Genomic DNA, 54,111 nt, shown 5'->3' with positions numbered 1-54,111 from the left:
TAGCTCCGCCTCCATTTGTTGCACCGGGTGCTGCAGCACCAACAGCAGCAGCGCCAGCACCAGCAGCAAAGTAATTAGTCGACGAGCAATTCTTGATGTAAGTAGCGTTTAGCTGCTTGTGTCTGGGGATCGGCAAAGAAGGGACCTACGGGTCCCTTTTCTTTTATCTGGCCCTGATCAATGAAGATGATGTACTCCGCGATTCTTTGTACTTGGGCAAGTTGGTGGGATGTAAAGATAACGTCCGAGCCTTGAGACTTAAATTGGCGAATGATCTCTTCAACTTGTTCTGTAGTATTCGGATCTAAGTTAGCCGTGGGTTCATCTAATAATATCAAGTTGGGTTTTTGTAAAATAGCCCGACCCAAACACAGTTTTTGTCTTTCACCTGCCGAGAGTTTGTGCGCAGGACTATTGGCAAGATGACTTAATCCGATCTGTTCCATCACCAAATCAATCGCAATAGAATTGATGGAGGTGTCCGAGTCTTTTACCATTGCAATATTAGTTCGTGCTGAGGCTTTAATCATTGGCGTGTGGTGCAATACCAAGGACGATTTGATGAGACCACTTGAGTGGGTAACAGTGCCAGAGTCTGGCCTGATTAAGCCATCAATTAATTTTAAGAAAGTCGTTTTGCCAGCGCCATTGGGGCCTATGCAAGCGCAAATTCGATCTGCAGGAATAACTGCATGAGGAATGTCTAAGATGATGCGCCCATCACGTTTGACGATGACGCCCTTGAGCTCAATAAATTGCTTGAATTGTTCCGAATGATCAACCATAGCGCCGCTCCGCAATTTGCCGAACTACAAATGTAAAGAGGTTTGCCAGCAAAACAATACCCAACAAAACAATGCCTAAGGCAAGCGCCAATGGGAGATCACCTTTACTGGTTTCAAGTGCAATTGCAGTTGTCATGGTGCGAGTAGATTTATCAATATTGCCACCCACGATCATGACTGCGCCAACCTCAGATATGGCTCTAGCCAGCCCCGCTAAAACTGCAATCGTGAGAGAAAACCGGCAGTCCCAAATAAGCCATTTCAGGGCGGAAAGCCTAGGTAAGCGAAGTGCCATAAAGGAATCCCGATGGATTCTCCAAGAATCTTCTAGGATTTGGCGGCTCAGGGCGGCAATTAGGGGGGTTGTGAGCAGTGTTTGAGCCAGGATCATGCCCTTGGGTGTGAATAGCCATCCCCATACTCCTAATGGCCCTGTTCTAGAGAGTAGCAGGTACACAATGACGCCAATAATCACAGTTGGAACGCCCATGAGGGTGTTTAGGACCAGCGTAATTGTTTGTTTACCCTTAAATTCCTCTGTGGCCAATAGGGCGCCAATGGGTAGTCCCAGAATCGTGCCGAGGAGTAAAGCGCTTAAGCTGACCTGAAGTGAGATCAGCACAATGCCAATGACTCCAGCATCTAAATGCAAAAGTAGTCCGAAAGCGTCCTGAAAGGTCATCAACATGGGCTAGATTCTAGCAAGGGGATGGCAAAATGGCATAAATGCAAACAATTTCCCTTTTTTGAACTCATGGCTGAAGTCATTTGCCTCTGTAACGAGGTCCTTGATGTTGATCTTCGCGAATATCTTGACGGGCATCCGATCGATTCGATTGAAGAGTTGCGCGATCAGGCCTCTATTTGTAATAAGTGTATGCAGTGCCAAGAATTGGTTGAGGGTGAAATCTATTTGGCGCGGGTACGACGACAGCGTGCTGCAGGACAGTTTTGATATCACCATTGCAACTCGGTCGCTTTAGCGTCATGACCATGAATGTCCACAAGGGACTATCACCCTTGCACAGAAAATCCACTATTTATGAGTTGCGTCAAAAAATGCGTAACCATCATCCGGATTTACTATTTCTACAAGAGCTTCAGCAAGAGCATCGTGGGCGGATTAGGAGATTTGGCCAATGGCCACTGACAGAGCTCACCCATTTTTTATCCGAAGACTTTTGGCATGATTGGCACTACGGTAAGAATGTTGAGTACCCAGATGGCCATCATGGCAACGCCATTCTCTCAAAGAGACCATTGCATAAGGGTGAAAACTATGACATTTCAGCTTATCGATTCGAGAGGCGAGGCTTGCTTCATAGTATTACTCAGCTAGAAGGCATTGCAACGCCGATTCATTGTTTTTGTGTGCATCTGGCTTTATTTGAAAGAGGGCGAGAGCGTCAATTGGACGAAATTATTCGTTACATTGATTCGCTTGCAGAGGGTGGCCCAACCATTGTGGCGGGTGACTTTAACGATTGGCGTAATCGTGTTAGCGCTCCAATGCGTGCTGCTGGTTTTCAAGAGGTTTTTGAGGTGCTGACAGGCGCTCCCGCAAAAACCTTTCCTAGTTTGAAGCCCATGCTTCCAATGGACCGAATTTATGTACGAGGCCTAAAGATTCATTCAGCAGCAGTTTTGCATGAATGGTTGAAGCTCTCCGATCACTTAGGTATTACTGCTGAACTGGAAATCATATGAGCATATTAAATTTTCTTTTGGGATCTATTTTTGGATTCTCTTTAATTTGGGTTCCCATAGTTCATGCAATCATTGTGATTCTGTTTGGATTTAGATTAATTTCTGTCAGAAGACCAGTCGGTGTTGCAATTGCATGGTTTTTGATTGTGGTCTTGTTTCCGCTCTTAGGCATCAGCCTCTACATCTTGATTGGTGAGCGTCCTGTAGGTCGTAAGCTCACAAGAAAAATTATTCGGATGGATAAGGAATATGCGGCCATCACGGCAGAGATGCGCAATCACTATCAAGCTGATAAGTTGCAACTACCAATCGAGGGCAGGGCTCTTAGCTTATTAGCAGAATCCAAAAATGGATCACCTGTAATTGCTGGCAATAAGATAGAGTTGTTTACGAGCTCACTAGAAATCTTGCAGCATTTCATTGACGAAATTAATCAGGCAAAAAAAACACTGCATTTAGAGTTTTATATATGGGCATTGGGTGGCGATGCTGATCGCGTTGGTGAGGCCTTAATTGCAGCGGCTAAACGTGGCGTGACTTGTAAAGTGTTATTGGATTCTTTAGGAAGTAAGGACTGGTTTAAATCCAGTTGGCCTAATCGTTTTAGAAGCGCTGGTATTCAAGTAACTGAGGCATTACCAATTCAAATTGGCCGCTTTCAATTTCGCCGTGCGGATCTCAGGCTGCATCGCAAAATATTTGTGATTGATAACACCGTCGTTTGGACTGGCAGCATGAACATGGTCGATCCCCGCAGTTTTAAGCAAGACTCCGGTGTAGGTGAGTGGGTTGATGCTATGGTCAGAATTGAAGGCCCGGTTGCATCTCAGTTTGAGCTGACATTCTCATTTGACTGGAGTGTTGATAACCCTAAGATTTCCCACTTTAAGGCTGTAACACCTGCTGCCACTCCGAGAGAAGGAAGAGTGCTTGCCCAAGAGTTTTCTTCAGGGCCTGTATATCGCGATGACATCTTGTATCAGGTGCTCCTCTCTGCCATCATGGACGCACGTAAGGAGCTCATCATTACTACGCCTTACTTTGGTCCAGATGATGGCTTGATTCAGGCGCTGATGGCAGCAGCCGGTCGCGGTGTGAAGGTCACTTTAATTGTTCCTAAATTGAACGATTCAGCCTTAGTCGCCTGGAGTAGCCATAGCTTTTATGCTGACCTGATGGATGCTGGTGTCAATATTGCTGAATTTCATGGTGGCTTGTTGCATACCAAGAGTTTGTTAATAGATAAGCAGGTAGCGATTTTTGGATCCGTGAATTTTGATCAACGAAGCTTGCGCCTCAATTTTGAAATCAGCTTAATTGTCTACAACGATGCGTTTTGCGCCAAACTCGAGACTTTGATTGAGTCCTACTTAGCTCAATCGGATTTAGTTGATCCAGTAATCTGGGCTAAGCGACCACGTTGGCGTGTTCTGCTAGAGAATGCGGCACACTTAACTTCCCCTCTACTTTAAATCGCTCCTTGGCTGCGCATTACCTCAATCTCACTTGCGGCAATACCAAGCTCAGATAGGATTGCTTCAGTATGCTGACCTACAGCAGGAATATCATCCATGCGGTATTCGAAGCTGTTATTGCTACCAGGCGGTAGCATCGCTGGAATAAGGCCTACGGGCGATCCGACTTGTACCCAGCGATCGCGTGCTTTGAGTTGTTCGTGATTCCATAAACCTTGCATATCATTTAGTCGGGCATTGGCGATTTGAGCTTGATCCAGCTTTGCTATGACCTGATCGGTAGTCAGTTTACTAAAACACGCATCAATAATGGAAAGTAATTCATCGCGCTTTTCATTGCGTTTGAAGTTTTTATCAAAGCGCTCATCTTTGGCCAGCGCTTGATTGTCAAGTACCACTTCGCAGAATAAAACCCACTCACGATCATTTTGCAAGCCCAGCATGATGGTGCCACCATCACCCGCTTTAAATAGCCCATAAGGATAGATCGTGGCATGAGATGCGCCATTGCGAGGAGGGGGTGTTGCACCCTCATAGGCATAGTAGAGAGGGTAGCTCATCCATTCACCCAGAGACTCGAGCATAGATACATCGATCGTAGATCCCTTGCCAGTCTTGCCCCGTTGCAGTAATGCTGCCAGTACATTGGTGTACGCATACATGCCTGCGGCAATATCAGCAATGGAATTACCTGCTTTGCTAGGGGTGTCAGGAGTGCCGGTAACGGATAAGAACCCAGCTTCACTTTGAATCAATAGGTCATAGGCTTTTTTGTCGCGATAAGGGCCATTATTTCCGTAGCCTGAGATATCGCACAAAATCAAACTCGGATTGTCTTTTTGTAAGAGTTCTGCAGTGAGTCCCATGCGTGCTGCTGCACCCGGTGCTAAGTTTTGCACCAGAACGTCAGCCGTTTTGAGAAGCATCTTTAGTGCTGCTAGCGCAGATTCTTGCTTGAGATCTAAGGTCAAGCTTTCTTTTGAGCGATTGACCCAAGTGAAGTGAGAAGACATGCCATTAACGCGCTCATCATAGGCGCGGGCAAAGTCTCCGGCACCAGGCCTCTCCACCTTTATAACGCGCGCTCCTAAATCAGCTAATTGACGCGTGCAAAAAGGAGCGGCAATAGCATGCTCCAAGGAAACCACGGTGATGCCATCCAATGGACGAATACTCATGTCATTACTTATCTAAAAAACTAAATCAATCAAATGATCTGCAACATCAGAAGGAGCGTGGCAGACCCAAAATATGCTCTGCAACGTAGGAGTAGATCAAGTTCGTAGAGATGGGCGCAACTTGATAGAGGCGGGTCTCACGGAACTTACGTTCAACATCATATTCATTAGCAAAACCAAAACCACCATGCGTTTGTAGGCAAACGTTGGCCGCCTCCCAAGAGGCCTTTGCAGCCAAGTACTTGGCCATGTTGGACTCTGCACCACAAGCTTGATTGTTGTCAAAAAGTTCGCATGCTTTAAAGCGCATTAGGTTAGCTGCCTCGGTCTCAATAAAAGCATCGGCAATCGGGAACTGAATACCTTGGTTCTTACCAATAGGGCGATCAAACACCACGCGTTCATTGGCATAGCGGCGTGATTTATCTACAAACCAGTAGGCATCACCGATACACTCGGCTGCAATGAGGACGCGCTCGGCATTGAGGCCATCTAAGATGTACTTAAAACCTTTGCCTTCCTCGCCAATGAGGTTCTCAGCTGGAATCTCTAAGTTATCAAAGAAGACTTCATTAGTTTCATGATTGACCATATTGGCAATCGGCTGAATTGCCATGCCATTGCCAATTGCATCTTTGAGATTGACGATAAAGATCGACATACCCTCTGATTTTTTCTTGACCTCTGCTAATGGTGTGGTGCGCGCTAGCAGAATCATTAAATCAGAATGCTGTATTCGGGAGATCCAAACTTTCTGACCATTGACAATATATTTATCACCTTTTTTGACGGCAGTAGTTTTGAGCTTGGTGGTATCGGTACCCGTAGTCGGTTCAGTTACCGCCATACTTTGCAGGCGTAATTCGCCGGTCGCAATTTTTGGGAGATAGAGTTTCTTCTGTAGGTCAGAGCCATGGCGTAGCAAAGTTCCCATGTTGTACATCTGCCCATGACAAGAGCCTGCATTTCCACCGGAAAAATTAATTTCTTCCATGATGACTGAGGCCTCAGCTAAACCCAAGCCAGAGCCACCGTATTCCTCAGGAATTAATGCTGCTAACCAGCCTGCTTTGGCCATGGCATCGACAAACGCTTCGGGATAGTCACGCTCGTGATCTACCTTTTGCCAGTAAGCAGAGTCAAAGCTGCCACAGAGGTCGCGCAAAGCTTCTCGCATGTCTTGATATTGGTCTGGCTTAGGGATGGGGTGATTCATAGGGCTATCTAAAAGTAAGGAGGGTTAATCAATGTTAAGGCCTACAGTTTAAGCAAGAATTTAGAATTACGGGCGAGTCAAAATAGATGCATGCCTCATCAGTATGACCGACCAGAGCTTCTATTGGGGCATACTTGAAGGATGACCAAGCGCCGCTTACTTGCTAAACCCTCCGGAGTTCCTGCTTAATGGAGCAAATGCTCAGTCAATTCTTTGACTTCTTTGGGATGCCATCAATTGGTTTGCCAGCGGTATTTATTAGCGCTTTTATCTCCGCAACTTTACTGCCCGTCGGCTCCGAGCCCATCCTATTTGGGTACGTTTCAGTTAACCCCCACTTGTATTGGATCGCCATTATGGTTGCCACTATCGGCAATACATTAGGCGGCATGCTGGATTGGTGGCTTGGACTAATTAGCCGTAACAGTTTTGAATCCCTTAAAGGGCCTAGTAATGGCAGAATGCAGCGCTGGCTCGAAGAGCGGGGACCAAAGATGCTCTTGCTATCTTGGTTGCCTGGCTTTGGTGACCCCTTATGCTTGGCAGCAGGGTGGCTTAGGCTGGCTTGGGCCCCATGCTTAATGTATATGTTTATTGGTAAATTACTGCGCTATCTCACAATGACTTGGTTATTAACTTTGGTGCCCACCAGCGTTTGGCACCAATTGGGACATTGGCTAGGCCTAATCTAAGCAAGACTTTGAGGGATTAAACGGCGCAGTATTTTTGCTGAATCTCGTCGTTATTCAAAAGATTTTGAGCAGTGTCGTGGAAAACAATTTGACCCTGATCCAAAATATAAGCACGATCAGAAATCTTCAGTGCTTGCTGAACATTTTGCTCTACAAGCAGAATAGTTACGCCTTGTTGCTTGAGTTTGGCAAACAGTTCAAACATTTCTTCAACTAATACCGGCATGATTCCCTCTGATGGTTCATCCAGCAAGATCACTTTTGGTTTGGCAATCATGGCTCTTGCGATTGCTAACATCTGTTGCTCACCACCAGACATAGAGGTACCGTCTTGATACAACCTTTCCTTAAGGCGCGGAAAGGTTTCAGCGATTTCATCGACCAAGGCGCTCATATCACCACGATTTTTCTTGGAAATCACGCCCAGCTCTAAATTTTCTTTGACGGTGAGCCCTGGAACAATACGACGATCTTCAGGAACATATGCCAGTCCAAGGTGATAACGCTCATGCGCTGCAAGATCTAAAAAAGAAGTGCCATCAATGGTGGTCTTTCCTTCTCTTTTAGGGAGAAGGCCCATCAAGGATCTCAGGGTGGTAGTTTTACCGGCACCATTTCTTCCCATCAGCGTAACAATCTCACCCTTATTGACTTCCAGCGAGACGCCTTGAAGCACGTGACTACGGTCGTACCAGGCGTTTAAATTTTCTATGCGCAACATATATAAACTTTCATTAACCTTGACCTAGGTACACACGTCGTACCTCTGCATTATTTTGAATTTCTTCTGGAGTGCCTTCAGCTAAAAACTCACCATGATGCAGAACAATGATGCGTTTGCATAAACCCATGATGAGTTTCATCTTGTGCTCAACCAAAATCACTGTTCTTTCATTGGCTAGTGTGCGGATGAGATCCATCATGACGAGGGTTTCTTCAGGAGACATTCCAGCAGTTGGTTCATCTAGTAAAAGAAGGCTGGGATTACAGGCGAGGGCCATTGCAATTTCTAAAGCACGTTGTTGACCATGGGCTAAGTCACCCGTTTTTTTATTTCTGAGATGCTCTAAGTTGACGCGACGTAAAAGCTGGTCTGCAAGCTCAATGGGCTCTGGATAACTTTGCGCATTACGTAAGAAGTTATAACGTGCCGTTTCCATTTGGGCAGCAACGCGCACATTTTCATGAACAGTTAGCTGCTTAAACACATTGGTAATTTGAAAGCTTTTGGAGATACCAATGCGGGCAAATTCATGTTGCTGCATGCCGGTTATATCTTTACCGTTAAATAGAATTTGACCGCTTGAAGGTGGAAAAGCCCCACTGAGAGCATTAAAGAAAGTGCTCTTACCTGCACCATTAGGGCCAATAATTGCCGTCAAAGTACCAGGCATAAAAGTGGTGGAGACATCCTGTAAAGCTTTGAATTTACCAAAACTCTTGCTGACATTGCGAGCTTCAAGGATGGGAGTTTGATTTAGACTACTCATGATTTTGAACCCTGATTCAGGTTTAGCTTACTCAAGATCGTTCCCCAGATTCCTTGCGGGAAGAACAATACAAAGAACATAAAGACTAGTCCAATGACGGCCATCCAATGTTTGGTAAAGGTAGTCACTACATCTTCCAAATACAGCATGACAGCGGCGCCAACGAATGGGCCAAAGAAAGTGCCCATGCCACCCAAAATACTCATCATGACTGCCTGCCCTGATTGCAGGTAATGCAATGAGTCGATTGGTACGATCGAGAGGTGCAGGGCACGCAATGAACCTGCTAATCCACAGATCGCTGCCGATAATACAAATACTAGGAGCTTTGTACGGGTCACATCGAATCCGCAGGCGGCAGCACGCTTTTCATTTTCACGAATTGCTTCCATTACCGCACCTAGTGGTGAATTGAGAATGCGCGAGATTAGCCACATGGCAATAACAACAAAGAAGAGAATGATGTAGTACTTAATCATTGGATTTAAAAAATCTACCGGCATACCTAAGATATTGAAAGTATCGACACGGACACCTCTCAAACCATTTTCTCCGCCAGTCAAGCTCTCTGCCTTATAAAAACCATAGAACACAATTTGACCTAAGGCAAGGGTGACCATTGAGAAGTAAATGCCCCTCGTGCGGATAGCCAAAAAACCCATGAGTAGTCCACCGATAGCTGCACCAATCACGCCTACTAGAATTGCGGCACCCCAGGGCATGGCGTAATGGACGATCCCAATACCGGTAAGATAGCTGCCGATACCCAGGAAGGCAGCATGCCCGAAGGACAGTAATCCCATGTAGCCGAACAAGAGATTGAATCCCATCGCGAACAAGCCAAAGATCAAGATATTGATAGCAAGTGCTTCATACGGCATGATGAAAGGAAAGATCATCAAGAAAAGAGTGCTTGCCAGTACGCGATGACGTGCAATAAGCTGGAAAAATGATTTCATATATATCAAGGGGGGTTAACCCATCGCCCCCGCTTTGCCAAACAAACCTTGTGGGCGAATTAAAAGCACTACTGCCATCAGCACAAAGATCGAGAGTTCTGCAAGATCTGGGAAGAATAGGGAGGTCATGCTGTAAACCACGCCAACCAATAGACCTGCGACAACAGCGCCGACTGGTGAGCCCATGCCACCAACTACAGTTACTACAAAGGATTCTGCCAAGATGGGGATGCCCATCTCTGGATTCACGGAGCGAGTAGGTGATGCCAGTATTCCGGAGAGACCGGCAATCGCGCAACCAAGACCAAATACCATGAGCCATACCTTAGCAATATCTACACCAAGTACCTTAACGATTTCTTGGTCAGCAGCACCAGCTTTAATAATCAGACCATATTTTGTTTTTTGAATGAAGAACCAGACTGCAAAAATAATCACGGCTGTAGCAGCGATTAAAAATAGGCGATATTTTGGAAAGAAGCCAACCCCAACATCCATAGTGCCTTTAAGTCCGTCGGGAGTAACAGAGGGCAAGCCCTCAATGCCAAAGGTGACGCGCATCGCCTCAATTAATACGTAAGACAATCCAAAAGTGAGGAGTAGGGGGTAGTCAATGCCTCGGCCATATAGGGGGCGCACTAAGAATCGCTCAGTGAGTAATCCAAGTACTCCGGTAGCGATTGGGGTAAGAATTAGGCTAAACCAAAAGTTGCCTGTAATGCCTAAGAAGTAAACGCCCATAAATGCACCAACCATAAAGAAGGCGCCATGTGCAAAATTCACTACATTGAGCATGCCAAAAACAAGGCATAAACCCAGGGCTAGAAGTGCATAGATACTGCCCAGAGCAATCCCTGTCAGTAACTGCATGCATAAAAGTTCAAATGTAAGACCGGTCATATATGTACTCAGAAAAACTCCCCTTCAACCATGGGTATCGGGGGAGGGGCTCAGGGCAAATCAGAGGATTTGCCCTGTAATCTTGGATTTAAGCTTTGTGGCCTAACTCCGCACAACTACGCATATTTTTCTCAGTAGTTGGTTCAATGGTCAGTATTTTAAAGACGTCGTACTTATCTTTCATATCCTTTGATTTAGATTCAACAATAATGACCGTCTGCACTGCCTGATGGTCGCACTTGCGGTAATACTCGGGACCTTTATAAAAGTCGTACTTCAGGTTCTCTAGTGCTGTCACCACCTTCATAGTATCGGTAGATTTAGCGTTCTTAACAGCGGTAAGAACAGTTTTTACTCCAGCGTAGCCTAGTGCACCATAGTCAGAAGGTACCTGTCCGTTATACATTTTACGGAATGCATCGTTAAACGTTTTCGCTGTGGGGATACGATCCTCCAGTCCCCAGTAGTATGAAGTGCCGCCAAGGATTCCTTCAAATGCTTCTGGTCCGCCAGCTAAGCGTGCGGTATATAGCAATACTGGAGTCACAATCTTCATGCTGGACTTGAGGCCAAAGTCTGTACATTGTTTAGCAGAGTTCACTAAATCGCGGCCAAAATTACAGAGTACCAAAATATCTGGGTTCAAGGCTTTAATACGTGGCAAGAATGCAGAGTAATCAGATGCGCCCAGCGGGTGACGAATATCAGCCAATGTAGTGGCACCCATCTCCTTACCTGCGCGCTCAAATGCACGCACCATCTCGTGACCGTAGGCATAGTCTGCAGTTAAGTAGACAATTTTTTTGCCATAGCGAGGGATCGAATAGCGTGCGACTGCACCAGCAGTCATAGTTGGATTGAGCGCCTCATGGAATGTATAAACACTCCAGTCCTTCACTTCATTAATCGCATCAGACTGACTAATTGAATTGAAGAGCACCTTACGTTCTTTACATACTGCATTAATAGACAGTTGAGTTGCGGCTGAGAGCGAGCCTACAACATAATTCACCTTATCTTTTTCAATCAACTCGAGAGTACGCGTTGCAGCTTCACCTGGGTTGAGTTTGTCATCACGAACTAACAGTTCGGCTTTTCGTCCATTAAAGCCGCCCGCGTCATTAAATTCTTTAATGGCTAATTCGGCTGCTTTGACTTGATCTTGTGCCTCAGCAGAAAATGGTCCAGTTAGCGGTGTCGGAAAACCAATCTTAATTGTTTCAGACTGGGCACTGGCTACATTCATCCACAGTGGAGTGCTTGCAGCAGCAGCTCCGCCGATTAACATTTTTCTTCTTGTTTGATTCGTTACTTTTTGTTTCATGGTTGTCTCCTCCATTTAAAACAGTTTATTAATAGGACTACTTCATATTGCATAAATCTTAACTGAATGCTTCAAGTGATGCGTAAATCTACAGCGGGTGTTAATTAATATGACTCCGGGACTGCCTTTCCAGCTACCAACAAAGTACTAATGTCGATGGCCGTTTCTGCCATGACGGTATCTGCATTTCTACGAAGACTGTTGCTATCTCTGTTGCCTTTGCTACCTTGTGCTTGCATATAGCGCCCTAAGTATTGCGCTCTTGCAACAACTTGTTGCCCAAAATTAAGGCGCTCCCTGCTATATGCTTCGAGTGCTGCAGGAGTTGCGCCTAAGGCCGCGATGTGACGTGCAATTACCATAGCCTCATCACCTGCTTTGGTTACCCCCATGCCAACATGAGGTCGACCAACAAAAGCAGCATCACCCATTAAGGCAATTCTCCCGAAGACGATTTGCTCGGAGCGAACGTCATAAATAGTTTGTAAAAAAGGTGAGGGTGTTTTTTCTAAAATTTCTGCATATTGCGGTGCCAGAATATTGCGCGCAACGGTACGCATTTCGGCGATATGCTTCCATGACACTTTGAGTGGTGGGATACCAGTCGGATAATAGCGACCATCTGCATCAGTCAGGAGTTTGACTAGTTCGTCATCTTCTGATGCAGGGCGATACCAAACAAAGTTATAGCGACGTTTGCCGGGTCTAGTGTCATTTCCGGGCCCTGCAACTGGATAGCCCAGCATCTGTTCGCCATTAGGCAAGCAGAAGCCAAAATAATTAAATAGGGTATCAAGGGTGTAATTAGATAAATTACTTTCATCACATACACCGCGCCATGCAATATATCCTGCGTATTCAGGCTGAATATCTGGCGCCACTTGGGATCTGACTGTAGAGCGTATCCCGTCTGACGCAATCAGAAGTTCTGCATGATAAGTGCTACCGTCTTCGCAGCCTACTTGAACACTATTAGGATCCTGCGTCACCACTTTGACATTCTTGCCCTGCAAGTAACGCTCGCTTGGAAAATTCTCTTTTAGTAGGTGATATAAGCGGCTCCATGAAGTCAGGATTTGCGGGAGCGGCATTTCACCTAGATTCTCACCATCAATACCCAAAGTAACCCGTTTTGATACAGCAACCCCTAAACTGTCATCCACCTGAATACCTGCTTCACTCAACGCATCTGCAAGTGCGTCATGGGTTACGATTCCGGCACCTCTACCATCTAGAGATCCAATTGCTTTTTCTAGTAGGGTGACATCATGACCTTGGCGCAGCAAAATATTGGCTGCAAATAAGCCTCCAAGAGATCCGCCGATGACAAGTATTTTGGCCATCTTTACCTACGCAGCCTTGGCATCTAATGCCGCCTTTTCTGCAGCAGGGTAGTTCAGTTCAACCACAATACCATTAGGATCATCCATGAACACTTGGTGTAATTTAATTGCAGGCACGGTACGTTGTCTGCAAGGCACGCCTAACTTCTCCAGCAGTGCAAGTTTCGCTTCCAAGCCCTTGGCAAAGAAAGCGATATGATCAACTGCGCCAGAGCCATAGAGTGAACTAGGGTCTCGTTCCCCGAGATATTGTTTCAAGCCATTAGGATTGTTCTTATCAATCGCAATCAGATGCACAACTGCGTTAGCCCAATCGTTTGGATCACCGTTGTAAAGCCAGACACCTGGGAAAGGAAAATCGGGACGAGGCCCAACTGTGAATCCAAAGACCTCGCAGTAAAACTTGGTGGTTTGTTCAATCTCTAGGCTACGAATGGAGAAGTGATTTAAGCTTAAGTTCGTCATTTTATTTTTTACCGGTATTGAATAAAGTTTTTGCTGAAGTGAGGTAGGAGCTAATGCGATCTTGAATAATTTCTTGTTCGGTATGCGGGTTGCCAGAGTCATAAATGGCTTGTCCGTAAATCCAACGTCGCATGCCAATATAAAAGATGCCGCCATGCAAGCCCATTAAAAATTCCAATTCTCGCTGCGAAGGCTTGCTGCGCGAGCTACGACCACAGTGTTTACGGGTTTCCCGGATAAGGCGCGGTAATAGGCGATCGCGCAATAACTCAAAGAATCGGTCGCTAATTGAATGATCGCTTAGGCCTGAGAAAATCAAAATACGTACAAAATCGTACGTTAGTACTGTGTTTGAGTAGTCTATATAGAAGGCATTAAATTTTTCCTCGGGAGAAAGATTCTTATCATCGAGCAGTTGCTCCCACTCTGGCTTCCAGCGTGACTCAAAGACATCTTCATAGACTGCTTTGATTAAAGCATCCTTAGTAGGGAAGTAGTGATAGAGCAGGGTATGGGTAATACCCAATCCCTTTGTTAAGTTTCTGAGTTGGCCATCAATTCCATACTTTGCAAAATACTGGATGGCACGATCCAAAATCTGACGCTTACGATCCGCAGTGCTCATTCTGCGACGCGCAGGCGCAGTAGATGGGGCGCTTTCCGAAGCGATGCTACTTCTCGTGCTGCTGTCTCGATCGAAACTCATTGTCATCAGGGTTTATCCGAATTTGGCCTTATTGACCAAAAGTTAAATAATGGTACATTGTTGAGCAATTGGTAGATAAGACTCTATTCGTACAAACCCCGAGGAGATGTAATGGAATTAAATGGCGAGCAGCTCATTGCAGCCCCAATCCCAGATGTATGGAAGGGCTTGAATGATATTGATGTGCTAGCAAAGTCTATTCCAGGTTGCGAGGAAATCAGTCGAGTCTCTCCAGAGGAGATTCATGCCAAAGTTATGTTCAAAATTGGACCCGTCAGAGCTAGATTTTCGGGAAAGCTATTTTTAAGTGATGTCATTCCAGATCAGTCCTGCTCTATGGCTTTTGAGGGTTCGGGTGGCGCTGCGGGATTTGCAAAGGGTCGTTCACGTGTTGAATTGAAGCCTGCCGAGGGTGGGACTCTGGTTTCCTACACGACTGAGGCCTCTATTGGCGGCAAGCTTGGGCAAATCGGTGGGCGACTCATTAGCGCCTCTGCTAAAAAGATTGCGGATGATTTTTTCCAGCGCTTTGCGAAAGAGTTGGGTGGTGAAGTAGTGCCACTAGAGTCGGACCCGCAAGAATAAGTAATGCGAGGCGATGTCAATATAAAAGTAGCGAAGGAGACACAATGAAAGCAGCAGCATTTGATTATGCAAAACCGAAGGCTCTTAGCGAGGCCTTGGCAATGTTGGCCGAAGCGGGTGAAGATGCGCAATTGATTGCGGGTGGACAGACGCTCTTAGCTACCTTAAACCTGCGTCTTTCTGAACCTAGCATGCTGATTGACATCACGAATTTAGAGGAATTAAAAGGTATTTCAGTTATCGGAGATCAATTGCGTATTGGTGCATTAGTAACCCATACTGAGATTGAGGAATCCAAACTGATTGCGCAGCATGCACCACTTCTCAAGGCTGCAGCTCCTCACATCGCGCACAGAGCGATCCGCAATTTAGGAACCTGGGGCGGCTCTTTGGCCTATGGTGATCCTGCGGCTGAATGGCCTGCCTGTAGTTTGGCGCTTAATGCAACCATGTTGATCGGTGGTCCTGATGGAGAGCGTCGCATTTCAGCGCAAGACTTTTTCATTGATCTTTACACTACTTCCTTAGAGCCCAATGAAATTCTGATAGCAACAGAAATGCCGATTGCGACCAGTAATCAAGTTTTTTATTTCCATGAGCTAGCTCGCCGTCACGGAGACTATGCAATTGCGGGCGTAGCCTTAGTTGCGAATAAGGCAGGCAATGTTTTGAGTGATTGCACTTTTACATTCTTCTCTGTTTGTGCCACGCCAATCATGGCGAAAAAGGCTCAAGCCCTGGTAGATGGTAAGCCTCTTAATGATGAATTAATTGCCAATGCAGTCGCTGCTGTAAGGGAAGAGATTGAGTCGATTGCCGATATCACTAACAGTGCACAAACTAAGCAACATCTGATTGGTGTTTTATTAGAGCGTGGCTTAAAGCACTTAATTGCTTGAGCAATCAATACACAAAAAGATAAATCTAGTTCGGAGATTCTAATGAGCTTAAAGAAAAAAATTACGATGACCGTCAATGGTTTGACAGTCAATGCTGAGATTGAGCCGCGTCGTCACTTAGTCGATTTTTTGCGAGAAGATCTCCATCTCAAAGGCCCGCACCTCGGCTGTGAGCAAGGGGCTTGTGGCGCCTGTACAGTAAAGGTGGATGGGAAAATTATTCGTGGTTGTTTATATCTGGCCGTTCAAGCCAATGGTTGTGTAGTGGAAACAATCGAAGGATTAACTAAGAGCGGTGCATTAGCAGATTTACAGGAAGCCTTTATGCGCCATAACGCAATGCAATGTGGTTTCTGCTCTTCTGGAATGTTGCTTGCTGCAGCTGAGTTAGTAGAAAAACAACCTAAATCGACTCGTGAAGAAGTGCGTGAATGGATCTCTGGAAATTACTGCCGTTGTACTGGCTACCATTCCATAGTAGACGCCATCATGGCCGTGCTTGAAGCTCGTGCCAAAGGTGAAAAAATTAAACCCGTTGTTGCTCTCGCTTAAGAAGACTGGGAAAACTAATTATGAATAAGCCAGTAGATCTAAAAGGATTGGTGCTTGATCCGGTAACCAATGACCAGCGCTATATCGGTAGTAGTGAACCTCGACATGGGGCACGTCGACTCATCGAGGGTCAGGGTACTTATGTAGATGATATTCAGTTACCAAGAATGGGCCATGTTGTGTATTGGCGTTCGCCAGTAGCGCATATGAAAATTGGAAAAATTCATACTGAACAAGCCGGTAAGATGCCGGGTGTTCTAGCAATTGTCGACGGCGTGAAAATGGCCGAACTTTGTAAGCCATGGGTTGCCACCTTAGGCCACCTTGCGGGTATGAAATCCGCTCCTCAATATGCATTAGCAATTGATAGGGCTTGCTGGCAAGGCGAGCCTGTAGTTGCTGTTGTTGCTGAGACACGCGCTCAGGCAGAAGATGCTCTGCAGTTTATTGATGTTGAGTGGGAAGAGTTGCCTGCAGTAGTTTCAATGGAAACGGCATTGGATGCAGATACCCCGGTCATTCATCCTGAGCTTGGGGACAACCTTTGCTTTACCCGCACCTTGGATGTTGGTCAGGTGGATGAGGTATTTGCAACAGCGGATATTGTGGCCGAAGCTACCTTTGGATTTGGTCGACATACTGGCGTTACCTTAGAGCCTCGCTGCCAAATTGCTGATTACAATCCCGGTGATCGTCGTCTCACGGTGTATCACTCACAACAAGCCCCACACATGATGCAAGATTTATATTGCCGTCAGTTTGGTCTCTCTGAGTCTGATGTCCATGTCATTTGTAAAGACGTAGGCGGATCCTTTGGTATCAAGGTGCATGCGTATCCTGATGATTTTGCAACGGTGGGCTTAGCGATGATGTTGGAGCGCCCAGTCAAGTTTGTTGCAGATCGACTCGAATCGTTTACGAGTGATATTCATGCGCGTGAGCATCGGATTAAAGGACGTATTGCAGCTAATAAAGAAGGTGATCTCTTGGCTTTTGAGATCGACGATCTCACGGCGATCGGCCCTTACTCTATGTTCCCAAGAACAAGTGCAATCGAAGGTAATCAAGTGGTGAACCTGGTTGGCGGACCATATAAGCATCAGAACTATCGCGCCAAACTCAATGTGGTTTTTCAGAATAAAACGCCTACCTGCCAATATCGCGGCGTAGGCCACCCAATTGCCTGTGCTGTGACTGAGGGCTTGGTTGATTTGGCGGCTCAAAAGTTAAATATGGATCCTTTGGAATTCCGTAAGCGTAATGTGATTCCTGATGATGCATACCCTTGCTCGGGAATTTCCGGAATCAAGTTGGAAGTGTTGTCGCACGAGCAGTGCTTGCGAACCATCGAAAAGATGATGGACTATTCTGCTTTGCGTAAAGAGCAGGCGGAGTTGCGTAAAAAAGGCATCTATCGCGGGATTGGTTTTGCTACATTAATTGAGCTAACTAACCCAAGTCCGGCATTCTATGGGGTGGGTGGTGCGCGCATAGCATCTCAGGATGGCGCCTCTGCGCGTCTAGATCCAAGCGGCGTTGTATCGATATTGATCGGTGTCGGTGAGCAGGGTCAGGGTACTGAAGGTATTTATGCGCAAATTGCTGCTGATGCGGTCGGCCTGTCGATTAAAGATGTGCGCATCATTACTGGTGACACAGATGTGACTCCTTACGGTGGCGGTACCTGGGCTTCACGTGGCGCTGGAGTAGGTGGTGAGGCAGTCTTGTTGGCTTGCCAAGCGCTTCAAGAAAATATCTTAAAGCTTGCTGGTGCAATCTTGAGTAGATCACCTGAAGAGCTATCCGTTCGCCGTGGTCATGTTTTAGATAAGGCTAGCGGTGAGCAGCTCTTACCGTTTAGTGAGATTGGGCGTATAGGCTATTTCCGTACAGATACTTTGCCAGTTGGATTCTCGGCTGATCTGATGGTGACACGTCATTACACTCAAAAAGATTATCCATTTATTTTTACTAATGGCGTTCAAGCTTCTTATGTTGAAGTCGATCCGGATACCGGATTTGTAAAACTTCTAAAACATTGGGCAGTTGAGGATTGCGGCCGTGTCTTGAACCCCATGTTAGTGGACGAGCAAGTGCGTGGCGCAATTGTCCAGGGTATCGGCGGCGTCCTTTTCGAAGAGTGTATCTATGACGAAAGTGGCCTGCTGCGAAATGGCAGTATGGCTGATTACTTAGTGCCAATGGCTAATGAAATGCCGGATATTGAAGTAGCCCACGTTGAGACTCCAACTCAGTCATCTAAGTTAGGCGCAAAAGGTGCTGGTGAAGCTGGAACTGCCGGTGCCCCTGGGGCGGTTCAGAATGCGATTAATGATGCTCTGGTACCTTTAAATGCTGCAGTGTTTGACCAGCCTATCACGTGCGAAAAGATTCTCAAGGCGCTCGGAAAAGTCTAATTTAGCGTACTTCTAAATTAGTGCATTCCGCGTATCAAAGGAGTTTACGCATCCTGTAACATCAAGATTTGACCATACGTGAATCCTCAGTCTGGGGATTCACGATTAATTTGATATAGCGAATAAAAATATGTCCCATTTAAAAGGTAAAACAGCTCTTGTCACCGGCTCGACTAGTGGCATTGGTTTGGCAATGGCTATTGGTTTAGCAAAGCAGGGTGCCAATATTATGGTGAACGGCTTTGGTGAAAAAGAGGCCGCTATTGCTGCTATCAAAGCTTGTGGTGTTGAAGTGGAATATCACGGTGCCGATATGAGCAAGCCTGCTGAGATTGAGGATCTGATCAAGCAGACTGAAAAACGCTTTGGTTCACTAGATATATTAGTTAACAATGCAGGTATTCAGCACACAGCGAATATCGAGGACTTTCCAGTAGATAATTGGGAGTCGATTATTGCCATCAACTTAAGCTCAGCTTTTTATACCTCTCATCATGCCTTGCCTGGAATGAAGAAGCGCAACTGGGGTCGCATTATTAATATCGCCTCTGTTCATGGCTTGGTTGGCTCTGTTCAAAAATCAGCTTATGTCGCTGCCAAGCATGGCATTGTTGGCCTAACCAAAGTGACCGCTCTAGAGAATGCCAAAACGGGGATTACTTGTAATGCGATTTGCCCTGGTTGGGTTTTGACTCCCTTAGTTCAAAAGCAAGTGGATGCTCGGGCAGAGCGTGAAGGGATTTCGAATGAAGAAGCCAAAAAAGCCTTGGTGTCTGAGAAGCAGCCCTCCGGTGAATTTGTGGCTCCAGAGCAATTAGCGGCATTGGCCATTTTCCTTTGCAGCCCAGATGCTTCTGAAGTTCGTGGAGCAGCCTGGAATATGGATGGTGGCTGGACAGCACAGTAATTTAATGGGGAGCATCGCGTCGCATCCCCCATTTTTCCCCGCCCAAACAAAATTGCCATAATCGTCTATAGTTAGGACGAATATGGCTGCGATAGCTACCGATTAACACATTTTCAAGGAAAAAAATAATGGAACATACCTTACCTCAATTACCTTACGCATTAGATGCGCTTTCACCATTTATCTCAAAAGAAACGCTTGAGTTTCACTATGGCAAGCATCATCAAACGTATGTCACCAATTTAAATAATTTGGTTAAAGGTACAGAGTTCGAAAATGCTTCCCTTGAAGAGATTATTAAAAAGTCTGCCGGTGGTGTTTTCAATAACGCAGCTCAGGTCTGGAATCACACTTTTTACTGGAACAGCATGAAGCCAAATGGCGGTGGCGCACCAACAGGCCCTTTGGCCGATGCCATTAATGCCAAGTGGGGCTCATTCGATAAATTCAAAGAAGAATTTACAAAGTGTGCAGTTGGTACATTTGGATCTGGCTGGGCTTGGTTGGTTAAGAAGGCTGATGGTACTCTGGATTTGGTATCAACCAGTAACGCAGCGACACCATTGACTACCGATGCCAAGCCTTTGATGACTTGCGATGTTTGGGAGCACGCTTACTATATCGACACTCGTAACGCTCGTCCAAAGTACGTTGAAAATTTCTGGAATGTAGTGAACTGGGATTTTGCAAGCAAGAATTTTGCTTAAATCCTGCCTGATATTTTTACCTTTGTTTAGGAATCTCTGATGTCATCTATCTTTACCTCATTAGGCCGCACTGTTTTAGCTGGCTTTGTACTCCTCGCATTGATTGTCCTTGCCTTGGGTGCAAACCTCGGTTCGATTGAGTTGCCATTTTTATTCCGCTGGATTCACGTGATGGTTGGCGTAATGTGGGTAGGTTTACTTTGGTATTTCAATTTTGTGCAGATTCCATCAATGGCAAAGATTCCGGATGAGCAAAAGCCGGCAATTGGAAAAGTCATCGCTCCAACAGCGCTCTTTTGGTTTCGATGGGCCGCCTTATTGACTGTACTAAGCGGTTTAATCTTATCCATATTAAATGGATATGCGCATCAAGCATTCACTTTGCAGGCACCTTTCCGTGCCATCGGTTTAGGTATGTGGATCGCCTTGATCATGGCGTTTAATGTTTGGTTCATTATTTGGCCAAATCAAAAACGTGCATTAGGCATTGTTGCGGTTGAGCCTGATGTCAAAGCGAAGTCTGCACGCACTGCGATGTTGACCTCTCGCTTCAATACGATGCTTTCTATCCCAATGCTATTTTTGATGAGTGCTCAGTCACACAATACAACTTGGTTTGCGATTGCTTGATAAGCTAGATGCCTTAGATCATGTAAAAGGCCCGCTGAGCGGGCCTTTTACTTTAGTGCAGAGCGTTGAAAATGTTAGTCAGCCATCGTGATTACAAGATTGATGGCAACTCTTTTGTCAATGCACCACGTTGTGCAGTAGCTGTACCCATTAGAGCAAAGCCCAGAAGCTTGCCGTCACTAGATTCAAAGCGCGCCTCAAGACCACCTTCTACCGCATTGATTTTCCAGTCACCGATTGCACCCTTAGCCGGTGGCGAAACAATGGTTGGTAGGGCGGGGGTCTTCACCATCACCGGCATAGCGGGATAGCTGAGGGCGGTGGCTTGTCCAAGGAGGTTAGGGGCTAAAGCCCGTGCAGCCTGCATGATCGGCATCACGTAAGGAAGGACTAAGCCCTCGACTTCGGCGCAGTCGCCAATGGCATAAACATTATGAGCGCTAGTCTCTAGTTGGCGATTTACTGTAATGCCTTCATCTGTTGCAATTCCGGCTGCTTGAGCTAAATCTAGGCGTGGCCTTAAACCGACAGCCGATAGAAATGCATCGCTATTAATTGCTGATCCGTTAGCAAGCGTAATTGAGAGAGTGTCACCACTTCGATCAATCGATTGCACGGTAGTGCCGAAATGCCAACGTACACCTACTTCGCTAAGCTTAGTCTGAAGTGCTCGAGCTGCAGTCTCGGGAAGTAGTCTACCCAAAGCCTGTGGCGCTAAGTCAATGACATCTACTACATATGAGCCTAAAACTAAATCATTCGCAAACTCGCATCCAATGAGGCCCGCACCTAAAATAGCGATACGTTTTTTACCCTCAATCGTCTTACGAAACTGCGCGTAGTCTTCCAAGTCATTGACGGTGATCACTTCATTAGCCGCATTACCTTTTATAGGTAGGCGAATTTGATCAGCCCCCAATCCTAGCACTAACTTCCCGTAGGAAATGTTGCCTTTAGAGGTAGCAACTGTTTGTGCGTCAGTATCAATTGCAGTGACATCAGCATCGCCCAAAATCGTAATGTCAAGCTGTGTTGCCATGCCCTCAGCATTAGTGGAGACTAATTGCTCTGCAGATTTGCTGCTTCCTAATGCTGTAGAGAGCATTGGCTTAGAGTAAAAGTAGCCTGGCTCCCTTGTTATTAAGGTAATTGGAATTTCCTTATCGATTTTGCGAAGCTCACGAATGACGGTGTAGCCAGCTAGGCCACTACCAATAATGACAATCCCCGATGGGGATGATTGATTCTGATGATCCAACTGGACTCCCTAATATTGCGTTTAAAGGTGCTACGTGTGGCTTGAGTTAAGAAACTTGCACCATTTCAAAGTCAGATTTTGATACGCCACAATCTGGACATTCCCAATCTTCAGGGACGTCAGCCCAAGCAGTGCCGGCAGGAATGCCATCTTCAGGCAAGCCTTTCGCTTCGTCATAGATGAAGCCACATACGATACATTGCCAAGATTTCATCGGGGTTCCTTGCTGTAAGAGATTAGGGATAGTTTAAATTGAATTTCAAATTCAATTGCTAGACAACGGACTACTTGTTTTGTTTTTAGCAAACAAGTAAACAATGATTTATTAGGTAAATAGGAATGATATTATTTATCAAATAAATAGATTATATGGATAAGTACAGATCATGGCTGCTCTACCTTCATTAAGACAGCTTCGCTATTTTGTAGCAGTTGCTCAAGAGCTGAATTTCACTAGAGCTGCAGAGGTCTGCTTTGTTGGCCAATCTACTCTCAGTGCCGGTTTAAAAGAACTTGAAGATGTTTTGGGGGTTCGCTTAGTGGAGCGGGATAGGCAAAATGTAGCCATCACTCCAATCGGTGTAGAGATTTTGGATAGGGCTAAGACCATCTTGGCCTCATCTCAAGATCTGGTGGAGTATGCAAGCGCCTCAGGCGAGCCAATGGTAGGGACAATTCGACTGGGGGTGATCCCGACCATTGCACCATTTTTATTACCAAATGTGTTGCCTGATATTCGGGAGCATTACCCTAAGCTAAAAATTGCTCTGCGTGAAGATTTAACCGCCAATCTATTGGTGCGCTTAGCGGATCATCAACTCGACTTTGCGTTAATTGCTTTGCCCTATGACACAGCCGGCCTTTTGGTGAAAGAGCTTTTTATAGATGAATTTTGGTTGGTTGCAGGTGCGAATGATCCCGCATTAAAAGGTAAGGAAATTCATTTGCCCACCAAAATGGCAGAGAGGCTGCTTTTGCTAGAGGAGGGTCATTGCCTGCGTGACCACACTATGCAAGCTTGTAAGCATTCTGATATTCGCAATGCTGAGGGTATGGAAGCTACTAGCTTACTTACGCTATTGCAAATGGTGGAGTCTGGCATGGGCATTGCACTCCTTCCTGAGATGGCGGTAAAAGGCGGGATTTTAAATGGTACGACATTGGTTGCCCGGCCTCTAGCACCGCCCGCTCCTAAAAGAGTCATTGCACTGGTTGCCCGCTTATCAACCGCCCATCATGATGAGTTCCAAGCGCTTGCCCACAGTATTGAGTCAAGATTTAAATCTAGCCCAAGAATTAGTCGGGGTAGTCGAAAGAGTTTTCAAAGAGTCTAGTATGGCGTCGGCGGGACTTGAATATCCCTGCTACAGTTGCGCATTCATTAAAGTATTCACCCTTAAAGAAAGTAGTTCATGTCCGGAAAAGAAATCATGTTTACCCCCGTCAAACTTGGCGCGATTGAATTAAAGAATCACCTTGTGATGGCGCCGCTTACCAGAATGCGTGCCATTGATGGGGATGTGCCACATCCTCTCGCAAAAACTTACTATGAGCAAAGGGCAAGTGCGGGCCTCATCATCAGCGAAGCAACGCAAATTTCTGCTATTGGTAAAGGCTATCCAGCAACGCCTGGGATCTATTCTGCAGAGCAAACAGCTGCCTGGAAAGAGATTGTGAGTGCGGTACATGCCAGAGGTGGCAAGATGATTGCGCAGTTGTGGCATGTTGGACGTATTTCCCATTCTTCTTTACATCCCGAGCAGGGTATCCCTGAAGCTCCATCTGCCATTGCGCCTGCTGGCCAAACTTATGGTGCTGATTGGAAGTTGCACGATTACGAAACGCCTAAGGCGATGACCGCCGAAGACATTGCCCGTCTTCTGAAAGACTTTGAGCTAGCTGCTGTTAATGCTAAGGCGGCAGGTTTTGACGGTGTAGAAATTCATTCTGCGAATGGCTATTTACTCGATCAGTTTTTGCAAGATAAAACCAATCAACGCACCGATGGTTATGGTGGTTCAATTGAAAATCGCATGCGCTTATTGGGCGAAGTGATTGAATCTGTTTCCAAGGTGTACCCCAGTGATCGTATCGGTGTGCGCTTATCACCATACGGTAGCTTTAATGATATGGCTGACAGCGATCCAGTTGCCTTGTTTACTGCAGTGATGCAGAAACTTAATGGCTATCACTTGTCTTATGTTCACATGATTGAACCGCGTTCCACAAGCGCGGGTGGCAATGATCAAGTTAACGTAGAAGCGCCTATTACCTCAGAGATGTTCCGTGCAGCCTATCAGGGTCAATTTATTAGTGCCGGCGGATATGATCAGGCTATGGGTGAAGCTGTTTTAGAGGCTGGCTTGGCAGATGCAGTGGCCTATGGACGTTTGTATATCTCTAATCCGGATTTGGCTGAGCGCTTTGCTCAGGGCGCAACGCTGAATGCTTATAACCGCGCAACTTTTTACGGTGGGGCAGAAGTCGGATACACAGATTACCCAACACTCTAATCCGCTGAAAATAGATTAAGGTCGCTGCCGAAAGATAGCGACCTTATTTTTTATCTTCAGGATCTTTCAGTAGGCCATAGTGATTCGCAACGAGCAGCATTGCAATGGACGCACATCCCATTGCAAAAAATTCCCATTGATGAAGCATGGCCGTACCAGTGACGGTCATCAAGATTGTCCATCCAACTGCCATCTTAGCTTTTTTGCTTAAAGGTTTCATATTTCGGAACTAAGGTAAAAATTATCGAACGGTAAGTCTAGCTTTGGCACTCAACTCGTTTGGTGTACCACGCTTATCAAGTTGAGAAAGTCGAAGCGCTTCTTGCTCAAAATCAATTTGAGCTGGGTGAAATTCAAGATTGCCAAGGTGAATGACATAAGTCCACACAAGCTCTCGACCCCTATCTTTATATACATCAACAATACGCTTCATTTATTAATGCCTCTGGAGTTGGCTAAGTGTGGAATATTAAAAAGTTCCTGGATACAAAATATCTTTAGTCACATTTTGGATATCACGGTGACCTGTAAATGCCATGGTGATATCCAATTCATTATGGATAAGCTCCAAGCATTTTGTGACGCCGGCCTCGCCCATAGCACCCAGACCGTAGAGGAAGGGGCGACCAATTAATGTGCCACGTGCTCCCAATGCCCAAGCTTTCAATACATCTTGTCCGGAACGAATGCCGCCATCCATCCAGACCTCAATATCTTTACCAACGGCATCGACAATTCCGGGCAATGCTTTGATGCTGGAGATCGCACCATCTAATTGACGGCCGCCATGATTGGAAACGATGAGGGCATCTGCACCGGAATTAGCAGCAAAGCGGGCATCCTCTTCATCCAAGATACCTTTAATAATTAACTTGCCACCCCAAAGTTCCTTAATCCACTCCACATCATCCCAGCTCAGACCTGGGTCAAACTGCTCGGCAGTCCAAGAGGAGAGGGAGGACATATTGCCAACACCAGTGGCGTGACCAACAATATTGCGAAAGGTTCTGCGGGGGGTCATTGCCATGCCCATACACCAGCGGGGCTTAGTCATCATGTTAATGATGTTGGCGATCGTCAACTTTGGTGGTGCAGACAAACCATTTTTTAAATCCTTATGGCGTTGTCCCAGAATCTGTAAATCTAAAGTGAGAACGAGGGCAGAGCATTTGGCTGCTTTGGCACGCTCAATCAGGCGCTCAATAAAGCCGCGGTCTTTCATGACATAAAGCTGAAACCAAAATGGTTTAGTAGTACGTTCTGCCACATCTTCAATCGAGCAAATACTCATCGTAGAAAGGCAGAAGGGGACGCCAAATTTTTCTGCAGCGCGGGCCGCCAGAATTTCACCATCAGCATGCTGCATGCCAGTGAGTCCGGTAGGCGCTAATGCGACTGGCATAGCAACCTCTTGTCCGACCATGGTTGTTTTGGTGGTGCGGTTAACCATATTGACGGCAACGCGTTGACGCAGTTTGATTTTCTGAAAATCTGACTCATTCGCGCGGTAGGTGGATTCAGTCCATGACCCGGAGTCTGCATAGTCATAAAACATCTTGGGGGTGCGCTTCTGATGCAGAACTCGTAAATCTTCAATGTTGGTGATGATTGTCACTAAAACCCCTCGGTGTGTTGCTAATGCCAGATGTCTGACGCTAATTTAAGCTCTATCTTAGCAATACCGAGCATTTGTTTCTACAATGCCTAGGCAAAGCCCTTCTTGAGGCTCTAAACAGCCTCTCATTCACCTAAACCCCCCGAATGCCTCAAATACCCCTCTCAACTGTCTTTTATTTATCGCTTGCGACCCTCCTCTGGGCGGGTAATGCAATTGCTGGACGGGTCCTAGTAGGAAGCATTTCGCCGATCACGCTCAGTGCTGTCCGCTGGGGTCTGGCGGCTCTACTGCTACTGCCTCTTGGCTGGCGGATCCTAAAGCCAAGTAGCGCCCTGTGGCAAAACAAGAGTCGCTTCCTTGTTTTGGGATTATTGGGGGTGGGTAGCTATAACGTGCTCTTGTATCTCGCCTTGCAAACCTCGACGGCTATTAATGTCACCCTCATTGGTGCGAGCATGCCAATCTGGATGCTACTGATTGGCGCCGCCTTTTATCAAGTGAGACCGAAGCTGCTACAGCTCTTGGGTGCAGTTGTCTCCTTAGTGGGCGTTACCGTTGTCCTCACGCGGGGTGAGCCTGCCAGTCTCTTGAGTATGGAAGTCGTAATGGGGGATTTACTCATTATGTTAGCCACGATTCTCTGGGCCTTTTATAGCTGGATGATTAGCCGCCCGGGAAAAAGTACTGAGCGACAGTGGCCCTGGGCTGAGTTTTTGATGGCGCAGGTCTTAATTGGATTCTTATGGACGATGTTGTTTGAGGGTGCGGAAATTGCTACGGGGCATGCCTTTATTGATCTCAATTACTGGACTGGGGCTTTGATCTTATTTGTGGCCATTGGTCCCTCCTTAATTGCTTATCGCTGCTGGGGTTTGGGGGTGAATGGTGCTGGACCGACGGTGGCAGCATTTTTTGCCAACCTCATACCCTTATTTACAGCGCTCCTGTCTGCTGCCATCCTAGGGGACCCACCTCAGCTTTTCCATGGCTTAGCTTTCGTCCTAATTGTGGTCGGAATACTGGTTTCATCCGCAAGGCAGAAAAGCACCTAACCCCCTTGATTGACTCAAAAAGGCCGTTTTCAAAGGCCAAGTACCCAAATAGCACTAAATCAGTATCATTTAGGGCTAATCACACGATTTACTAGGAAATTACTATGCCAGGCTTGCTCCCGAATGTTGATCCAGACGGTCTCTTAGAGTTCTCGGTTGTTTACACCGACCGCTCGCTCAATCACATGTCTGAAGAATTCAAAAAAGTCATCGTGGATATTTCTAGCGTCCTGAAAGATGCTTACAACGCAAGTTCTGCAGTGATCGTTCCGGGTAGCGGCACTTTTGGTATGGAAGCCGTTGCTCGTCAATTTGCCAATAACGAAAAATGTCTTATTTTGCGCAACGGTTGGTTTAGCTATCGCTGGACTCAGATTTTTGATTTAGCCAATATCACCAAAGACATTACCGTTATTAAAGGTAGGCAATTGGAAGATGCTACGCAAGGTGTATTTGCCCCTGCGCCGATCGAAGAAGTAGTGGCTTTTATTAAAAAGGAAAAGCCAGCAGTTGTTTTCGCTCCTCACGTAGAAACTTCTGCAGGCATTATTTTGCCGGATGACTATCTCAAGGCAGTGGGTGAAGCAGTCCGTTCTGTTAATGGTTTATTTGTACTCGATTGCATCGCATCAGGCGCAACTTGGGTAGATATGAAGGCTTGCAATATCGACTTGTTAATCACTGCCCCTCAAAAAGGTTGGAGTAGTTCACCTTGCTGTGCAATGGTGGCTATGAGTGATAGAGCACGCGAGCGCATTGAATCAACTCAAAGTACTAGCTTCTCAATGGATCTGAAGAAGTGGCTTCAAATTATGGAAGCCTATGAAAAGGGTGGTCACGTGTATCACACTACTATGCCAACTGATGCCCTCAAAATCTTGCGCAACGTGATGAAAGAAACTCAGTCTTTAGGTTTTGCTGCACTCAAAGCGAAGCAACTAGAGTTGGGTGATAAGGTTCGCGCCTTATTGGTATCCAATGGCTATAACTCGGTTGCAGCCAAAGGCTTTCAGTCTCCTGGTGTAGTAGTGAGCTACACCAAGGATCCGGATATTCAGTCAGGTAAAAAGTTTATTGCTCTTGGCATGCAAACAGCAGCTGGCGTACCCTTGCAGTGTGATGAACGTCTAGACTTCCGTACATTCCGCCTCGGTTTATTTGGCCTAGAGAAGTTGGCTCATGTTGACCGCACAGTAGATCATCTTGCAACAGCACTAGAAAAAATTACCGAGACTGAAGCTCAGCCAGCTTAAGTAGCTTGAATTTGTTTCTACAAAAGGCCGTCTTAGGACGGCTTTTTAATTGAGTATCATTGAGTCATCCATGAGCCTATCGGACCCCCAAATGAACACCCCTTTCGCAAAACTCATCTTAGTCACCATGATTTCTGCCTCTATTGGTTTATCACCATTGACTGTAATGGCAGCGGATCCAGCCCCAGCGGGAGCACCCGTAGCAGCTCCTGCAGTGACGCCTGATACCCAGCCAGAAAAAGTGACAAAGAAGACTGCCAAGAAATCGAAGAAAGATAAAAAGGCGGAGAAGAAGGCAAAGAAAAAATCTAAGAAGAAAGTAAAATCATCCCAAGAGCCTGCGGCTCCCCAGCAATAAATTAGCAACTAACTTAGGGGGTTGGCTCCCTCAGGATCTATAGGTTTTGTATTGTTCGGATCCTGTTGTTTGTTCGGCGCATCGTTGCGCACTAGCAACCACATCGCCCCCATCACCAAACCCATCCCGCCTATTTGAAGCCAAGTAATTGGTTCAGACAATACGATCCAGCCCATAAATAGGGTAGAGACCGGGCCCAGTATTCCAGCTTGGGCAACGAGGGGCGAGCCGATGCGATTAATGGCAATCATAATTAACAACATCGGAATGACTGTGCATAGACTTGCATTGAGTAGGCTGAGCCAATAAATTTGCGGTGCCTGTACAAAAACAGCAGCTGGATCATAAATCAAAATTTGAATGACGCTCATGAATGCTGATGCAGAACTTGCATAGACAACTAAGCGAACGCTACCGACACGTCTGACCATTTCTCCGGAACCAATCATATAGATCGCATATGAGCACGCGCTAGCAAAGACCAGTAGCATGCCGAGCAATGCCATTGATCCTGTCGAGCTAGCATCTTGGATAAATACGACGATCACGCCAAGGTAGCCCACTGCTAATGCATACCACTGTAAGCGACTAATGGCTTTGTTTAGTACAAAATAAGAAATTAATAACACGATCGTGGGCGTAAGGTAAAGCACAATACGTTCTAGTCCAACGGAAATGTATTGCAGGCCTAAAAAATCAAGATAGCTGGAAAGAAAGTAGCCCATAAAGCCTAGGGAAAATATCTTGATTTGATCTTTCAATGTCAGTGGACTCATGACTTGCCTATGCGCTTGCCACCAATAAATTCCCCAAAAAAGTGGAAGCGCTATCAGCATCCTTAAAGCAATCAGGGTCTCAGCATTTGCACCGTAGCCAAAAGCAAGTTTAATCAGAATGGCCTTACCGGAAAACAGAATGGAGCCGAGTCCGGCCATTAAGAGGCCGTAGAGGTAACGGCGATGATGAAGAATTTCACTGACTGATTGCATGGTGTTTTATAACAGCTTGTTGAGTAGATTCCGCATCTCCAAAATAAGCTCTGATGGAGTAAGTCCAATGGGGCCAATTTGCTGCGCTACCAAACTATCGGCTGCAGTAGCGTGTAGTTGTATCCCAATACAGCTAGACTCCCACAGATCCAGATTATGGCGGATGCCTTGGGCTGCAAGGGCTGCGATAGTGCCGGTTAAGACATCGCCCATGCCACCAATGGCCATACCGGGGTTGCCTTGAGAGCACTGCTCTACTGGGTGAAGAGGCGAAGCAACTAGCGTATGTTGACCTTTGAGAACAACAATAGAATTAGTGAGTTTGACTAAATCAGAGAGAGCTGCAGTGCGATTTGCTTGTATCGCGGCTGCAGTGATGTTAAGAAGATGTGCTGCCTCCCCGGGATGTGGAGTAAGTACGGTCATGCCTGGAAATGCTGTATTACGCTGCTTGAGGAGATCTAAAAATTCTGGGTTATCGGCAATCAAATTGAGTGCATCGGCGTCAATCACAAGGGGCACTTTTGGAAAACATAGTGAGGCTATTAACCAATCTTTAGCTAGTGCAGAAAAACCAAGGCCTGGCCCAATCGCAATAACATCTGGTGCGGTAGTTTCTAATTGAACTCGGGCATTAAAGCTGGCAAGGCGGACCATGAGCTCGGCTTGTTCCGGTAGTGCATGAGCAGATGTGGGATCTAGCATTTCTAGAATAGTCCAACCCGCCCCTAGATGAAGTGCAGCCTTACCCGACAACATGAGAGCTCCAGCCATACCCGGCGCACCGCCAACGAGTAGCACCTTACCCGCACTCCCTTTATGTTCTGAGGGTGCTCGCTTAAGCCGAGTGATGAGTTCGAGAGATTTCAGTTCTCTAGGGGGTGTCATATCCATAGTATCGCTCTGATGAGCGGCTTCATAGCAGAGTATGCGTGAAGAGTTGGGGTGGAGTAATGCCATTACTCCAGAGCATCTACAAATAACCTTTTAATTTAATGGCGGCGATACAGAAAATGGCATAAAAAAACCGCGGCGAACCGCGGCTTATTTATCTCAAGAAGAGATTATTTCTTTACATCAGCTGCTGGAGCGGCTGCAGGAGCAACTGGAGCTGCTGCAGGAGCTGCAGGAGCATCTTTCTTAGCCTGTTCCATGTGAGCAGCTTCAGCACCATGCTTCTCGCCACCCATATCAATGTCGCCGTCGCCTTTGATGAGTAAATAGGCTGTAGCAGAGATTAATACTAGTACCATGATGATGATTGAACGGTTGCTCATTGCATTTCCTTCGGTTTGGTTAATATGAACATATATTAATGCCTGAAGCGCTTCTGGTAAATCCGAATAAGCCCTAGATGCGAAATTAATGCAATATTCTAGGTAGTAATACTAATTCTGAAGCAATGTTTCTTGGGCGCATCAGCGCAAGAATCATGTTCAGGATTCAAGATGGATCATTGTTAAAGCTTGGAATAAAGGTGCCCATATGAGTCCAAGACTCCCTGTAAATAACGCTCAAACAATTACTGATTTTTTGAATCTTCAAAAAAGCCAGTTGGCAGAAGACAGCTCTAAAGACTCCTATCAATTTGCGTTTGATGACCAAGCATTTTTGGCGCGTCGAGAAACTTTAGGATTGCGCTTTCAATTGGAATTACTCAAACCAGAGATCTTATTGCATGAGCAAGGTATTAAGCATACGATTACCGTTTTTGGATCCACCCGTTTTATATCTTGTGATAAAGCTCAAGATCTGGAAAAACAGGCCAATACCCCAGAGACGATAGCTGAAGCCAAACGCGCTTTACTGCACTGCAAGTATTACGATTCAGCTAGAGAGTTTGGGTCCATTGTTGCAAGCTACAACGCAACTCAATCCGAGGATCGGAACAAACTTCACATTGCCACTGGTGGAGGCCCCGGAATTATGGAGGCCGCTAATCGTGGTGCATTTGAAGCTGGGGATAAGAGCATTGGTTTTAATATCAGCCTGCCAAGAGAGCAGTATCCCAATCCCTACCTTACCCCGGGCTTGAGCTTTCGCTTTCATTATTTTGCGATTCGTAAAATGCATTTCATGCTCAGGGCAAGGGCGATTGTGGCCTACCCAGGCGGCTTTGGTTCCTTTGATGAGCTTTTTGAAGTGCTCACTTTGATGCAAACCAAAAAAGTGGAACGTTTCCCAATCATCTTGGTTGGAAAGGCATTTTGGCTGGAGGTGATCAACTTCAAGCAGATGCTGGATCATGGCGTAATAGATCAAGCGGATATGGATTTAATCCATTTTGTGGAAACTGCCGATGAGGCCTGGGTCGTGATTCGAAATTGGTATCAATTGGCCTAAGAGAATATTCATAAGATCTGTAAAATAGCCCCCAAAGATTATGTCCGTTACCAATACCGTTACCCTCACTTCCGAGCTAGATTTGCCAGCCTACTTGTTTGGTATTGCTATGCTCCTCATCGTGATGCTGGTGCATGGATTTGCTTTGCTCCAAATTGCAAAGCGCTACGAAGTGAAGTCATTTTTATATTTGTCGGAGCATAAATACTCGTCAGTGGCTTTCGTGTTTTATGTCAGCGTGCTGTGCTTATTTCTGATTCATATCTTTGAGATCATTCTTTGGGGTATCGCACTTCGAGTATTTAATCTCCTGCCAAATTTAGGTGAGAGTATCTTGTTCAGTGGCAGTACCTATACAGCAATGGGTTTCATGGATGATCTTTTACCGAGTGGCTGGAAGATGCTGGCGATCATCATTGCCTTTTCGGGGATGTTTGCCTTTGCATGGACCGCATCGGTCATGATCTCCATGACCAAGAATTTCCGTCAAGCCTATACCCGTTTACATATGCAGAAACTAAAAATAGCACCTGAAGTCATTGAGCGCTTTAAGTAAGGCATGAGTCAAAGATGAGTAAGGCATGGGATGCCATCATTATTGGCGGTGGAGCAGCTGGACTCTTTTGTGCTGGTGTTGCTGGTCAATTAGGTAAGAAAGTCTTAGTGCTTGACCATGCTGACATCTTATGTGAAAAAATTCGAATTAGTGGTGGGGGGAGATGCAACTTCACCAACTTGCATAGTAGTCCAGCAAACTTTCTTTCCCTAAACCCCCATTTTGTAAAAAGTGCTCTAGCGCGTTATCCCTCAAAAGAATTTATTAAGCTAGTACAGACTTATCGCATTGCTTATCACGAGAAACATCAGGGTCAATTATTTTGCGATGATTCAGCAAAGCAAATTATCGAGATGTTGCTTGCTGAATGCGCTAAAGGTCATGTCGATATCCGCCATCCAGTCGAGGTGGAATCGATTTCTAATGAAGCAGGTAGCTGGCATGTGAAAACACATTCCGGCATTGAGAGGTCAAGATCTCTGGTAATGGCAACCGGGGGTTTACCAGTCCCTGCAATTGGCGCAACAGCATTCTCGCTTGATATTGCTAAGCAATTTGGGCTGAAGGTCATTGATCCTCGTCCCGCTTTAGTACCGCTGTCATTTACTTCCGGCGAGTTCGATAACCTCATTGAATTATCTGGCCTAAGCTTGCCTGTGCGCATTGCGGCAGGTTCCAAGGGAAATCGTTATGGTGCATGTCGCTTTAACGAGGATCTACTCTTAACGCACAAGGGTCTGTCCGGACCTGCAGTTTTACAAGCTAGTAGTTACTGGGCCGAAGGTGAAGAAATTCACGTTGATTGGTTAGGCGCAGTAGAGGCTAACGGACAATTTAGTTGTGATGAATTATTTAATCATGAAGATAATCGACTCAAATTGACAGAAAATATCTTGGCTTCAGTAATGCCATTGCGTTTAGCAAAAGCATTTGCTGAGCAAAAAAATCTCCTAGGTAAAAAATGGGCTGAAGTTTCTAAAAAGGATCGCCAGTCACTGAAAGAGCTCATTACTAATTGGTCAGTAAAGCCAGCTGGAACGTTGGGCTGGAAAAAAGCGGAGGTCATGTTGGGCGGTGTAGATACTAAAGAGCTTGATGGTCAAACCATGATGACCCGAAATCATCCGGGTTTATATTTCATTGGTGAGTGTGTCGATATTACGGGACATCTTGGGGGTCATAACTTTCAGTGGGCTTGGGCTAGCGGCTTTGCCTGTGCGCAATCTATTTAGAGAGTCCCCGAAACTTCAATACTCTGTTTAGTCTGGCTGATTTCTCATCCAATCGGCAGTGTTAAAAAAAGACCCTTCTAGCTGGGCGCCAATCTGACTATCAATTCCGCAATCCTCCATTGCGCGATACATACAGGCTAGCCATTGATTACGCTCTTTGAGGCCAATCTTGAAAGGTAAGTGTCTCGCACGCAGCATGGGGTGGCCATGTTTCGGGGAGTAGACGTCAGGGCCTCCCAGCCAACCTGACAAAAAGAGTTTGAGCTTTTCTCGGGAGCTCGATAAGTCTTGGGAATGAAGTGCCCTTAATGCTTCGAAGGGTTCTTCTAGCGCCATTAAATCGTAGAAGCGATCGACTAGTTCCTCGATCTTAGCTGCGCCACCAATCATGTCATATGGGTTTTTTCTCTCACTCATGTCCCAATTTTAATGCCAAGATAGCGGGGAATTGGCAAGAATGTGATTTCGGTATAGAGTAGAAGAATGCTTTTTTAACTGATCAGAATGTTTATTTAACTCAAGGAGGAATGCAATGGACAATAAAGATATTCAAGCATGGCAGCAAGAAAAGGCTAAGGAGTTATTTGCCTATTCCCATAAATTATTAGATGCGGCTAAAGATCTCAGTGCGCACCATCTTGAAGAGATTCAGTGGGGCATGAAAAATGCGATGGAGAGCGCCAAGTCTGCAGCCAAAAATGACCTCGCTAAGCTGAAAGAGCTTCAGGATCAGGCTACCAAGGAAGCTGCTAAACGTGCGACTGTTTATCAGAAGAAAGTGAAATCTGTTCTCAAAGACATTGGTGATGATGCGGCTGATGGAACTGAAAAGCATTTGGAAAAAGTTCGCAGCTCTTTAGTGAACTGGCTTGAGGATGTCGAAGGTAAGTTGCCGGGACATGCTGACAAGTTATCCAAAGTGGTTCATGATATGTCAACCGCTGGTCAGAAGATGTTTAAAGAGGGTCGTAAAATTGTGAATCAAGTTGCTGATGCTGCTGAGAAAAATATCGAAGAGCATTTGAGAAAATCTTCAGATACAAGCAAGAAGTCAAAGTAGATTTTTTAACTAAGTTCTCAGAGACCGCCAATGTATTGGCGGTTTTTTTTATACCCAGCCTTGTAGCCAGACTTCAGTATTCTTAAGCTCGCGCCAAGGAATGATTTGGGAATGCTGGTCAAAAACCGCCTCTAGCTCTACAAACTCAATTGCCGCTTCTGGTAACTCTGGAAGAATGACTTTGCTGACTAAAAAGTGTTTTCTCTTATGGCTTGGTTTTACCGCCGTCCATTTACTCAGTAGTAATTTTTTAGGGCTAAGGAGATTTTTATCTTTAGAGCTCATTGCATCGAAACTCATTTGTGTTGCTGACAAGTTTGCCTGAGCTAGTCGTAAAAATATTGCTGGAGTCCTGAATTTGAGCAGGGCACTTCAGGTCAAAATAACTCAGTGGACCAAGGCTTCCACAGTAGTCATATTGGCGATCCTGAAACTGCATCTGCGCTTTTTTGAGAATTAGGGGGGATTTAATTCCAGCGCTGTCTGTGCACGACCAGGTAGTGTAGGTATCTCGCCCACAAGCTGAGAGCCCTAAAGCCAATATGAAGAGGGCGATTGTTTTGTATGTCACTATTATCAAAGTACCCAGAAGTGATGGGTCCCATCCTTACCAAGTTGCTCTACTAAACCAAATTCCCAATCTAAGTAGGCTTGCATCGCTGCTGGATCAACACTGGTTCCCTCGTATGGCCGCTTGTAGCGATCCATTGGGGGTGATGCTAAATGTGTAGCCCCTTTTTCAAGCTCAAGACCAGCCTGGTTCCATGCCGCATTACCACCAGACAATACGTGTACTTCCGTCTGAGTGAGCCCCTGAATTTCTTGTGCGGCGAATACGGCTAAATCACCTGTAGTGCTGGTGAGAATATAGCGATTTGCTACGGGAAGATTCTTTAAGGCACTGGCAAATTGAGAGCGTAGTGCAAACCAGCTACCTGGAATATGGCCCTTGACATAATTTGCATGGGTACTGAGATCAATGCAAATTGTCTTGCCATCATCCTTTAACCATGATGCAGCGGTATTCGCATCTACCATCTGAATCTGAGGAGTTTGCGGCTGAGGCGCAACCCAGGATCCTTTCTCCGTCAGATCCGATGCTTTGATGTCATCAATGACATAGACATCCCAAGCCATTTGCGCAAGCCATGATGCCGGCATATTGGCTCTAACGCCGCTCGGATCGGATAGCACGATACGTGCACCACGAACAGGCGCAACCATTTCTGTTTCTTGAACTAATTGTCCGCCCGGTGTGGACCTAAATCCAGGAAGGTGGCCTGTTTCATATTCTTCAGGTGTTCTTGTGTCAAAGAAATAGGTAGTTCGCTCAGCCTGCGATTTCCATTGCTCGATATCGGCAAGCTTCACTCGCTTCACCCCAGCCTGATCTGCGACGCTGCGTGCGCGCTCAGCAGCTTTGGCAGCAGTGCTTTCGCTTACCTCTTTAAATTTACGACTTTGACCTTTATCAAGCTCTTGACCAGCCAAGGTCCAGCCAATCGTGCCATTACGTAATGCATTCACTTCATTTGGAATGCCGGCATTAATGAGTGATTGAGTGCCAATAATGCTGCGTGTTCTTCCTGCACAATTGACGATGATCTTCGTCTTAGGATTGGGTGCTAATTCTGGAAGGCGCAAAACCAGCTCTGCACCAGGGACGCTAATTCCCGTCGGGATACTCATGGTTTGATATTCATCGAAGCGACGGACATCCACCACCACTACATCTTCCTTATCATCAATTAATTTCTTCACTTCTTGTGCTGATAGGGAAGGTGTATGCCGCTTAGATTCCACAAATTCACCAAAAGATTTGCTGGGAACATTCACATCTTTAAACACTTCTCCGCCAGCAGCCTTCCATCCTGTAACGCCGCCTTCAAATACTGAAACATCTACATAGCCAAGCTTAGAAAGTCTTTCCGCTGCTAATTGGGCAAGCCCTTCACCATCATCAAGTGTCACAATCGGCACATCTTTTCTAGGAATCTTGCTGAACGCATCAACCTCAATCCGTGAGAGTGGAAGATTGGCAGCAAACAAAGGATGCTCTTGAGCATGGGGATCTTCTTCGCGAACATCTAATAGCGCGATCTCTTCTTTTTTGAGCAACTTATTACGGACAAAAGCATAGTCTTGATTTTTGATGGACATCATTCTTTTCTGTATTAATTGGGCGGTTAATTTAGGGGCTAATTCAGGAGCTAATTCTAGGAAATATTCAATACTCACGCAGCACAGAGATGCCCATGTTCAGCACTAGAGGGGGCTATAGGAGCGCGGAGGTCACCAGCTTATTTAATGTAAGTGCCTGACCATGAATGAGATATTTTTGTTTTTCATGTTCGTCTCCAATGCTTTTAATAGTTTTTCATATTTTGGAGGATTTAGGCGATATAAGAGTTATCCCTAAGACTATACCTGTAATTCCCCGCTTTTTATGGGGATATACTATTTCCGAGCTCAATACTCAAACTTTAATTAAAGATCTAGGAGACATGATGTCACAACACGATACATTGTTGGCTGCTTTTGAAACTTACAAAGCAGAGAACGAAAAGTTTATTGAAAAGGGTGTCAAGGCATCCGCTGCTCGTGCTCGCAAAGCCTTGCAAGAAATTGCTGGTGCATGCAAAGAGCGTCGCAAAGAAATTACTGCTACCAAAGAAGCCATGGAAGCTAAGAAGTAACTCTTCTTACCTTAAATTGAATTCAGCCTGGCCCCCACAAGGAGCCGGGCTTTATTTTTATACGCTGACAGAAAATAACGTGAGCTTCATGGCTTTACTGCGAATTGCCAGTAAGTTTTGATACTCAGGGCTATTGGCCCACGATTCTGAGTGCTCTAGATCTGGGAACTCTAGCTCTACAAAGGCGCTAAAGGAATCACATTTCAATTCATTCCATAAAAATGTATTGAAGGATCCACGAGAGAGGATTTTGCCCTGATAGAGGCTCACCGTATCTCCTACTTGTGACCGGTACTCCTCAAATGCCTCAAGATCATTCAGCTGAATAAGACCAATTACCTTAATAGTCATTTCATTCTCCAGAAATTTAGCAAGCTATAGTGAGATATTAGAACTTTACTATTGCATACGGGGCGCATATGAAAGTCGCATTTTTAGGTTTGGGCAATATGGGTCTTCCTATGGCCCTTAATTTAGTGAAAGCAGGTCACCAGGTTCAAGGGTTCGATCTGCTTCAGGCTCAACTAGATGCGTTTAAGGCTGGCGGCGGACTTCCTGTGCTGAGTGCATCCGATGCCGTTGCTGATGCAGATGTCATTATTAGCATGCTCCCGGCCTCACGACATGTTGAGGCTTTATACTTGGGTAATTCTGGCTTACTTGTTATAGCCAATCCCAAGGCCTTACTCATCGACTGCTCCACGATTTCTCCCAAGGTATCGCAAGCTATATCTACCCAAGCAAAAGCTAAAGGGTTTGCCATGATTGATGCACCCGTATCCGGAGGAACCGCCGGTGCTCAGGCCGGAACCTTGACCTTTATGGTCGGTGGAGATGCCGTAGATCTTGATCGAGCTCGACCATTGCTAGAGAAGATGGGTAAAAATATCTTTCATGCAGGTGCAAGCGGTAGCGGCCAAACTGTGAAGGTCTGCAACAACATGCTCTTGGGTATTCAGATGCTCGGCACGAGCGAGGCATTGCGACTAGGCATTGCCAATGGGATGGACCCTAAGGTACTCTCCGACATCATGTCTAAGAGTTCTGGGCGTAACTGGGCGTTAGAGCTCTACAACCCTTGTCCTGGAGTCATGGATGGCGTACCATCTTCAAAAGGTTATGCGGGTGGCTTTGGCGTGGATCTGATGCTAAAAGATCTAAGCTTAGCTACTGAGAATGCAAGTGATTTAGATGCGAGCGTTCCGCTTGGAGAGTTATCCCGCAAACTCTACGAAGTCCATAGTCAAGCTGGCAATGGGCAACTCGATTTTTCCAGTGTTTTTAATCTAAAACTAGATTGAGATTGGGCTCTTCAATGCAGCCCGTTTCATGCTCTACAGTTATCGATTAAAGCTGCGTTTTGGCGGGCTACTACGCTTAGCTGCAGGTCTAGCTCCGCCGCTACCGCCACTTTTACCACCGCCAGCATTGCCTGGCCTAGGCTTTCTGGATTGCTGGTGTTGCTGGCTTCTTAATTGGATTGGTTGCGCTACGGCATTTGGATCTGGCTCAAATCCAGCAATGATCTCTTGCGGCAACTTTTGCTTGATGAGTTTTTCGATATCTCGAAGCATCTGATGTTCGTCAACGCAGACTAAAGAAACTGCAACTCCATTTGAGCCAGCTCTACCAGTTCTACCGATGCGGTGAACATAATCCTCGGAGACGTTTGGCAGGTCGTAGTTCACAACGTGGGGTAGTTGATCAATGTCGATACCGCGCGCAGCAATATCAGTAGCTACTAAAACAGTGATTTTTCCATCCTTAAATTCTGCTAAAGCTTTGGTGCGAGCACTCTGACTCTTATTGCCATGGATAGCCATGGCGGTAATACTATCTTTCTCAAGCTGAGTAACCAATTTATTAGCGCCATGTTTAGTACGAGTAAACACCAGAACCTGTTGCCACTGATTTGATTTAATCAGATGGGCTAACAAAGGGTGTTTTTGGTTTCTGTCTACTGGGTGGATGAGTTGGGCAATAGCGTCGTTGGTGCTGTTGCTTCGCGCTACTTCAATTAATGCTGGTGAATTCAGCAAGCCATCAGCTAATGCTTTGATCTCGGTGGAGAAGGTCGCTGAAAATAATAAGTTCTGCCGTTGCTTTGGTAATACTGCTAGGATCTTTTTAATGTCCCGCAAAAAGCCCATATCCAACATGCGATCTGCTTCATCAAGTACCAGAATTTCAATATTGGCGAGTGAGACACAGTTCTGTGACATTAAGTCGAGCAAGCGGCCCGGTGTTGCCACCAAAATATCGAGCCCTGCAGCAATGGCTTTGATTTGAGGATTAGCGCCGACGCCACCAAAAATAACAGTCGATTTAAGACCCGTATATTTGCCATAGGTTACGACGGATTCTTGAACCTGAGCAGCTAGTTCGCGGGTAGGAGTCAAAATCAATACACGTAATTGACGCTTGCCACCAGTTTTAGCTGTACTGCTTAAGCGCTGAAGAATCGGCAGGGTAAAGCCGGCAGTTTTACCGGTACCAGTTTGAGCGGCGGCAAGTAAATCTCCACCCTTCAATACGGCGGGAATTGATTTTTCTTGAATAGGGGTGGGGCTGGTATAGCCTTCCTCGCTAATCGCGCGAAGAATAGGTTCTGACAAACCAAGATCTGTAAATAACATAGGAGCCAAATAAATATTGGCCCGTATTCAATTAAACGACTATCCCGGCCAATGGGGTGAGCTGCCACACTTGGAGTGTTTGCAGAAAGAGTCGCTATTTTAAGCTATCAGGCCGCATTCCAAAGATTTGGCGTTACAGAATTGGCATACCCCGAGACAAATAATTTTTCTGAACCTGTAGCCGGATCAAATACAGCCCGTTCGATACGGCCAATGTTGCCACCATAAACATGGATGCTAATAGAGGTTTGGTCGCTCAAGGCGTTCTCAACTACATGGATGTCATGTGTGCTGGGAGATACGGTAGCTACTTGACCAGGCTCGCAAATAAAAGACTGATCGGCTTGATAGCTGCCATCAGGCTGGCGGTAATAGTCGGCACTACGTTCTTGCCCGCGTAACTGACCAATCATTCCCCAGACGGTATGGTTATGCAACGGCGTCTTTTGCCCAGGACCCCAGACAAAGCTCACTACGGAAAAGCGATCTAATGGATCTGCATACAACAAGTATTGCTGGTAATACTGCGGATGTGGTTTACAAAACTCCTCTGACAGCCAGTCATAAGACTGGATTAAGTTTTCTAAGAGTTTTTTACCTTTGGAGAAAATGATCTCTTCACTTGGATGGGTTTCCAGTAGCGTTGCGAGACCTTTTACAAAGCTCAGTAATTTTCCTTCTTGCATACGTGTGCTCCCAAATTAAAGTCTTATTGATCGGCTGCAAACAGCCAATCAGGAAGGCCCTTAGGTTTAAGGGTGGTGGTATCAACACAAACAATATGAAGAACAGCGCTGGCAATCAGCTCGGGCTCGCTACCCGTAACAATTCGTTTAGCAGTTTGCTTGACTGCAATTTGAGTGCGACCACGATGCTCAATCAGCTGATCAATGCTTAAGAGATCATCCAAGCGTCCTGGCCTATGAAAGTTCATCGTGAGCTCTCGAACGGGCAGAAGAATGCCAAACTCATTCACCAATTTTGTTGGACTTAAACCTCGCTGCTGAAGCCATTCCGAGCGACTGCGTTCAAAGATCTCTAAATAACGTGCGTGATACACAAAGCCTGCTGCATCGGTATCGGAGTAGCAAACGCGAAAAAGAAAAGGGGGGTGATTAGTTTGAGTCATGATCATTTCAATACTATTAGATACGTAGAATCATATCGCGATGTGGGATGCCGGCTTCGTCATAAACATCGCCTTGGGCAATAAACCCAAATTGCTCATAAAACGGGATTACTGTTACTTGGGCGTGTAACTCTATTTGTTTAATACCCTGAGATTGGGAGGCTTTGAGTAAAGTCTCCAGTAGTTGTTTACCAACACCTTGCCCTCGATGCTTTGGCAATACCGCCATGCGTCCAATTCTTCCATTGCTTCCAACACTCCCAGGTAGGGTAACTAGGTGAGCCGTACCTATACATTCTGAGTCTGCATAGGCAAGCGCGTGCTGAGCATTGAGGTCGAATTCATCGAGCTCCATCTCTTCTGGAACGCCTTGTTCCTCGATAAAGACGCGCTTTCGAATGAAGTAAGCATCCAACTTGGCGTCCTTCCAAGTTTTAATCAGGATCACGACAGGGATCTGCGAATGAGTCATAAACGCTTCCAATGTAGCAAATTACACCCATTAAAGGTGTGAATATGATCTCTAAGACATAAAAGTAACTCACTTCATGGTTAGAATGGATTAGTGGCTTTGCTTGGCATTGCCCCTTAAAAAACCTTTATTTAGGAGTTATTTTGAAGAAATCTTTACTAGCTACATTAGTTGCCTCACTCGGTTTAGTTGTTGCAGGCTCAGTATTTGCTCAAGCACCAGCAAAAATGTTGCCTTTGGCAGCCGAAGCAGTTGTATTAACTGCTACTGTTGATTCAGTCGACGTAAAGAAGCGCATCGTAGTTCTAAAAGACGCTAACGGTAACTTGGCTCAAATGAATGTATCCAAGCAAATCAATGATTTGGATAAAGTGAAGAAGGGCGATCTGTTTGTGGTTGAGCACGCTCAAGCGATTGCAGTTGGTTTAGTTGCTGCGCCTAAGGATGCCAAGCCTGGCGTTTCAGGTGTCCGCGCGGTCGTCATCTCTGGCAAAGGTTCAGCTAAGCCATTTGAAGAGACTACTGATACTGTTTATGCAACCGTCAAAATTAGCACAATCGATGCAAAGACTCGTGTTGTGACATTCACATTGCCATCAGGTGAGAAGCAAAGAGTGAAGGTGGATCAAAGCGTTTTAGGTCTTGAGAAATTTAAGGCTGGTGATGACGTATTGGTTGAGTTCGTTGACGACACCGCAATTGGTTTCGTAACACCGAAGAAGTAAGCATTCAATAATGTATTCAGCATGACTTAGTGCTGATGTAGTAAAGAAAAAGGCCCGCAATGCGGGCCTTTTGCATGGCAGCTAATAACTTAAGCGTCTTTAGCAATCATGACATCAGAGGCTTTAATGACTGCCCAAGCCTGATCGCCAACCTTGAGATTGAGCTCATCGACTGCCTCATTGGTAATGGAGGCGGTAACAATATGGCCAGCACCGATATCTAATTTAACGTGAGAGGTAGTTTGACCCATTTTGAGTTCAACTACTTTTCCGCTAAGAGTATTGCGTGCGCTGAGTTTGACTTTAAGTTCCATGATTTCTCCTATTGGACGTATTGTTTGGCGTAGACGGCATCATTGTAGAGGGCTTCTTTGTACTGAGATTTGCCATAATTACGAATGATGGTCTGACCTTCATCGGATGCTACAAACTGAATGAACTTAGCGGCAATATCGCGATTTTCAGTTGCACCAACAGGTGCTACTAAAGCATCATAGGTATTGACTAAGTAAGGGTCACCTCGATACAGAATCTGCAACTCAGGAGCGATATTTTTCTCTGCCACCCAAGTGCTGCTATCTGTCATGAAATACGCCTTATCTGCATTCGCTCTTTTGAGTGATGCCGTCATAAAGTCATTAGTCACGATATACCAATTACCCTCTGGCACGACCCCCGCTTTTTTCCAAATATCCATTTCTTTTTGGTGCGTACCCGATTTATCACCTCGAGAAATAAAGTTGGCTTGGGTCTTCGCAATCTTTGTATAAGCATCTGCACCACTACTTGCAGATTGGATCTTGGCCTTATCAGCTTTAGGGCCCACTATATAAAACTCATTAGATCCAATCAGCGTTCTACCAGTTGCCCATCCTTCAGCAATTGCCTTGTTAACCCCATCTGGTGCATGCACCATGATCATGTCAACTTGCTTCGTTTTCAGCAAATTGAGGGAGGCGCCGCTTCCTGCCTTAATCCACACCAAGCGCGCACCTTCTTTTTTATCAAAGGCCTCACCAAGTTGTTGTAGTAAACCCAACTCACCAGGACTACCAGTGGCTAATTTAAAGCTCTTAGCACCTTGACCATAAGTAGCTTCTACTTTTGGCGGAGTGGATTGCGCTGTCGATGTTTGCATTCCAAGTCCTAATAGCAAAGTGGTGAGTAGGGTACTAGTGAATAGATGTGGATATTTCATATGCATTATTTCTTGGCGTTCGGGAAGAAGAGTTGTTCGCCACCAATTTGATAGCTGGCAATCACGTCTTGACCATTTTTAGAAGTAATCCAATCAATGAATTCTTGGCCCTCAGCTTTTTTCACATGTGGGAATTTAGTTGGGCTTACTAACATCACGCCATATTGATTAAATAGCTTTGGGTCACCTTGAACTAGGATTGTTAAATCGCCACGGTTCTTAAATGAAAGCCAAGTAGCGCGATCAGCCAAGATGTAGCCATTCATTGCTGAAGCAGTATTTAACGCTGGACCCATACCTGAGCCGGTTTCTTTGTACCAAGCACTTGGAGCCACAGTGACAGCAGCATCTTTCCAGTAGCGTAATTCAGCCGCATGTGTACCACTCTTGTCACCGCGGGATACGAATGGTGCCTGTGCTGTAGCGATCTTTTGAAATGCGACTTTGATGTCCTTGCCACCGCCAATTTTGGCTGGATCTGATTTGGGTCCAATCAAGACGAAGTCGTTGTACATGACTTCAGTACGTTTTGTTGCAAAACCCTCAGCAACAAACTTTTCTTCGGCAGGTTTGTCATGAACAAACACGACATCTGCATCGCCACGACGTCCAATGTCTAGGGCTTGACCGGTTCCAACAGCAACTACTTTGACATCAATCCCGCTCTTCATTTTGAAGATAGGCAAAATGAATCCAAAAAGACCAGATTGCTCTGTGGAGGTGGTTGAGGAAAGAACAATGCTTTTCTCTTGTGCGTAAGCTGAGCTGCTGATCAGCATCAGTGCAGCAATACTGCTTGCCATTAATCGATTAAGTGAGAATTTCATTTGAGTAGAGCTCCATAAGGTAGGTTCGGTTAAGATTTGTCATATTACAAAACATCAATATGCAAAAAATTACATATGAGAATTCAGATTCGGCCAACCCTAGTTTTTGGAAATAAGAATGCTAAAGATCCAGCTGTAGTGGATTTGGTGTGGTTGACTGCCTTATTAAAAGACATTGATCACGGTAAAACGCTCATGTCTGCCTGTAAAAAGATGGGGCTATCTTATAGAAATGTTTGGCAAAAACTCAACGATGTAGAGCTAGCCTTAGGATTTAAGTTGATGGATCGAGTGAGGGGGCATGGCTCTCAATTATCAGAATACGCAAGATACTTGATCCAATTTACCGAAGACTTTGATCAAAAGACTATGCGATTGGGGCAATCCAGTCTCTCGCACCTAGAAGAGGGTTTTGCTCAATTTAGAGTGAGGGCCAAAAAACAATGGCGCTTTGCTAGTAGTAGTGATCCGATCATTCAGAAAGCGGTTTTAAATATTGGTGGCTTTGAACTCATTACTGCTGGATCAGGTGAGGCTTTGGAGCGTTTACAAAATTATGAAGTTGATATTGCCGGTTACCATGTTTCAGATCCCAAAAGTTCCTTGATTATTTCCAAGCAACTGCAAAAAGAGGGGATGCAAATATTCCCCGTAATGAAGCGTGTACAAGGTCTGTTAGTGGCGAAAGGTAATCCACTCAATATTATTTCCCCTAAAGATTTACTAAGACCCAAAGTTCGTTTTATTAACCGCCAGAAAGGATCTGGTACTCGCTTGCTCTTAGACACCATTTTGGCTAAGGAAGGTATTGATGCGCAGGGCATCAGGGGCTACGAAAATGAAGAGTTCACCCACACCGCAATCGCTACAGCGATATTGGCTAAAAAAGCAGATGCCGGCATGGGTGTCAAAAGTATTGCATTAGAGAATGGGCTAGATTTCATTCAATTGAAAGACGAAATCTTCTTTCTTGCCATGAACAAGGATCTGAGCCTTAATACCGATTTCGCAAAACTGATTCGGAAAATTCGGGTTCTCTCCAGCGCCAGTCCGGGCTATAAGTCGATCGGGCTCAAGCGGCAGATTGCAGGTTGGCTTTAACTAGCGCAAGCCTAAATGAGTACGCCGATTGAAAAATGAGATAAATTATCAGTCATACCCACTTATCTTAGAGAAGCTACCTATGAAATCGCTCCTTCACCCCTTTATTCTTGCCGCTTGTTTTTTCTCCCCATTAGCCGCCTTTGCTGAATCCGGTGAGAATACTTATAAGCAAGTCTGCGCAGCCTGCCATGGCGCTGGCGTTCTCAAGGCTCCCAAATTTGGTGATAAAGCTCAGTGGGCCCCATTGATTGCCGAAGGTCAGGTCATCCTCACTGCACATGGTTATGTTGGCGTGAGAGGAATGCCTGCTAAAGGCGGCAATCCCAACCTCTCGGTGGAAGGATTCTCAGAGGCACTGGTTTATATGGTCAATAAGGCCGGTGGCAACTGGAAGACTCCTGACGCAAAAACCCTAGCAGCCATCAACAAGGAAATTGAAGCGCGTAAAGCGAGCCTGAATAAGAAGCCGTAAGCGCATGACTTTACTGCCACATCAGATTGAGATCATTGGCTACTGCGCTGCATTTTTAACTACGATTGCCTTTCTGCCTCAGGCCATTCAATCTTGGCGTACCCGAGATCTTTCTGGGATCTCGGTAGGGATGTATAGCTTATTTACTGCTGGGGTGGGTTTGTGGCTGATCTACGGTCTCATTATTGAGAAGTGGCCCTTGATTTTGGCTAATGCATTAACTTTTGCCTTGGCACTGAGCATCTTGATGCTCAAGCTCCGTAGTAAGGGGTAGTAAGGGGCAGTAATGACATTGATTCAAGTAATGTCATAATTTATTTTGATCAGAGTTATTAAAAATTAGACATTCATTACAAAGGCCATTCATGAGCACTGCATACGTTATTGATCCCCCCATCGTTCCATCGCTACCTGTAGTAGGTGATACCCGCCGTTTTGCGGTGAATCGCATCTATTGCGTTGGGCGTAACTATGCTGATCATGCCCGTGAGATGGGTCATGACCCCGATCGTGAGCCGCCATTTTTTTTTATGAAGCCGGCCAACTCAATTGTGACTGATGGTAAAGATATGCAATATCCAAACCTGTCAAATGATGTTCACCATGAGATTGAGATGGTTGTAGCGATTGGTAAGGGCGGCGTCAATATTCCTGCGGATAAAGCGTTAGAGCATGTTTATGGTTACGGAGTTGGATTGGATATGACTCGTCGTGACTTGCAAGGTGAAGCAAAAAAAATGGGTCGCCCTTGGGATACCGGCAAAGCATTTGACCAATCCGCCCCCTGTGCAGCGCTGACACCTGCCACTCAGTTTGGCCATCCTACTAAAGGCACAGTCAAACTCTTGGTCAATGGCGAAGTTCGCCAAGAGGGCGACTTAAACCAACTGATCTGGAATGTTCCTGACACCATTGCATACCTCTCTACTTTGTTCACACTTGAGCCAGGCGATTTGATTATGTCTGGTACTCCTGCAGGCGTGGGTCCTGTGAAAAAAGGTGATGTACTTGAGGGATCAGTTGAAGGTCTGAGCCCTCTGAAAATCAAGATCGTTTAGTTCTGCGATTGGTCTAACAAAAATTACTTACCAAGCCACTGAGGCGGGCGTCCTTCAAGGAAGGCATTGACTCCTTCTTTGAAGTCAACGCTGTTGTAAGTCTCGCGCATGAGTTCGGTGCAATCTGGTAAGTTGCTCTCCATCAATCGTGCCAAAGTAACTTTGCTCGCCTTTTGTGTAATTGGTGCGAGTGCCACTAATTTACTTGCCAAGGCTTCAGTGAGTTCTGTAATAGCATCAGGCGAAGTAGTTTGATAGAGATAGCCTGAGTTGAGTAACTCGGGTGCTTTAATAAGTTCTGTAGTGAGTAACATGCGCTTTACCATTGGTACGCCCAAGTGATAAGCGATCCAAGATAGATTACTAGGCGATAGACAGTTACCCAAAGTCTTTGCAACTGGAATACCAAAGCGCGCATCATCGGTCGATATTCTGAAATCACATGCAGTCGCAATGAGTAAGCCGCTACCCACTGCCAATCCTTCGATGAGTGCAATTGTCGGAATAGGCAAATGTTGGAGGGAGTGAAAAATGGTATCTACTGCAACTTCATAGGCTTCATCTTTTTGGAGGTCTACAAATTGTTCAATATCGCTGCCCGATACAAAGGCTTTATCACCAGCGCCTCTAAAAATAGCCACTCTGATTTCTGGCGTATTGGCTATGGCATCACAAATTCGTTTGAGTTCTTCATACATCGGCCAGGTCAAGGCATTACGTGCAGTGGGATTATTAAAGGTGATTCGAGCAATAGAGCCATCAAGCTGTAGGTCGATGCAGGGTGAGATGGATGTCATGATCTCATTCTAAACAAAAGACCCTTTGAGTCACTTGTTATTGGGTCTGGATCGACCTGCGATAGAATTCATTCATGTATATGTTCCTACCTTTTCTGACAGCCTTTATCGGTCTGGTCCTTGTGTGGTTTGAGAAACGTCTGGCAGGCTTGTTTGTCCTTGCTATTACCGTTGGCATTTTGATGTTCTGGTTCCGCATTCATGCGAATAACCATCTCAATCTGAATTTCTAAACAAGATGAGTAAGCATTCTTTTTCTTCCTTGGCGGGTCTTGGTAATCAGTTAGCCTTAGCTGCAATTATTGGCATGTTGTCCTATGCCTTTGTCGATCAACTCTATTTCGGTGAATTACCTTGCCCCTTGTGTCTGATGCAGCGTATGGGTTTTGTGATTATCGGCTTTGCACTAGTGCTCAATATTCGTTGTGGAGCACATTCTGCTCACTATGGCTGGGGTATCATCGGTGGCCTAGTCGGCATGATGGTGTCTTTGCGCCAAGTGCTCTTGCATGTTTTGCCAGGAGATAAAGGATTTGGAGCTACCTTTCTAGAGCTGCACTTCTACACTTGGGCTTTTGTGGCTTATCTTGGGCTTATCGCAGGACTAGCAATTCTATTGATGTTGCCTAACCGAGATGTGCGCTCGCGCTCGCTGTTTGCCAATGCATTAATCATTCTATTTATTGTTTTAGTCTTTGCTAATCTAGCATCTACTTTGTTGGAATGCGGTATTGGCCCTTGTGTTGATGATCCCGTTCAATATGATGGCTGGATTTGGTTGCGCACGCGTTTTGGTTTTTAAGTCTGTGCCTATGAAGTGTTTTCTAGCCCTGCTAGTTTTCTTGGGACTGAATCATTTCGCTTACTCCCAAACAAGCAAAGTTGATACTGCTTGGCCTAAACAGGCCATCAAAATTGTGGTGACCTTCACGCCTGGTGGGGCGCCCGATATTTTGGCGCGTGTACTGGCTGACAGTTGGCAGAAGAGTCTAGACGTTCCAGTGCTAGTAGAAAATCGTCCTGGTTATGGCGGTAATATTGGTGCTGAGCTAGTGGCGAAGAGCGAGCCAGATGGCTACACGCTTCTGATTGGCACGGTGGGCATACATACAATCAACGGTGCTCTCTATGAGAAGTTGTCTTTTCATCCGATCAATGATTTCACGCCCATTAGTTTTTTAGCCAGCACCCCCAATGTACTAGTGGTGAACAAGAAGTTAGGTGTTAACAATCTTCATGAACTGATTGAGCTCGCCAAAGCCAAACCCAATGAGCTGACTTTTGGCTCATCTGGTGTCGGCACTTCGTTGCATATGTCTGGCGAACTCTTTAAAGAAATGACGGGAGTGCAGATTCGTCACATTCCATACAAAGGTAGAGCTCAATCCTTGCCGGATCTTGTTAGTGGACGTATTTCTATGCTGTTTGACAACCTGTCTTCATCACTACCGTTGATTAAGGCGGGAGAGGTTCAGGCTTTAGCAGTAACGACTCTAAAACGCTCACCAGTAGCTCCAGAGATTCCGACCATGGCTGAGCAAGGCTTGCCTGGATTTGAGGCAACGTCTTGGTTTTCTCTTATGGCGCCAGCAAATCTACCTCCAGCCTTACAAAAGCGTTTAAATGCCTTGACTCGCCAAACCCTCAATCAGGCCGAAGTCAAAAACAAGCTTCGCGCTAGTGGTTTGGAACCGGCGCCAGGAAGTCCCCAAGAGCTCAATAAACTGATCCAATCCGAGACGAATAAATGGGCTAGGGTTATTTACAAATCAGGCGCAAAATTAGAGTAGCTGTTACACACGACAAAGTAATAAATATCTCAATAAAAGCCCAATTCCTGTCAGCCTAGATTTAGGTGAAGCGTTAAAGATAGTAGGAGGCGACCATTTAAAGGGGTCCACTATGAATACTGCTCAACTGCAATACCCATTTGGCATCTCTAAAGTGATGCTGACGCTCCTCACGGTAGCGGGATTACTTGTGCTTGCACCATTATCGGCTCAGGCGGGTAATGTCGGCTGGGCGGTTTCTGTTGGCGGGGGTTATGGAGGCGGCTATGGCGGCGGTTGGCGTCCTGTAGCATATGGGCCGGGTTATGGTGGTGGATGGGGCCCGGGCTGGAGGGGTGGTTATTACGGGCCTGCTTATGGCTACCCTTATGCTGGTGCTTACTATGCGCCACCGATTGTTTATGCAGCGCCACCAGTAGTGAGCTATGCAGCCTCTCAACAGCCGATGGTCTTAGCTTCTCAGCCTCAAGCTCCAGTTTGGTATTACTGCGAAGCGAGTGGTCAATATTTTCCATATGTACAAAGTTGTGCATCAGGTTGGCAGACTCAGCCAGCAATGCCGCCATCTGGTAGTGCGCCTACCAGACAGCAGAGACAAAACTAATTAATTAACTAATTGACTTGATTGAAAGATTGAATATGAAACGTGCTGTACTGACTTTGGCCATCATCAGCTCTTTAGCCTCTTTAGCTGCTTGCGTCTCTGCGCCAACTGGTCCAACCATCGCGATCATGCCGCGTGAAGGCAAGCCATTTGATGTGTTTCAGCAGGAAGATCAGCAGTGCCGTGATTTTGCTGCAAATGCAATTAAAGATACCAGCAATGCTTCTTTAAAAGAGGGTGCAACTAGTGCTGCAATCGGCGCAGCTATCGGCGCTGCAGCTGGTGCTGTAATTCAGGGAGGTAGCAGTCAGAACATCGGCACTGGTGCTGGCATTGGCTTGCTTGGTGGCGCAGCCATGGGTGCCATGAATGCCTCTGGTAAACAAAACCAAGCCCAGGCTCAATACAACATCGCTTATCAGCAGTGCATGTACTCTAAAGGTAATCAGGTGCCGAGTTATCCATCACAGGGAGGGGGCTCTAACTACAGACCTCCAAGCAGTGGATTTAAACCCATTCAGTAAAACAATTTACTGAGATTAAACCTCAACCGGCGGATGCGTTTTCTCAAAGCGCGCCGCCGTTTTTCTAAAGAGGTAGAGTAATAACAAGGCAGCCAATCCTAAGCTCATGCTGTTGCCAGCCCAAAAGCCGTTAGCCCCTTGTAAAAACTCTGGCGTATTGCCTAAGACATTAAAGCCCATCAAATACCCGCCACCTAAGCCCACACCCCAGAGTGAGCCCGCATAAATTAGCATAGGCCAGAAGGCAATACGATAGGCGCGCAGAATAAACGCCGCAGTAATTTGCAGGGCATCAAAGAGCTGGTAAAAAGCGATAAACAAAAAGAGTGGAATAGAGAACGCCTTCACTTCTTCCGGTGGGTCATAAAGATCTAGTAAATCCACTCTAAAAATCCAAACGATCACACCAATAAAAACACACAAAGTTGTTGTGAAGAAAACCGACGACCAGCCAATTTCTTCTGCACGTTCTTGTTTATTTGCACCAATCGATTGGGACACTAAGGTCATAGTGGCAATCGATAGTGACAAGGGCACCATGTAAATGACCGTCCCCAAATTGGCCACAATTTGATGACCTGCTAAAGCAGTAGTGCCAAGACGCGCAATAAAGAGTGACATAAAAGTGAACGAGGTCACTTCAATTAAATAGCTAAAGCCAATGGGTGCGCCCAGTTTCAGAAGAGTCCAAATGCGATGCCAGTCAGGCCAGCTAAAGCATACAAAGATTTTGAATGGCTTATAGAAGCTATCAAACAGTACAAAGCCTAGTGTGATGATGAGCCAGAACCAGCTGATGATGACTGTCGCTACTGCGCAACCGGGTCCACCCATGCCCTCAATGCCCAAGCCGCCATAAATGAATAAGAGATTGAGTGGCAGCTTTAAGCCCAAACCAATCAGTTGTACTACGGTAATCACGGTGGGTCTTGAAACCGCATTGTGAAGAGCCATGAGAACGCGCATGGTCATACTCGCTGGTAAACCAATTGCCAGAATATTCAGATACAACTTGGCCTTGCCTTCAATATCTGGTGTTACTTGAGAGATTTCTAGTAAGTGATCTGCATTGAGCAAGATCGCAGTACCCAATAAGGTAAGCCCAAGAGCGAGCCAGGTGGCTTGACGCACTTCCTCGCCAATCTCACCAAAACGCTTGGCTCCAAACAGTTGTCCAGCAATTGGGGCGAGGGCAGAGATCACGCCGGTAAGGCCAACATAGATGCTAATGAAGATAGCTGAAGCCATCGCTAGAGCAGCTAAGTCATCAGCAGAATAGCGCGCTGTCATAGCTGTATCTAAAACACCAAAGGCAATCACTGCCAGCTGACCAATCAGTAGAGGGCCAGCAAGTTTTAGTAGGGAAGGGACATCCTCGCGCAAACGCGATAATTTAAAGTGCAACACTTTTATTCTTTGCCTATGGGGGTAATTTGATAGAGGCGCAGACGCTCATCGCGATCGGATGCGCGGCGATCTTCCCAAAGTAATTCAATTTTCTTTTTATTGAGACTGGCGTATGCCTTGGCCTCTGAAGAACTGTGAGTCAACATCAGATTACAGCTGGAATCATCACGCAAAGGAAGTTTTGTGAAATAGCTAAATGAAGCTAATTGAGCTGGACCCAGATTAGTAGTGTCAATGCATCCTGGTGTATTGGCAATAATTTGAACTAAGCGATCAGAAACATAGCGATAGGTCTTAGCGTAATTAATTGTAGGTAACCACAAAGTCATTAACAGCACCCACATTAAAGTTGTGCCTGAGGCCGAGATAATCAGGCAGCGCCAGATTTCTTTCGGGGCACGAGAAGTTCTCCAGCGCACGATTGCTAACCAGACGCCGGTAATCACAAGCGCAACAATAAAACCAATGTAATTAAACTGCGCCTGAAAGCCAGGTAATAGTCTTGCCAAATTGGCAGCGGTTGATTCTGGGAAGCCGGTCACTTTTGCAAGCCAAATAATCCAAATGGCCAAAGCAATCATGGTGAAGCTAAACATCGCAAACCAGTCAATAAAGCTAATGAGGTTACGTTTCAGAATCGGCAAACTAAATGCGGCAATGATCGACAAACTCGGAATCAAAATGATGAGGTCATGTTCATTTGCCTCTAAGCGAAATAGAACATAAATCAAGCAACCAATAAACAAACTCAGCGGAATACACAGATGTGGAGCACGCCATTGCCCTGCTTCTTTTACTCGACCCCAATGTGCAAGGGAGATGATGGCTAATGGCCAAACTGGCCAGGCGTAGGCCCAGAAGTTAACGCTTAAAAAACCCAGTGATTCAATTGAAGGGGTTGCGCGCATCTCTGGCATATTGCGCCAACCTTCTTGTGCGATATGGCGCCATTCTGGTGTCAGATTACCTAAATACCAAAGCGCCGGCCAAACTGCAAAACCAATCAGACCTAGCAATGTGCTGGTTAAGGTCCAGCGAAAGCGTAACTTCGCATTGCTAGCGAGTACTGCAATGATGGTGGAGCTCACGATGATTAAGCTCAAGGTAAGGTTGCTTGAGAGAGCAACGATCGCAATACCAAGGCCAGTCCAGAGACCGCCTTGCCAAGGTTTATCTAAACCGCGCACTGTGCCGTATAAGACAATGCTGATGCCCATCAATTGCGCCATCATCGGCGTAGTCTCATGCGCACGCTGTGCAAGTCCAACGCAAGCTAAGAAAATCAATAGCGCACCATCAGCCAAAGTCATGCCGTAATTTCTACGACCAGGCTGACCACCAACTGCCAGTACCATCGGCTGAACTTCTGGACGGCGTCCTAATAGATAAGTCGCATACCAAATGGCTAGAGCAGCAGCGAAAAAGCAAATTGCTGCATAGAGGCGCGCAGCATTCGTGATGCCAAGCAATGGGCCAAACAGATCCATCAGGGTGGCGCCTAGC

General features: G+C 45.9%; 67 protein-coding genes (2 of these 67 only partly in view). 33 read left to right on the top strand and 34 right to left on the bottom strand.

Translation table 11 applies throughout. The annotated features are described in order from the left end of the window. Positions 1-74: the final stretch of a hypothetical protein gene (locus CL55_RS06605; RefSeq protein WP_205621263.1), read on the top strand. The gene continues 217 nt to the left of window position 1, outside the view; the window shows 74 of its 291 coding nt (coding positions 218-291); the start codon falls outside the window, past its left edge; the stop codon is at positions 72-74. On the opposite strand, the gene CL55_RS06600 is transcribed toward CL55_RS06605, so the two are convergent. Continuing rightward, complete coding sequence (locus tag CL55_RS06600) at positions 75-785, bottom strand: ATP-binding cassette domain-containing protein (RefSeq protein ID WP_046330378.1); 711 nt, start codon at positions 783-785, stop codon at positions 75-77. Then, complete coding sequence (locus CL55_RS06595) at positions 778-1,473, bottom strand: ABC transporter permease (RefSeq protein ID WP_156156278.1); 696 nt, start codon at positions 1,471-1,473, stop codon at positions 778-780. Before CL55_RS06595 ends, CL55_RS06600 begins: the two co-directional genes overlap by 8 nt. Before the next feature lie 66 nt (positions 1,474-1,539). On the opposite strand from CL55_RS06595, the gene CL55_RS06590 reads away from it, so the two are divergent. Genes CL55_RS06590 through cls form a run of 3 tightly spaced genes read left to right on the top strand, consistent with a single transcriptional unit; the run spans position 1,540 to position 3,964 of the window. Continuing rightward, positions 1,540-1,740, top strand: a complete 201-nt coding sequence (locus CL55_RS06590) for a bacterioferritin-associated ferredoxin (RefSeq protein WP_156156277.1) — start codon at positions 1,540-1,542, stop codon at positions 1,738-1,740. Further along, positions 1,737-2,492 (top strand): endonuclease/exonuclease/phosphatase family protein, encoded by a 756-nt coding sequence (locus tag CL55_RS06585; RefSeq protein ID WP_237150476.1) that lies wholly within the window; start codon positions 1,737-1,739, stop codon positions 2,490-2,492. The genes CL55_RS06590 and CL55_RS06585 overlap by 4 nt, the downstream gene beginning before the upstream one ends. Next, positions 2,489-3,964, top strand: a complete 1,476-nt coding sequence (gene cls, locus CL55_RS06580; RefSeq protein ID WP_046330376.1) for a cardiolipin synthase — start codon at positions 2,489-2,491, stop codon at positions 3,962-3,964. Before CL55_RS06585 ends, cls begins: the two co-directional genes overlap by 4 nt. On the opposite strand, the gene CL55_RS06575 is transcribed toward cls, so the two are convergent. Beyond that, positions 3,961-5,145: a CaiB/BaiF CoA transferase family protein gene (locus tag CL55_RS06575; RefSeq protein ID WP_046330375.1), complete on the bottom strand. Its 1,185-nt coding sequence runs from the start codon at positions 5,143-5,145 to the stop codon at positions 3,961-3,963. The two genes, cls and CL55_RS06575, sit on opposite strands and share 4 nt — an antisense overlap. A gap of 46 nt (positions 5,146-5,191) precedes the next feature. After that, on the bottom strand, positions 5,192-6,361 hold the full coding sequence (locus CL55_RS06570) for an acyl-CoA dehydrogenase family protein (protein WP_046330374.1): 1,170 nt from the start codon (positions 6,359-6,361) through the stop codon (positions 5,192-5,194). 188 nt (positions 6,362-6,549) lie between these two features. Here CL55_RS06570 and CL55_RS06565 point away from each other — a divergent pair, with 188 nt between their 5' ends. After that, complete coding sequence (locus CL55_RS06565; protein ID WP_046330373.1) at positions 6,550-7,053, top strand: YqaA family protein; 504 nt, start codon at positions 6,550-6,552, stop codon at positions 7,051-7,053. Between the two features lie 16 nt (positions 7,054-7,069). Here the strand turns inward: CL55_RS06565 and CL55_RS06560 are convergent, their stop codons facing one another. From CL55_RS06560 to CL55_RS06525, 8 genes are all read right to left on the bottom strand, one after another. Beyond that, positions 7,070-7,774 (bottom strand): ABC transporter ATP-binding protein, encoded by a 705-nt coding sequence (locus CL55_RS06560; RefSeq protein WP_046330372.1) that lies wholly within the window; start codon positions 7,772-7,774, stop codon positions 7,070-7,072. 13 nt (positions 7,775-7,787) lie between these two features. Then, positions 7,788-8,543: an ABC transporter ATP-binding protein gene (locus CL55_RS06555; protein WP_046330371.1), complete on the bottom strand. Its 756-nt coding sequence runs from the start codon at positions 8,541-8,543 to the stop codon at positions 7,788-7,790. Beyond that, entirely contained in the window at positions 8,540-9,502 is a 963-nt protein-coding gene (locus CL55_RS06550) for a branched-chain amino acid ABC transporter permease (protein WP_046330370.1), read from the bottom strand. Before CL55_RS06550 ends, CL55_RS06555 begins: the two co-directional genes overlap by 4 nt. 15 nt (positions 9,503-9,517) lie before the next feature. Beyond that, positions 9,518-10,372, bottom strand: coding sequence for a branched-chain amino acid ABC transporter permease (locus CL55_RS06545; protein ID WP_237150475.1), 855 nt, complete (start codon positions 10,370-10,372; stop codon positions 9,518-9,520). A gap of 118 nt (positions 10,373-10,490) precedes the next feature. After that, entirely contained in the window at positions 10,491-11,726 is a 1,236-nt protein-coding gene (locus CL55_RS06540; RefSeq protein ID WP_046330368.1) for an ABC transporter substrate-binding protein, read from the bottom strand. A 104-nt stretch (positions 11,727-11,830) separates the two neighbouring features. Then, positions 11,831-13,069 (bottom strand): FAD binding domain-containing protein, encoded by a 1,239-nt coding sequence (locus CL55_RS06535; protein WP_046330367.1) that lies wholly within the window; start codon positions 13,067-13,069, stop codon positions 11,831-11,833. Positions 13,070-13,075: 6 nt separating this feature from the next. After that, positions 13,076-13,534: a VOC family protein gene (locus tag CL55_RS06530; RefSeq protein WP_046330366.1), complete on the bottom strand. Its 459-nt coding sequence runs from the start codon at positions 13,532-13,534 to the stop codon at positions 13,076-13,078. Between the two features lies 1 nt (position 13,535). Then, positions 13,536-14,240 carry a TetR/AcrR family transcriptional regulator gene (locus CL55_RS06525; RefSeq protein ID WP_205621262.1) on the bottom strand — a complete coding sequence of 235 codons (705 nt, stop codon included), beginning with the start codon at positions 14,238-14,240 and terminating at the stop codon, positions 13,536-13,538. Positions 14,241-14,351: 111 nt separating this feature from the next. On the opposite strand from CL55_RS06525, the gene CL55_RS06520 reads away from it, so the two are divergent. The 7 genes from CL55_RS06520 (at position 14,352) to CL55_RS06490 (ending at position 20,937) form a co-directional block, all read left to right on the top strand. Further along, positions 14,352-14,825: a CoxG family protein gene (locus CL55_RS06520; protein ID WP_046330364.1), complete on the top strand. Its 474-nt coding sequence runs from the start codon at positions 14,352-14,354 to the stop codon at positions 14,823-14,825. A gap of 44 nt (positions 14,826-14,869) precedes the next feature. Beyond that, positions 14,870-15,724 carry an FAD binding domain-containing protein gene (locus CL55_RS06515; RefSeq protein WP_046330363.1) on the top strand — a complete coding sequence of 285 codons (855 nt, stop codon included), beginning with the start codon at positions 14,870-14,872 and terminating at the stop codon, positions 15,722-15,724. Between the two features lie 42 nt (positions 15,725-15,766). Further along, positions 15,767-16,276 (top strand): (2Fe-2S)-binding protein, encoded by a 510-nt coding sequence (locus CL55_RS06510; RefSeq protein ID WP_046330362.1) that lies wholly within the window; start codon positions 15,767-15,769, stop codon positions 16,274-16,276. Between the two features lie 20 nt (positions 16,277-16,296). Continuing rightward, complete coding sequence (locus CL55_RS06505) at positions 16,297-18,693, top strand: xanthine dehydrogenase family protein molybdopterin-binding subunit (RefSeq protein ID WP_046330361.1); 2,397 nt, start codon at positions 16,297-16,299, stop codon at positions 18,691-18,693. A 130-nt stretch (positions 18,694-18,823) separates the two neighbouring features. Then, complete coding sequence (locus tag CL55_RS06500) at positions 18,824-19,600, top strand: 3-hydroxybutyrate dehydrogenase (protein ID WP_046330360.1); 777 nt, start codon at positions 18,824-18,826, stop codon at positions 19,598-19,600. Positions 19,601-19,728: 128 nt separating this feature from the next. Further along, complete coding sequence (gene sodB / locus CL55_RS06495; protein WP_046330359.1) at positions 19,729-20,307, top strand: superoxide dismutase [Fe]; 579 nt, start codon at positions 19,729-19,731, stop codon at positions 20,305-20,307. Between the two features lie 39 nt (positions 20,308-20,346). After that, positions 20,347-20,937 (top strand): urate hydroxylase PuuD, encoded by a 591-nt coding sequence (locus CL55_RS06490; protein ID WP_046330358.1) that lies wholly within the window; start codon positions 20,347-20,349, stop codon positions 20,935-20,937. Between the two features lie 91 nt (positions 20,938-21,028). Here the strand turns inward: CL55_RS06490 and CL55_RS06485 are convergent, their stop codons facing one another. Together CL55_RS06485 and CL55_RS06480 are read right to left on the bottom strand one after the other, a co-directional pair. Next, the gene (locus CL55_RS06485) at positions 21,029-22,195 is read right to left on the bottom strand and encodes an FAD-dependent oxidoreductase (protein WP_046330357.1); all 1,167 of its coding nucleotides are present in this window, start codon (positions 22,193-22,195) and stop codon (positions 21,029-21,031) included. A 46-nt stretch (positions 22,196-22,241) separates the two neighbouring features. Continuing rightward, positions 22,242-22,409: a rubredoxin gene (locus CL55_RS06480; RefSeq protein ID WP_046330356.1), complete on the bottom strand. Its 168-nt coding sequence runs from the start codon at positions 22,407-22,409 to the stop codon at positions 22,242-22,244. 172 nt (positions 22,410-22,581) lie between these two features. Between CL55_RS06480 and CL55_RS06475 the strand changes: the two genes are divergently transcribed. Next, positions 22,582-23,529 carry a hydrogen peroxide-inducible genes activator gene (locus CL55_RS06475; RefSeq protein WP_046330355.1) on the top strand — a complete coding sequence of 316 codons (948 nt, stop codon included), beginning with the start codon at positions 22,582-22,584 and terminating at the stop codon, positions 23,527-23,529. Positions 23,530-23,607: 78 nt separating this feature from the next. Further along, positions 23,608-24,708 (top strand): alkene reductase, encoded by a 1,101-nt coding sequence (locus CL55_RS06470; RefSeq protein ID WP_046330354.1) that lies wholly within the window; start codon positions 23,608-23,610, stop codon positions 24,706-24,708. Between the two features lie 43 nt (positions 24,709-24,751). Here the strand turns inward: CL55_RS06470 and CL55_RS10700 are convergent, their stop codons facing one another. Genes CL55_RS10700 through CL55_RS06460 form a run of 3 tightly spaced genes read right to left on the bottom strand, consistent with a single transcriptional unit; the run spans position 24,752 to position 26,323 of the window. After that, positions 24,752-24,928, bottom strand: a complete 177-nt coding sequence (locus tag CL55_RS10700; RefSeq protein WP_170217000.1) for a hypothetical protein — start codon at positions 24,926-24,928, stop codon at positions 24,752-24,754. Positions 24,929-24,949: 21 nt separating this feature from the next. Further along, the gene (locus CL55_RS06465) at positions 24,950-25,141 is read right to left on the bottom strand and encodes a hypothetical protein (RefSeq protein WP_046330353.1); all 192 of its coding nucleotides are present in this window, start codon (positions 25,139-25,141) and stop codon (positions 24,950-24,952) included. A gap of 36 nt (positions 25,142-25,177) precedes the next feature. Next, positions 25,178-26,323, bottom strand: coding sequence for an alpha-hydroxy acid oxidase (locus CL55_RS06460; RefSeq protein ID WP_046330352.1), 1,146 nt, complete (start codon positions 26,321-26,323; stop codon positions 25,178-25,180). Between the two features lie 146 nt (positions 26,324-26,469). Here CL55_RS06460 and CL55_RS06455 point away from each other — a divergent pair, with 146 nt between their 5' ends. The 3 genes from CL55_RS06455 to CL55_RS06445 all read left to right on the top strand — a co-directional run bounded on the left by CL55_RS06455 (position 26,470) and on the right by CL55_RS06445 (position 28,989). Then, positions 26,470-27,378, top strand: coding sequence for a DMT family transporter (locus tag CL55_RS06455; protein WP_046330351.1), 909 nt, complete (start codon positions 26,470-26,472; stop codon positions 27,376-27,378). A gap of 104 nt (positions 27,379-27,482) precedes the next feature. After that, positions 27,483-28,631 (top strand): aminotransferase class V-fold PLP-dependent enzyme, encoded by a 1,149-nt coding sequence (locus CL55_RS06450; protein WP_046330350.1) that lies wholly within the window; start codon positions 27,483-27,485, stop codon positions 28,629-28,631. A 91-nt stretch (positions 28,632-28,722) separates the two neighbouring features. After that, entirely contained in the window at positions 28,723-28,989 is a 267-nt protein-coding gene (locus CL55_RS06445) for a hypothetical protein (protein WP_046331221.1), read from the top strand. 8 nt (positions 28,990-28,997) lie between these two features. Here the strand turns inward: CL55_RS06445 and CL55_RS06440 are convergent, their stop codons facing one another. The 3 genes from CL55_RS06440 to CL55_RS06430 all read right to left on the bottom strand — a co-directional run bounded on the left by CL55_RS06440 (position 28,998) and on the right by CL55_RS06430 (position 31,255). Further along, positions 28,998-29,978 (bottom strand): DMT family transporter, encoded by a 981-nt coding sequence (locus CL55_RS06440; protein ID WP_046330349.1) that lies wholly within the window; start codon positions 29,976-29,978, stop codon positions 28,998-29,000. 6 nt (positions 29,979-29,984) lie between these two features. Then, on the bottom strand, positions 29,985-30,938 hold the full coding sequence (locus CL55_RS06435; protein ID WP_237150474.1) for an NAD(P)H-hydrate dehydratase: 954 nt from the start codon (positions 30,936-30,938) through the stop codon (positions 29,985-29,987). A gap of 104 nt (positions 30,939-31,042) precedes the next feature. Next, the gene (locus CL55_RS06430) at positions 31,043-31,255 is read right to left on the bottom strand and encodes a hypothetical protein (protein WP_046330348.1); all 213 of its coding nucleotides are present in this window, start codon (positions 31,253-31,255) and stop codon (positions 31,043-31,045) included. Positions 31,256-31,463: 208 nt separating this feature from the next. Here CL55_RS06430 and CL55_RS06425 point away from each other — a divergent pair, with 208 nt between their 5' ends. Genes CL55_RS06425 through CL55_RS06415 form a run of 3 tightly spaced genes read left to right on the top strand, consistent with a single transcriptional unit; the run spans position 31,464 to position 34,109 of the window. Beyond that, complete coding sequence (locus tag CL55_RS06425) at positions 31,464-32,321, top strand: LOG family protein (RefSeq protein ID WP_052728788.1); 858 nt, start codon at positions 31,464-31,466, stop codon at positions 32,319-32,321. A gap of 40 nt (positions 32,322-32,361) precedes the next feature. Then, positions 32,362-32,877 carry a hypothetical protein gene (locus tag CL55_RS06420; RefSeq protein ID WP_046330347.1) on the top strand — a complete coding sequence of 172 codons (516 nt, stop codon included), beginning with the start codon at positions 32,362-32,364 and terminating at the stop codon, positions 32,875-32,877. A gap of 14 nt (positions 32,878-32,891) precedes the next feature. After that, positions 32,892-34,109, top strand: a complete 1,218-nt coding sequence (locus tag CL55_RS06415) for a BaiN/RdsA family NAD(P)/FAD-dependent oxidoreductase (protein WP_046330346.1) — start codon at positions 32,892-32,894, stop codon at positions 34,107-34,109. 27 nt (positions 34,110-34,136) lie between these two features. On the opposite strand, the gene CL55_RS06410 is transcribed toward CL55_RS06415, so the two are convergent. Further along, positions 34,137-34,526, bottom strand: coding sequence for a group II truncated hemoglobin (locus CL55_RS06410; protein WP_046330345.1), 390 nt, complete (start codon positions 34,524-34,526; stop codon positions 34,137-34,139). 115 nt (positions 34,527-34,641) lie between these two features. Here CL55_RS06410 and CL55_RS06405 point away from each other — a divergent pair, with 115 nt between their 5' ends. After that, on the top strand, positions 34,642-35,169 hold the full coding sequence (locus tag CL55_RS06405; protein WP_046330344.1) for a hypothetical protein: 528 nt from the start codon (positions 34,642-34,644) through the stop codon (positions 35,167-35,169). A gap of 48 nt (positions 35,170-35,217) precedes the next feature. On the opposite strand, the gene CL55_RS06400 is transcribed toward CL55_RS06405, so the two are convergent. Together CL55_RS06400 and CL55_RS06395 are read right to left on the bottom strand one after the other, a co-directional pair. Further along, positions 35,218-35,469: a TIGR02450 family Trp-rich protein gene (locus CL55_RS06400; protein ID WP_237150473.1), complete on the bottom strand. Its 252-nt coding sequence runs from the start codon at positions 35,467-35,469 to the stop codon at positions 35,218-35,220. 276 nt (positions 35,470-35,745) lie between these two features. Continuing rightward, positions 35,746-37,329 carry a rhodanese homology domain-containing protein gene (locus tag CL55_RS06395; protein ID WP_156156318.1) on the bottom strand — a complete coding sequence of 528 codons (1,584 nt, stop codon included), beginning with the start codon at positions 37,327-37,329 and terminating at the stop codon, positions 35,746-35,748. 344 nt (positions 37,330-37,673) lie between these two features. On the opposite strand from CL55_RS06395, the gene CL55_RS06390 reads away from it, so the two are divergent. Next, on the top strand, positions 37,674-37,865 hold the full coding sequence (locus tag CL55_RS06390; RefSeq protein WP_237150472.1) for a hypothetical protein: 192 nt from the start codon (positions 37,674-37,676) through the stop codon (positions 37,863-37,865). Between the two features lie 57 nt (positions 37,866-37,922). Here the strand turns inward: CL55_RS06390 and CL55_RS06385 are convergent, their stop codons facing one another. Next, positions 37,923-38,216, bottom strand: coding sequence for a DUF1330 domain-containing protein (locus CL55_RS06385; RefSeq protein WP_046330342.1), 294 nt, complete (start codon positions 38,214-38,216; stop codon positions 37,923-37,925). Between the two features lie 68 nt (positions 38,217-38,284). On the opposite strand from CL55_RS06385, the gene mmsB reads away from it, so the two are divergent. After that, a complete protein-coding gene (gene mmsB, locus CL55_RS06380; protein WP_046330341.1) occupies positions 38,285-39,166 on the top strand; it encodes a 3-hydroxyisobutyrate dehydrogenase in 882 nt (293 codons plus the stop codon). Between the two features lie 39 nt (positions 39,167-39,205). Here mmsB and CL55_RS06375 read toward each other — a convergent pair whose 3' ends face one another. From CL55_RS06375 to CL55_RS06360, 4 genes are all read right to left on the bottom strand, one after another. Then, positions 39,206-40,501, bottom strand: a complete 1,296-nt coding sequence (locus CL55_RS06375; RefSeq protein ID WP_046330340.1) for a DEAD/DEAH box helicase — start codon at positions 40,499-40,501, stop codon at positions 39,206-39,208. Between the two features lie 107 nt (positions 40,502-40,608). Further along, complete coding sequence (locus tag CL55_RS06370) at positions 40,609-41,187, bottom strand: cysteine dioxygenase family protein (protein ID WP_052728787.1); 579 nt, start codon at positions 41,185-41,187, stop codon at positions 40,609-40,611. A 23-nt stretch (positions 41,188-41,210) separates the two neighbouring features. Continuing rightward, the gene (locus CL55_RS06365; RefSeq protein ID WP_046330339.1) at positions 41,211-41,630 is read right to left on the bottom strand and encodes a YbgC/FadM family acyl-CoA thioesterase; all 420 of its coding nucleotides are present in this window, start codon (positions 41,628-41,630) and stop codon (positions 41,211-41,213) included. Between the two features lie 16 nt (positions 41,631-41,646). Continuing rightward, on the bottom strand, positions 41,647-42,102 hold the full coding sequence (locus tag CL55_RS06360; protein ID WP_046330338.1) for a GNAT family N-acetyltransferase: 456 nt from the start codon (positions 42,100-42,102) through the stop codon (positions 41,647-41,649). A 143-nt stretch (positions 42,103-42,245) separates the two neighbouring features. Between CL55_RS06360 and CL55_RS06355 the strand changes: the two genes are divergently transcribed. Next, positions 42,246-42,827 (top strand): hypothetical protein, encoded by a 582-nt coding sequence (locus CL55_RS06355; RefSeq protein WP_046330337.1) that lies wholly within the window; start codon positions 42,246-42,248, stop codon positions 42,825-42,827. 89 nt (positions 42,828-42,916) lie between these two features. Here the strand turns inward: CL55_RS06355 and CL55_RS06350 are convergent, their stop codons facing one another. From CL55_RS06350 to CL55_RS06340, 3 genes are all read right to left on the bottom strand, one after another. Next, complete coding sequence (locus tag CL55_RS06350; RefSeq protein WP_046330336.1) at positions 42,917-43,141, bottom strand: TOBE domain-containing protein; 225 nt, start codon at positions 43,139-43,141, stop codon at positions 42,917-42,919. An 8-nt stretch (positions 43,142-43,149) separates the two neighbouring features. Then, entirely contained in the window at positions 43,150-43,965 is an 816-nt protein-coding gene (locus CL55_RS06345; protein ID WP_205621261.1) for an ABC transporter substrate-binding protein, read from the bottom strand. A 65-nt stretch (positions 43,966-44,030) separates the two neighbouring features. Then, positions 44,031-44,852, bottom strand: coding sequence for an ABC transporter substrate-binding protein (locus CL55_RS06340; protein ID WP_046330335.1), 822 nt, complete (start codon positions 44,850-44,852; stop codon positions 44,031-44,033). 75 nt (positions 44,853-44,927) lie between these two features. Here CL55_RS06340 and CL55_RS06335 point away from each other — a divergent pair, with 75 nt between their 5' ends. From CL55_RS06335 to CL55_RS06320, 4 genes are all read left to right on the top strand, one after another. Continuing rightward, complete coding sequence (locus CL55_RS06335; RefSeq protein ID WP_046330334.1) at positions 44,928-45,953, top strand: substrate-binding domain-containing protein; 1,026 nt, start codon at positions 44,928-44,930, stop codon at positions 45,951-45,953. Positions 45,954-46,035: 82 nt separating this feature from the next. Further along, the gene (locus CL55_RS06330; protein ID WP_046330333.1) at positions 46,036-46,428 is read left to right on the top strand and encodes a c-type cytochrome; all 393 of its coding nucleotides are present in this window, start codon (positions 46,036-46,038) and stop codon (positions 46,426-46,428) included. A gap of 4 nt (positions 46,429-46,432) precedes the next feature. Further along, positions 46,433-46,702: a SemiSWEET transporter gene (locus CL55_RS06325; RefSeq protein WP_046330332.1), complete on the top strand. Its 270-nt coding sequence runs from the start codon at positions 46,433-46,435 to the stop codon at positions 46,700-46,702. A 91-nt stretch (positions 46,703-46,793) separates the two neighbouring features. Next, complete coding sequence (locus tag CL55_RS06320; protein WP_046330331.1) at positions 46,794-47,486, top strand: fumarylacetoacetate hydrolase family protein; 693 nt, start codon at positions 46,794-46,796, stop codon at positions 47,484-47,486. Positions 47,487-47,509: 23 nt separating this feature from the next. Here the strand turns inward: CL55_RS06320 and CL55_RS06315 are convergent, their stop codons facing one another. After that, positions 47,510-48,283: an enoyl-CoA hydratase/isomerase family protein gene (locus CL55_RS06315; protein WP_046330330.1), complete on the bottom strand. Its 774-nt coding sequence runs from the start codon at positions 48,281-48,283 to the stop codon at positions 47,510-47,512. Between the two features lie 74 nt (positions 48,284-48,357). Here CL55_RS06315 and CL55_RS10695 point away from each other — a divergent pair, with 74 nt between their 5' ends. The 5 genes from CL55_RS10695 to CL55_RS06295 all read left to right on the top strand — a co-directional run bounded on the left by CL55_RS10695 (position 48,358) and on the right by CL55_RS06295 (position 51,201). Continuing rightward, the gene (locus CL55_RS10695) at positions 48,358-48,516 is read left to right on the top strand and encodes a DUF5993 family protein (RefSeq protein WP_170216999.1); all 159 of its coding nucleotides are present in this window, start codon (positions 48,358-48,360) and stop codon (positions 48,514-48,516) included. Between the two features lie 5 nt (positions 48,517-48,521). Continuing rightward, positions 48,522-49,085 (top strand): disulfide bond formation protein B, encoded by a 564-nt coding sequence (locus tag CL55_RS06310; protein WP_046330329.1) that lies wholly within the window; start codon positions 48,522-48,524, stop codon positions 49,083-49,085. After that, entirely contained in the window at positions 49,030-50,073 is a 1,044-nt protein-coding gene (locus CL55_RS06305) for a Bug family tripartite tricarboxylate transporter substrate binding protein (RefSeq protein WP_237150471.1), read from the top strand. Before CL55_RS06310 ends, CL55_RS06305 begins: the two co-directional genes overlap by 56 nt. 112 nt (positions 50,074-50,185) lie before the next feature. Then, the gene (locus CL55_RS06300) at positions 50,186-50,677 is read left to right on the top strand and encodes a hypothetical protein (protein ID WP_052728786.1); all 492 of its coding nucleotides are present in this window, start codon (positions 50,186-50,188) and stop codon (positions 50,675-50,677) included. A 35-nt stretch (positions 50,678-50,712) separates the two neighbouring features. After that, complete coding sequence (locus tag CL55_RS06295; RefSeq protein WP_046330328.1) at positions 50,713-51,201, top strand: glycine zipper family protein; 489 nt, start codon at positions 50,713-50,715, stop codon at positions 51,199-51,201. 15 nt (positions 51,202-51,216) lie between these two features. Here the strand turns inward: CL55_RS06295 and CL55_RS06290 are convergent, their stop codons facing one another. Together CL55_RS06290 and CL55_RS06285 are read right to left on the bottom strand one after the other, a co-directional pair. After that, positions 51,217-52,608, bottom strand: a complete 1,392-nt coding sequence (locus CL55_RS06290) for an MATE family efflux transporter (RefSeq protein WP_046330327.1) — start codon at positions 52,606-52,608, stop codon at positions 51,217-51,219. A 2-nt stretch (positions 52,609-52,610) separates the two neighbouring features. Further along, positions 52,611-54,111, bottom strand: the 3' portion of a protein-coding gene (locus tag CL55_RS06285) for an ArnT family glycosyltransferase (protein ID WP_046330326.1). 227 nt of this gene lie beyond the right edge of the window; 1,501 of the gene's 1,728 nt are visible here — the last part of the coding sequence; its start codon lies beyond the right edge, outside the window — the gene reads right to left on this strand; the stop codon is at positions 52,611-52,613.

The organism is Polynucleobacter duraquae (assembly GCF_000973625.1).
Lineage (GTDB): Bacteria > Pseudomonadota > Gammaproteobacteria > Burkholderiales > Burkholderiaceae > Polynucleobacter > Polynucleobacter duraquae.
The sequence above is the reverse complement of the archived record's forward strand: the minus strand, read 5'-3'. Positions and strand labels throughout refer to the sequence as shown.

Excerpts from the sequence above, each read along its gene's own strand:
- CL55_RS06325 (WP_046330332.1), top strand. The coding sequence starts at position 46,433 with ATGACTTTACTGCCACATCAGATTGAGATCATTGGCTACTGCGCTGCA.
- CL55_RS06390 (WP_237150472.1), top strand. The coding sequence starts at position 37,674 with ATGATGTCACAACACGATACATTGTTGGCTGCTTTTGAAACTTACAAA.
- CL55_RS06575 (WP_046330375.1), bottom strand. The coding sequence starts at position 5,145 with ATGAGTATTCGTCCATTGGATGGCATCACCGTGGTTTCCTTGGAGCAT.
- CL55_RS06370 (WP_052728787.1), bottom strand. The coding sequence starts at position 41,187 with ATGCAAGAAGGAAAATTACTGAGCTTTGTAAAAGGTCTCGCAACGCTA.
- CL55_RS06560 (WP_046330372.1), bottom strand. The coding sequence starts at position 7,774 with ATGTTGCGCATAGAAAATTTAAACGCCTGGTACGACCGTAGTCACGTG.
- CL55_RS06310 (WP_046330329.1), top strand. The coding sequence starts at position 48,522 with ATGAGTAAGCATTCTTTTTCTTCCTTGGCGGGTCTTGGTAATCAGTTA.
- CL55_RS06555 (WP_046330371.1), bottom strand. The coding sequence starts at position 8,543 with ATGAGTAGTCTAAATCAAACTCCCATCCTTGAAGCTCGCAATGTCAGC.
- CL55_RS06455 (WP_046330351.1), top strand. The coding sequence starts at position 26,470 with ATGCCTCAAATACCCCTCTCAACTGTCTTTTATTTATCGCTTGCGACC.
- CL55_RS06435 (WP_237150474.1), bottom strand. The coding sequence starts at position 30,938 with ATGGCATTACTCCACCCCAACTCTTCACGCATACTCTGCTATGAAGCC.
- CL55_RS06405 (WP_046330344.1), top strand. The coding sequence starts at position 34,642 with ATGGACAATAAAGATATTCAAGCATGGCAGCAAGAAAAGGCTAAGGAG.
- sodB (WP_046330359.1), top strand. The coding sequence starts at position 19,729 with ATGGAACATACCTTACCTCAATTACCTTACGCATTAGATGCGCTTTCA.
- CL55_RS06530 (WP_046330366.1), bottom strand. The coding sequence starts at position 13,534 with ATGACGAACTTAAGCTTAAATCACTTCTCCATTCGTAGCCTAGAGATT.
- CL55_RS06300 (WP_052728786.1), top strand. The coding sequence starts at position 50,186 with ATGAATACTGCTCAACTGCAATACCCATTTGGCATCTCTAAAGTGATG.
- CL55_RS10695 (WP_170216999.1), top strand. The coding sequence starts at position 48,358 with ATGTATATGTTCCTACCTTTTCTGACAGCCTTTATCGGTCTGGTCCTT.
- CL55_RS06430 (WP_046330348.1), bottom strand. The coding sequence starts at position 31,255 with ATGAGCAACCGTTCAATCATCATCATGGTACTAGTATTAATCTCTGCT.
- CL55_RS06490 (WP_046330358.1), top strand. The coding sequence starts at position 20,347 with ATGTCATCTATCTTTACCTCATTAGGCCGCACTGTTTTAGCTGGCTTT.
- CL55_RS06550 (WP_046330370.1), bottom strand. The coding sequence starts at position 9,502 with ATGAAATCATTTTTCCAGCTTATTGCACGTCATCGCGTACTGGCAAGC.
- CL55_RS06385 (WP_046330342.1), bottom strand. The coding sequence starts at position 38,216 with ATGACTATTAAGGTAATTGGTCTTATTCAGCTGAATGATCTTGAGGCA.
- CL55_RS06540 (WP_046330368.1), bottom strand. The coding sequence starts at position 11,726 with ATGAAACAAAAAGTAACGAATCAAACAAGAAGAAAAATGTTAATCGGC.
- CL55_RS06375 (WP_046330340.1), bottom strand. The coding sequence starts at position 40,501 with ATGTTATTTACAGATCTTGGTTTGTCAGAACCTATTCTTCGCGCGATT.
- CL55_RS06590 (WP_156156277.1), top strand. The coding sequence starts at position 1,540 with ATGGCTGAAGTCATTTGCCTCTGTAACGAGGTCCTTGATGTTGATCTT.
- CL55_RS10700 (WP_170217000.1), bottom strand. The coding sequence starts at position 24,928 with ATGAAACCTTTAAGCAAAAAAGCTAAGATGGCAGTTGGATGGACAATC.
- CL55_RS06465 (WP_046330353.1), bottom strand. The coding sequence starts at position 25,141 with ATGAAGCGTATTGTTGATGTATATAAAGATAGGGGTCGAGAGCTTGTG.
- CL55_RS06410 (WP_046330345.1), bottom strand. The coding sequence starts at position 34,526 with ATGAGTGAGAGAAAAAACCCATATGACATGATTGGTGGCGCAGCTAAG.
- CL55_RS06525 (WP_205621262.1), bottom strand. The coding sequence starts at position 14,240 with ATGAGTTTCGATCGAGACAGCAGCACGAGAAGTAGCATCGCTTCGGAA.
- CL55_RS06305 (WP_237150471.1), top strand. The coding sequence starts at position 49,030 with ATGATCCCGTTCAATATGATGGCTGGATTTGGTTGCGCACGCGTTTTG.
- CL55_RS06335 (WP_046330334.1), top strand. The coding sequence starts at position 44,928 with ATGAGAATTCAGATTCGGCCAACCCTAGTTTTTGGAAATAAGAATGCT.
- CL55_RS06415 (WP_046330346.1), top strand. The coding sequence starts at position 32,892 with ATGAGTAAGGCATGGGATGCCATCATTATTGGCGGTGGAGCAGCTGGA.
- CL55_RS06570 (WP_046330374.1), bottom strand. The coding sequence starts at position 6,361 with ATGAATCACCCCATCCCTAAGCCAGACCAATATCAAGACATGCGAGAA.
- CL55_RS06315 (WP_046330330.1), bottom strand. The coding sequence starts at position 48,283 with ATGACATCCATCTCACCCTGCATCGACCTACAGCTTGATGGCTCTATT.
- CL55_RS06295 (WP_046330328.1), top strand. The coding sequence starts at position 50,713 with ATGAAACGTGCTGTACTGACTTTGGCCATCATCAGCTCTTTAGCCTCT.
- CL55_RS06595 (WP_156156278.1), bottom strand. The coding sequence starts at position 1,473 with ATGTTGATGACCTTTCAGGACGCTTTCGGACTACTTTTGCATTTAGAT.
- CL55_RS06565 (WP_046330373.1), top strand. The coding sequence starts at position 6,550 with ATGGAGCAAATGCTCAGTCAATTCTTTGACTTCTTTGGGATGCCATCA.
- mmsB (WP_046330341.1), top strand. The coding sequence starts at position 38,285 with ATGAAAGTCGCATTTTTAGGTTTGGGCAATATGGGTCTTCCTATGGCC.
- CL55_RS06445 (WP_046331221.1), top strand. The coding sequence starts at position 28,723 with ATGAACACCCCTTTCGCAAAACTCATCTTAGTCACCATGATTTCTGCC.
- CL55_RS06470 (WP_046330354.1), top strand. The coding sequence starts at position 23,608 with ATGTCCGGAAAAGAAATCATGTTTACCCCCGTCAAACTTGGCGCGATT.
- CL55_RS06350 (WP_046330336.1), bottom strand. The coding sequence starts at position 43,141 with ATGGAACTTAAAGTCAAACTCAGCGCACGCAATACTCTTAGCGGAAAA.
- CL55_RS06425 (WP_052728788.1), top strand. The coding sequence starts at position 31,464 with ATGAGTCCAAGACTCCCTGTAAATAACGCTCAAACAATTACTGATTTT.
- CL55_RS06600 (WP_046330378.1), bottom strand. The coding sequence starts at position 785 with ATGGTTGATCATTCGGAACAATTCAAGCAATTTATTGAGCTCAAGGGC.
- CL55_RS06500 (WP_046330360.1), top strand. The coding sequence starts at position 18,824 with ATGTCCCATTTAAAAGGTAAAACAGCTCTTGTCACCGGCTCGACTAGT.
- CL55_RS06515 (WP_046330363.1), top strand. The coding sequence starts at position 14,870 with ATGAAAGCAGCAGCATTTGATTATGCAAAACCGAAGGCTCTTAGCGAG.
- CL55_RS06360 (WP_046330338.1), bottom strand. The coding sequence starts at position 42,102 with ATGACTCATTCGCAGATCCCTGTCGTGATCCTGATTAAAACTTGGAAG.
- cls (WP_046330376.1), top strand. The coding sequence starts at position 2,489 with ATGAGCATATTAAATTTTCTTTTGGGATCTATTTTTGGATTCTCTTTA.
- CL55_RS06535 (WP_046330367.1), bottom strand. The coding sequence starts at position 13,069 with ATGGCCAAAATACTTGTCATCGGCGGATCTCTTGGAGGCTTATTTGCA.
- CL55_RS06340 (WP_046330335.1), bottom strand. The coding sequence starts at position 44,852 with ATGAAATTCTCACTTAATCGATTAATGGCAAGCAGTATTGCTGCACTG.
- CL55_RS06475 (WP_046330355.1), top strand. The coding sequence starts at position 22,582 with ATGGCTGCTCTACCTTCATTAAGACAGCTTCGCTATTTTGTAGCAGTT.
- CL55_RS06450 (WP_046330350.1), top strand. The coding sequence starts at position 27,483 with ATGCCAGGCTTGCTCCCGAATGTTGATCCAGACGGTCTCTTAGAGTTC.
- CL55_RS06420 (WP_046330347.1), top strand. The coding sequence starts at position 32,362 with ATGTCCGTTACCAATACCGTTACCCTCACTTCCGAGCTAGATTTGCCA.
- CL55_RS06510 (WP_046330362.1), top strand. The coding sequence starts at position 15,767 with ATGAGCTTAAAGAAAAAAATTACGATGACCGTCAATGGTTTGACAGTC.
- CL55_RS06505 (WP_046330361.1), top strand. The coding sequence starts at position 16,297 with ATGAATAAGCCAGTAGATCTAAAAGGATTGGTGCTTGATCCGGTAACC.
- CL55_RS06320 (WP_046330331.1), top strand. The coding sequence starts at position 46,794 with ATGAGCACTGCATACGTTATTGATCCCCCCATCGTTCCATCGCTACCT.
- CL55_RS06345 (WP_205621261.1), bottom strand. The coding sequence starts at position 43,965 with ATGCAAACATCGACAGCGCAATCCACTCCGCCAAAAGTAGAAGCTACT.
- CL55_RS06440 (WP_046330349.1), bottom strand. The coding sequence starts at position 29,978 with ATGCAATCAGTCAGTGAAATTCTTCATCATCGCCGTTACCTCTACGGC.
- CL55_RS06520 (WP_046330364.1), top strand. The coding sequence starts at position 14,352 with ATGGAATTAAATGGCGAGCAGCTCATTGCAGCCCCAATCCCAGATGTA.
- CL55_RS06365 (WP_046330339.1), bottom strand. The coding sequence starts at position 41,630 with ATGACTCAAACTAATCACCCCCCTTTTCTTTTTCGCGTTTGCTACTCC.
- CL55_RS06400 (WP_237150473.1), bottom strand. The coding sequence starts at position 35,469 with ATGAGTTTCGATGCAATGAGCTCTAAAGATAAAAATCTCCTTAGCCCT.
- CL55_RS06480 (WP_046330356.1), bottom strand. The coding sequence starts at position 22,409 with ATGAAATCTTGGCAATGTATCGTATGTGGCTTCATCTATGACGAAGCG.
- CL55_RS06395 (WP_156156318.1), bottom strand. The coding sequence starts at position 37,329 with ATGTCCATCAAAAATCAAGACTATGCTTTTGTCCGTAATAAGTTGCTC.
- CL55_RS06330 (WP_046330333.1), top strand. The coding sequence starts at position 46,036 with ATGAAATCGCTCCTTCACCCCTTTATTCTTGCCGCTTGTTTTTTCTCC.
- CL55_RS06545 (WP_237150475.1), bottom strand. The coding sequence starts at position 10,372 with ATGCAGTTACTGACAGGGATTGCTCTGGGCAGTATCTATGCACTTCTA.